The sequence below is a fragment of the Lysinibacillus odysseyi 34hs-1 = NBRC 100172 genome (assembly GCF_001591965.1).
GTDB classification, from domain to species: Bacteria; Bacillota; Bacilli; order Bacillales_A; family Planococcaceae; genus Lysinibacillus_B; species Lysinibacillus_B odysseyi.
This window is the reverse complement of record NZ_BCVX01000015.1, coordinates 1-57671: the sequence shown is the minus strand read 5'-3', so window position 1 is coordinate 57671 and position 57671 is coordinate 1. Positions and strand designations below refer to the sequence as shown.

General features: G+C 41.6%; 51 protein-coding genes (1 of these 51 running past the window's edge). 35 read left to right on the top strand and 16 right to left on the bottom strand.

Annotation, left to right across the window (positions count from 1 at the left end; translation table 11 throughout):
• Together BOD01S_RS20395 and BOD01S_RS20390 are read left to right on the top strand one after the other, a co-directional pair.
• A protein-coding gene (locus BOD01S_RS20395) for an ABC transporter permease (protein ID WP_036151531.1) crosses the window boundary here: on the top strand, window positions 1-679 show its 3' portion. The gene continues 101 nt to the left of window position 1, outside the view; only the last 679 of its 780 coding nucleotides appear in the window; the start codon falls outside the window, past its left edge; its stop codon occupies window positions 677-679.
• Window positions 680-840: 161 nt separating this feature from the next.
• Window positions 841-1431 (top strand): hypothetical protein, encoded by a 591-nt coding sequence (locus BOD01S_RS20390; RefSeq protein WP_233153176.1) that lies wholly within the window; start codon window positions 841-843, stop codon window positions 1429-1431.
• 87 nt (window positions 1432-1518) lie between these two features.
• Here BOD01S_RS20390 and BOD01S_RS20385 read toward each other — a convergent pair whose 3' ends face one another.
• Complete coding sequence (locus tag BOD01S_RS20385; protein ID WP_233153178.1) at window positions 1519-2229, bottom strand: DUF421 domain-containing protein; 711 nt, start codon at window positions 2227-2229, stop codon at window positions 1519-1521.
• A gap of 80 nt (window positions 2230-2309) precedes the next feature.
• Here BOD01S_RS20385 and BOD01S_RS20380 point away from each other — a divergent pair, with 80 nt between their 5' ends.
• Window positions 2310-3530 (top strand): MFS transporter, encoded by a 1221-nt coding sequence (locus tag BOD01S_RS20380; RefSeq protein WP_036151621.1) that lies wholly within the window; start codon window positions 2310-2312, stop codon window positions 3528-3530.
• A gap of 56 nt (window positions 3531-3586) precedes the next feature.
• Window positions 3587-4234, top strand: a complete 648-nt coding sequence (pcp, locus tag BOD01S_RS20375; protein ID WP_036151532.1) for a pyroglutamyl-peptidase I — start codon at window positions 3587-3589, stop codon at window positions 4232-4234.
• 104 nt (window positions 4235-4338) lie between these two features.
• Here the strand turns inward: pcp and BOD01S_RS20370 are convergent, their stop codons facing one another.
• The 5 genes from BOD01S_RS20370 to BOD01S_RS20350 form a co-directional block, all read right to left on the bottom strand.
• Window positions 4339-5022, bottom strand: a complete 684-nt coding sequence (locus BOD01S_RS20370) for a LutC/YkgG family protein (RefSeq protein ID WP_036151533.1) — start codon at window positions 5020-5022, stop codon at window positions 4339-4341.
• Entirely contained in the window at window positions 5019-6449 is a 1431-nt protein-coding gene (locus tag BOD01S_RS20365; RefSeq protein WP_036151534.1) for a LutB/LldF family L-lactate oxidation iron-sulfur protein, read from the bottom strand. Before BOD01S_RS20365 ends, BOD01S_RS20370 begins: the two co-directional genes overlap by 4 nt.
• Before the next feature lie 14 nt (window positions 6450-6463).
• Complete coding sequence (locus BOD01S_RS20360) at window positions 6464-7180, bottom strand: (Fe-S)-binding protein (RefSeq protein ID WP_036151535.1); 717 nt, start codon at window positions 7178-7180, stop codon at window positions 6464-6466.
• 111 nt (window positions 7181-7291) lie between these two features.
• Window positions 7292-7993: a FadR/GntR family transcriptional regulator gene (locus tag BOD01S_RS20355; RefSeq protein WP_036151536.1), complete on the bottom strand. Its 702-nt coding sequence runs from the start codon at window positions 7991-7993 to the stop codon at window positions 7292-7294.
• Window positions 7994-8146: 153 nt separating this feature from the next.
• Complete coding sequence (locus BOD01S_RS20350) at window positions 8147-8839, bottom strand: adenine nucleotide alpha hydrolase family protein (RefSeq protein WP_036151538.1); 693 nt, start codon at window positions 8837-8839, stop codon at window positions 8147-8149.
• 559 nt (window positions 8840-9398) lie between these two features.
• Between BOD01S_RS20350 and BOD01S_RS20345 the strand changes: the two genes are divergently transcribed.
• The 11 genes from BOD01S_RS20345 (at window position 9399) to BOD01S_RS20295 (ending at window position 19511) form a co-directional block, all read left to right on the top strand.
• On the top strand, window positions 9399-11807 hold the full coding sequence (locus BOD01S_RS20345; protein ID WP_036151540.1) for a Na+/H+ antiporter subunit A: 2409 nt from the start codon (window positions 9399-9401) through the stop codon (window positions 11805-11807).
• On the top strand, window positions 11794-12216 hold the full coding sequence (locus tag BOD01S_RS20340; protein ID WP_036151543.1) for a Na(+)/H(+) antiporter subunit B: 423 nt from the start codon (window positions 11794-11796) through the stop codon (window positions 12214-12216). The genes BOD01S_RS20345 and BOD01S_RS20340 overlap by 14 nt, the downstream gene beginning before the upstream one ends.
• Window position 12217: 1 nt before the next feature.
• Window positions 12218-12556: a Na(+)/H(+) antiporter subunit C gene (locus BOD01S_RS20335; protein WP_036151545.1), complete on the top strand. Its 339-nt coding sequence runs from the start codon at window positions 12218-12220 to the stop codon at window positions 12554-12556.
• Window positions 12549-14033: a Na+/H+ antiporter subunit D gene (locus BOD01S_RS20330; protein ID WP_036151547.1), complete on the top strand. Its 1485-nt coding sequence runs from the start codon at window positions 12549-12551 to the stop codon at window positions 14031-14033. Before BOD01S_RS20335 ends, BOD01S_RS20330 begins: the two co-directional genes overlap by 8 nt.
• Window positions 14034-14047: 14 nt before the next feature.
• Window positions 14048-14536 (top strand): Na+/H+ antiporter subunit E, encoded by a 489-nt coding sequence (locus BOD01S_RS20325; protein WP_036151549.1) that lies wholly within the window; start codon window positions 14048-14050, stop codon window positions 14534-14536.
• Window positions 14529-14813, top strand: coding sequence for a Na(+)/H(+) antiporter subunit F1 (locus tag BOD01S_RS20320; protein ID WP_036151550.1), 285 nt, complete (start codon window positions 14529-14531; stop codon window positions 14811-14813). Before BOD01S_RS20325 ends, BOD01S_RS20320 begins: the two co-directional genes overlap by 8 nt.
• Window positions 14791-15234: a Na+/H+ antiporter subunit G gene (locus tag BOD01S_RS20315; RefSeq protein ID WP_036151551.1), complete on the top strand. Its 444-nt coding sequence runs from the start codon at window positions 14791-14793 to the stop codon at window positions 15232-15234. Before BOD01S_RS20320 ends, BOD01S_RS20315 begins: the two co-directional genes overlap by 23 nt.
• Window positions 15235-15452: 218 nt before the next feature.
• Window positions 15453-16268 (top strand): metallophosphoesterase, encoded by an 816-nt coding sequence (locus BOD01S_RS20310; RefSeq protein ID WP_036151552.1) that lies wholly within the window; start codon window positions 15453-15455, stop codon window positions 16266-16268.
• 226 nt (window positions 16269-16494) lie between these two features.
• The gene (locus BOD01S_RS20305; protein WP_036151553.1) at window positions 16495-17043 is read left to right on the top strand and encodes a GNAT family N-acetyltransferase; all 549 of its coding nucleotides are present in this window, start codon (window positions 16495-16497) and stop codon (window positions 17041-17043) included.
• Between the two features lie 313 nt (window positions 17044-17356).
• Window positions 17357-17920 (top strand): RNA polymerase sigma factor, encoded by a 564-nt coding sequence (locus tag BOD01S_RS20300; protein ID WP_036151554.1) that lies wholly within the window; start codon window positions 17357-17359, stop codon window positions 17918-17920.
• The gene (locus BOD01S_RS20295) at window positions 17898-19511 is read left to right on the top strand and encodes a DUF4179 domain-containing protein (protein ID WP_036151556.1); all 1614 of its coding nucleotides are present in this window, start codon (window positions 17898-17900) and stop codon (window positions 19509-19511) included. The genes BOD01S_RS20300 and BOD01S_RS20295 overlap by 23 nt, the downstream gene beginning before the upstream one ends.
• A 53-nt stretch (window positions 19512-19564) precedes the next feature.
• On the opposite strand, the gene BOD01S_RS20290 is transcribed toward BOD01S_RS20295, so the two are convergent.
• Window positions 19565-20752: a serine-tRNA(Ala) deacylase AlaX gene (locus BOD01S_RS20290; RefSeq protein WP_036151558.1), complete on the bottom strand. Its 1188-nt coding sequence runs from the start codon at window positions 20750-20752 to the stop codon at window positions 19565-19567.
• 107 nt (window positions 20753-20859) lie between these two features.
• On the opposite strand from BOD01S_RS20290, the gene BOD01S_RS20285 reads away from it, so the two are divergent.
• From BOD01S_RS20285 to BOD01S_RS20270, 4 genes are all read left to right on the top strand, one after another.
• Window positions 20860-21159 (top strand): DUF6509 family protein, encoded by a 300-nt coding sequence (locus BOD01S_RS20285; RefSeq protein ID WP_036151560.1) that lies wholly within the window; start codon window positions 20860-20862, stop codon window positions 21157-21159.
• A gap of 651 nt (window positions 21160-21810) precedes the next feature.
• Window positions 21811-22917, top strand: coding sequence for an NADH-dependent flavin oxidoreductase (locus tag BOD01S_RS20280; RefSeq protein WP_036151563.1), 1107 nt, complete (start codon window positions 21811-21813; stop codon window positions 22915-22917).
• A 390-nt stretch (window positions 22918-23307) separates the two neighbouring features.
• Window positions 23308-23571, top strand: a complete 264-nt coding sequence (locus BOD01S_RS20275; RefSeq protein ID WP_407656008.1) for a metal-sensitive transcriptional regulator — start codon at window positions 23308-23310, stop codon at window positions 23569-23571.
• 47 nt (window positions 23572-23618) lie between these two features.
• On the top strand, window positions 23619-23960 hold the full coding sequence (locus tag BOD01S_RS20270; protein ID WP_036151567.1) for a rhodanese-like domain-containing protein: 342 nt from the start codon (window positions 23619-23621) through the stop codon (window positions 23958-23960).
• Window positions 23961-24038: 78 nt separating this feature from the next.
• On the opposite strand, the gene BOD01S_RS20265 is transcribed toward BOD01S_RS20270, so the two are convergent.
• Window positions 24039-25253, bottom strand: coding sequence for a hypothetical protein (locus tag BOD01S_RS20265; protein ID WP_036151569.1), 1215 nt, complete (start codon window positions 25251-25253; stop codon window positions 24039-24041).
• Between the two features lie 24 nt (window positions 25254-25277).
• A complete protein-coding gene (locus BOD01S_RS20260; RefSeq protein WP_036151572.1) occupies window positions 25278-25892 on the bottom strand; it encodes a hypothetical protein in 615 nt (204 codons plus the stop codon).
• Between the two features lie 777 nt (window positions 25893-26669).
• Between BOD01S_RS20260 and BOD01S_RS20255 the strand changes: the two genes are divergently transcribed.
• Window positions 26670-28016, top strand: a complete 1347-nt coding sequence (locus BOD01S_RS20255) for an acetamidase/formamidase family protein (protein WP_233153182.1) — start codon at window positions 26670-26672, stop codon at window positions 28014-28016.
• A gap of 304 nt (window positions 28017-28320) precedes the next feature.
• Here BOD01S_RS20255 and BOD01S_RS20250 read toward each other — a convergent pair whose 3' ends face one another.
• Complete coding sequence (locus BOD01S_RS20250) at window positions 28321-28896, bottom strand: hypothetical protein (protein WP_036151577.1); 576 nt, start codon at window positions 28894-28896, stop codon at window positions 28321-28323.
• 263 nt (window positions 28897-29159) lie between these two features.
• Window positions 29160-30344, bottom strand: coding sequence for a CaiB/BaiF CoA transferase family protein (locus BOD01S_RS20245; protein WP_036151579.1), 1185 nt, complete (start codon window positions 30342-30344; stop codon window positions 29160-29162).
• A gap of 411 nt (window positions 30345-30755) precedes the next feature.
• Here BOD01S_RS20245 and BOD01S_RS20240 point away from each other — a divergent pair, with 411 nt between their 5' ends.
• Window positions 30756-30980 (top strand): DUF2187 family protein, encoded by a 225-nt coding sequence (locus BOD01S_RS20240; protein WP_036151581.1) that lies wholly within the window; start codon window positions 30756-30758, stop codon window positions 30978-30980.
• A gap of 198 nt (window positions 30981-31178) precedes the next feature.
• Here BOD01S_RS20240 and BOD01S_RS20235 read toward each other — a convergent pair whose 3' ends face one another.
• Entirely contained in the window at window positions 31179-32348 is a 1170-nt protein-coding gene (locus BOD01S_RS20235; RefSeq protein WP_052124714.1) for an Ig-like domain-containing protein, read from the bottom strand.
• A 553-nt stretch (window positions 32349-32901) separates the two neighbouring features.
• Here BOD01S_RS20235 and BOD01S_RS20230 point away from each other — a divergent pair.
• The 4 genes from BOD01S_RS20230 to BOD01S_RS20215 all read left to right on the top strand — a co-directional run bounded on the left by BOD01S_RS20230 (window position 32902) and on the right by BOD01S_RS20215 (window position 41325).
• Window positions 32902-34413, top strand: coding sequence for a class I adenylate-forming enzyme family protein (locus BOD01S_RS20230; protein WP_036151584.1), 1512 nt, complete (start codon window positions 32902-32904; stop codon window positions 34411-34413).
• Between the two features lie 175 nt (window positions 34414-34588).
• The gene (locus BOD01S_RS20225) at window positions 34589-35416 is read left to right on the top strand and encodes a MerR family transcriptional regulator (protein ID WP_036151587.1); all 828 of its coding nucleotides are present in this window, start codon (window positions 34589-34591) and stop codon (window positions 35414-35416) included.
• Window positions 35417-35500: 84 nt separating this feature from the next.
• On the top strand, window positions 35501-36673 hold the full coding sequence (gene norA / locus BOD01S_RS20220; RefSeq protein WP_036151590.1) for a multidrug efflux MFS transporter NorA: 1173 nt from the start codon (window positions 35501-35503) through the stop codon (window positions 36671-36673).
• A 386-nt stretch (window positions 36674-37059) separates the two neighbouring features.
• A complete protein-coding gene (locus BOD01S_RS20215; protein ID WP_052124715.1) occupies window positions 37060-41325 on the top strand; it encodes an S-layer homology domain-containing protein in 4266 nt (1421 codons plus the stop codon).
• A gap of 189 nt (window positions 41326-41514) precedes the next feature.
• Here BOD01S_RS20215 and BOD01S_RS20210 read toward each other — a convergent pair whose 3' ends face one another.
• The gene (locus BOD01S_RS20210) at window positions 41515-41904 is read right to left on the bottom strand and encodes an RDD family protein (protein WP_036151592.1); all 390 of its coding nucleotides are present in this window, start codon (window positions 41902-41904) and stop codon (window positions 41515-41517) included.
• Between the two features lie 540 nt (window positions 41905-42444).
• On the opposite strand from BOD01S_RS20210, the gene BOD01S_RS23885 reads away from it, so the two are divergent.
• From BOD01S_RS23885 to BOD01S_RS20180, 8 genes are all read left to right on the top strand, one after another.
• A complete protein-coding gene (locus BOD01S_RS23885; protein ID WP_269845648.1) occupies window positions 42445-42570 on the top strand; it encodes a hypothetical protein in 126 nt (41 codons plus the stop codon).
• A gap of 50 nt (window positions 42571-42620) precedes the next feature.
• On the top strand, window positions 42621-42746 hold the full coding sequence (locus tag BOD01S_RS23880) for a hypothetical protein (RefSeq protein WP_269845649.1): 126 nt from the start codon (window positions 42621-42623) through the stop codon (window positions 42744-42746).
• Between the two features lie 239 nt (window positions 42747-42985).
• Window positions 42986-43534, top strand: a complete 549-nt coding sequence (locus BOD01S_RS20205) for a chromate transporter (RefSeq protein WP_036151594.1) — start codon at window positions 42986-42988, stop codon at window positions 43532-43534.
• Window positions 43534-44061 carry a chromate transporter gene (locus BOD01S_RS20200; RefSeq protein WP_036151596.1) on the top strand — a complete coding sequence of 176 codons (528 nt, stop codon included), beginning with the start codon at window positions 43534-43536 and terminating at the stop codon, window positions 44059-44061. The genes BOD01S_RS20205 and BOD01S_RS20200 overlap by 1 nt, the downstream gene beginning before the upstream one ends.
• Window positions 44062-44254: 193 nt before the next feature.
• On the top strand, window positions 44255-45175 hold the full coding sequence (locus tag BOD01S_RS20195; RefSeq protein WP_036151597.1) for a LytTR family transcriptional regulator DNA-binding domain-containing protein: 921 nt from the start codon (window positions 44255-44257) through the stop codon (window positions 45173-45175).
• A gap of 147 nt (window positions 45176-45322) precedes the next feature.
• On the top strand, window positions 45323-46177 hold the full coding sequence (locus BOD01S_RS20190) for an ABC transporter ATP-binding protein (RefSeq protein WP_036151600.1): 855 nt from the start codon (window positions 45323-45325) through the stop codon (window positions 46175-46177).
• Window positions 46174-46884 carry an ABC transporter permease subunit gene (locus BOD01S_RS20185; protein WP_036151601.1) on the top strand — a complete coding sequence of 237 codons (711 nt, stop codon included), beginning with the start codon at window positions 46174-46176 and terminating at the stop codon, window positions 46882-46884. Before BOD01S_RS20190 ends, BOD01S_RS20185 begins: the two co-directional genes overlap by 4 nt.
• 304 nt (window positions 46885-47188) lie before the next feature.
• Window positions 47189-48118, top strand: coding sequence for an AEC family transporter (locus BOD01S_RS20180; protein WP_036151604.1), 930 nt, complete (start codon window positions 47189-47191; stop codon window positions 48116-48118).
• 487 nt (window positions 48119-48605) lie between these two features.
• On the opposite strand, the gene BOD01S_RS20175 is transcribed toward BOD01S_RS20180, so the two are convergent.
• A complete protein-coding gene (locus BOD01S_RS20175; protein ID WP_036151606.1) occupies window positions 48606-50108 on the bottom strand; it encodes a catalase in 1503 nt (500 codons plus the stop codon).
• Window positions 50109-50519: 411 nt separating this feature from the next.
• On the opposite strand from BOD01S_RS20175, the gene BOD01S_RS20170 reads away from it, so the two are divergent.
• The gene (locus BOD01S_RS20170; RefSeq protein WP_036151609.1) at window positions 50520-52367 is read left to right on the top strand and encodes an SLC13 family permease; all 1848 of its coding nucleotides are present in this window, start codon (window positions 50520-50522) and stop codon (window positions 52365-52367) included.
• 91 nt (window positions 52368-52458) lie between these two features.
• On the opposite strand, the gene BOD01S_RS20165 is transcribed toward BOD01S_RS20170, so the two are convergent.
• Window positions 52459-53277, bottom strand: a complete 819-nt coding sequence (locus BOD01S_RS20165) for a YitT family protein (RefSeq protein ID WP_081977881.1) — start codon at window positions 53275-53277, stop codon at window positions 52459-52461.
• Window positions 53278-53631: 354 nt separating this feature from the next.
• The gene (locus tag BOD01S_RS20160) at window positions 53632-54462 is read right to left on the bottom strand and encodes a TetR/AcrR family transcriptional regulator (protein WP_036151614.1); all 831 of its coding nucleotides are present in this window, start codon (window positions 54460-54462) and stop codon (window positions 53632-53634) included.
• A 94-nt stretch (window positions 54463-54556) separates the two neighbouring features.
• Between BOD01S_RS20160 and BOD01S_RS20155 the strand changes: the two genes are divergently transcribed.
• Complete coding sequence (locus tag BOD01S_RS20155; RefSeq protein WP_036151616.1) at window positions 54557-57646, top strand: efflux RND transporter permease subunit; 3090 nt, start codon at window positions 54557-54559, stop codon at window positions 57644-57646.
• The last annotated feature ends 25 nt before the right edge of the window (window positions 57647-57671 follow it).

The following is a 57671-nucleotide window of genomic DNA, read 5'->3' as shown; positions in this document are numbered from 1 at the left end:
GGATCCTCTTACAAACTACTTTATGGAAGATATTTTAGGAGCTGTCGGCAATTTGCCGGAAGGGTTTATGCTGACAATGCCTGAGCTGCACCCGATTGATATTCTATCCGCCTCTACCAGTCAGTTCCAATCTATTGGTTTAGTGGTCCTTGTCGCGACAATGGCTAGTGCCATCAGCCGGGAACGACAAAACGGAATGGCAACGCTGCTGTATGTACGCCCAATCTCTTTTACTGCTTTGTTTATGAGTAAATGGGCTGTCGCAAGCCTATTAGGAATTATCAGTGGAGTGGCAGGGTATGCAGGAAGCCTGTATTATACGGTACTGTTATATGGATCAGTAGAGGCCGGGGCATTTATAAAAATGCTTGGTACGTATTGCTTGTGGATTTTACTAGTAATGGCTGTAACACTTGCATGTAGTGCGATGTTTAATACGGCAGTCGCTATGACGTTCGCTATTCTCCTGCTGCCGGTTGGCTTGATGATAGATTCAATAATCGGCAGCTTCTGGAGCTTAAGTCCATGGAAGCTCTCTGCCTATGGATTGCAATTTATCAGTGGCAAAACAAGTGAATATTATACAGAGACACTCTTTTTAACAGTAATTCTTATAATTGCAGCTGTTTTGCTTGGTATTTTATACGCGAAAAGAAATGCGGCAACAGCAAAAATATAGCACTATACTAAAAGGGAATACATGGTTTTTATTATGTTTTTCCCTGTCTAACCGAAGAAGCAGCCTCGCTTACAACAGGAGGGCTGCTTTTTCTATATTTAAATATAAGAAAATTAGGAATATAATAAAGAAAGAGCAAAGGGAAGAAAGGTGAGCCTAATATGACCGTGAAAAATTCGGACCGCTTTTTAACGGCGTTTAACCGGATTGACCATCGGATGCGGGATATTGCAGGTGCCAAAGACTATATGCCATTTTACCGTTTAATTGACCAGGCGAAAAAGAAAAGCTTGCTCGTCCGGAAATATGAGGATGATCTGCGTGCTTATGCCGATTTACGAAATGCCATTGTCCATCATCGAACATCAATGGAATTTGTCATTGCAGAGCCGCATACACAGGTAGTTGAGCGGATTGAGCATATTGATGAAGTACTGACCCGTCCAAAGCTTGTCGGACAGATGTTTCGAAAAAAGGTAATGACATTTCAGACGACCGATTCCCTTCAGCATACACTGAAGGTAATTCGAAAAAGAAAGTATACGCAGTTTCCTGTCTATGAAGGAGAGATATTTCGTGGGCTTGTCACCACTGTGGGGATTACAAACTGGCTGGCAACCTCTATGAATGGAGTTCAGCTGCCGAAAGAAATTCCAACAATGCATGATATTTTGCATCATGAAAAACATGAAGTGAACTACCAGTTTATCAGCCGGTACATAACGATTTATGAAGCTTTAAGCAAGGGGTAGAGCGCGGCCGCCGTTTTGAAGCGCTGCTTATTACAGAGCATGGCAAGCCGCATCAAAAACTGATTGGGATCATTACCCCGATTGATATTATGAAGGTGGATTAAGGGGGTTACCGCTTTTCAAACTGACATAGAGAGAGCCATTTTCCAGCACCTGTGCATAGAAAACGTCCTCTACCTTCATAATATTTTTCTTTTTTAATTTCTTCATCAGCCAGTCCTCCGTGAGATTTAAATTTAATAGATTTTGCAAGATTACTTTTCCCTCACAGATGACTTCAGTCGGCATATATTGGGCGGGAGCAGTACTAGCCTTTACATCCTGTTTTGTAGCTGTTTCCAATGCCGGTTTTTTCATAATACTTAATTCACCATTTGTTTCAAAAACCGCATAATCTACATCAGCAACGGAAAAAATACTCTGCTCACGCAGAAGCATCGCTAATTCATCCAAGCTGAGGCGCGCTTTCTTTAAATTTTGGGGAAGAATAGTGCCGTTTTGAATCAACACTGTCGGCTTATCATCAAAGAGAACGCGTAATTTTTCGGATTTCAAAGATAGATAACTAATAAAGATAGTCAGTACAGTCCACCAGATAAGAGAGACGAGACCATCCCAAAAAGGGGTTTCTACTTGTGCTGATATTTCAGCTGCTATTGAACCGAATGTAATACCTGTTACATAATGGAAAAATGTTAATTGGCTGATCTGTTTCTTACCGATGATGCGGGCTAAAAATAAAATGGCAAAAAATGCGCCAGTTGTTCTGATAATCATCTCAAAAAAATTGAAATCCATTTTATCCACTCCTTACACGTTATATTGAACGCTAAGGAGGGAAACTATACAGCAATCAAAATATAGAAAGCGTGAAAAATATGACAACAGCTTCAGTTACAGCAAAACAAAATAACCCTGTGTATATCATGATGGTGCTGATCGGCGTGTGTCATTTGATTAATGATACGATGCAATCAGTCATCCCTGCCATGTTCCCATTGCTTGAAAAGGATATGGGGCTGTCCTATACACAGTTAGGGCTTATTTCTTTTACATTGAATATGTTTGCCTCTGTGCTGCAGCCGGTCGTTGGCTTTGTGACAGATAAAAAGCCGATGCCTTATGCGCTGCCGATTGGGATGGTCAGTTCCTTTGTCGGCTTGGCAATGCTTATTCTTGCACCGAATTATTGGATGATTTTAGTATCCGTTTTATTTTTAGGACTAGGTTCTGCCGTGTTTCATCCGGAAGGGTCCCGAGTATCTTTTATGTCTGCAGGAAACAAACGGGGGCTGGCCCAGTCGATTTATCAGGTAGGAGGAAATTCAGGACAGGCGCTCGCACCTCTCATTAGTGCTTTTTTAATTTTACCGTTCGGCATGCACGGGGCCTCAGTCATTTTAGTGTTGACGGCCATTGGTATTTTCATGCTGACAAAAATTGCTTTATGGTATAAAGCAAGATTAGAAGAAGAAAAGCTTGCGAATGTAAAGAAAGTGCTTGTTTCCTCACTGCCTCCATTGACGAAAAAGCAGGTAGGAATTGCTCTTGGGCTGTTGTTTACGGTCATTTTTGCCCGGTCATTCTATACAACAAACATTACGAACTTTTATGTATTCTACTTGATGGAAGATTATGGTTTGACAATAAAAGAAGGACAGCTGCTTATCTTTCTTTTCATGGCCTGCGGCGTAGTAGGGACATTTTTCGGAGGTCCATTATCAGACCGGATTGGCCGTAAAAATGTTATCTTATTATCCGTCGTTGTCCCGATCCCGCTTTGCCTGGCGTTACCTTTTGTGCCTTTATGGCTGGTAGTTGTGCTGCTTATTGCTATCGGATCACTAATTATGATCAGTTTTTCGGTAACGGTCGTATATGCGCAGGAGCTTGTCCCTTCTAAAATCGGCACGATGGCTGGCCTGACAGTCGGGCTATCCTTTGGAATGGGGGCGATTGGGGCAGTTGCCATCGGTTTACTTATGGACGTAATCGGTATCGAAAAAACGATTATAGTGATTTCCCTGCTGCCGTTGTTAATGTTAGTTGCTGTAGCATTACCAAAGGATGGAGAAGCAGGAGAAGCCCGGAAAGGGTAATGATTCGTTTATACAGAAAACAAGTAGTTTATCTTTTGGAATAGGAGACAGCTAATATGAAGAAGATTTTAGTTACTGGTTTTGACCCATTTGGAGGAGAGAGCATTAATCCTGCATTAGAGAGCGTTAAACAATTGAAAGGCTGGCAGGTTGATGAATATGAAGTGGAGATTCAAGAGATCCCTACAGTATTTGGGCTATCCTGCGAACGATTAATCCAAGCGATAGAAGAAACGAATCCGGAAATCGTCATTTGTGTTGGACAGGCTGGTGGAAGGCCGGATATTACAATAGAACGGGTAGCGATTAATGTAAACGATGCCCGTATAGCGGATAATGAGAACAACCAGCCAATTGATACACCTGTAGCTGAGGGCGGACCGGTTGGCTACTGGTCTACGCTTCCGATTAAGGCTATGGTAAAGGATATGAAAGAAGGCGGTATTCCGGCATCTGTATCCCAAACTGCCGGAACCTTTGTCTGCAATCATTTATTTTACGGTCTTATGCATTATTTAACTGAGTCTAAAAAAGCGGTACGAGGCGGATTTATTCATATCCCATTTTTACCGGAACAGGCAGTCCACCATCCAGGACAGCCGCATATGGCAATGGAGACAATCGTAGAAGGCTTAAAGATAGCTATTGCATCCGCTGTAAAGCATGAGACAGATGTAGTGATATCCGGCGGACAGGTGAGCTGACGGGAGAAAATTAAACCAGATATCTGTTTTTTTTAATGTAGTTCCCCCTAGAAAAACAACGGCAATCGGTCTGCCGTTGTTTTTTACGTCTCTGGTAAATTTTCTTATATACCCTCTACAATAAGATAAGTCATCCGTATAGGACCATGCACACCAACGACCAGCTTCATTTCAATGTCGGCAGAATTACTCGGGCCGGTAATAAAGTGGATAGATGACGCTGTAACCGGGTTTGCCCGCAGCTGCTGGGCAGCCTGCGTCATTCGCGGAACAATCGTACTCTTTGGAATGATGGCAATAGAATTAGACGGCAGGTAAGATAACGTCCGGCCATTGTCCTTGCTTGTCTGTACTACAATCGTACCCGATTCTGCGAGTGTTATATCGCTAATGACAATCCCGATATTGGCCTGCTCTGCCATCTTGATATTGGCATTTCCTTTTTCATAGTCCCATTCATGTAACGCTGGATTGAGCGTAAGCAGGGAGGTTAGTCCCATATCTCCAAACCGCGGATCTTTACTATAGATGCCGGTGCCATTTCCGTAACTTTCCATCGCTTTCTGAAAAGTATGAGGGAGCTCTTCTACTGTACATGTCATAACCGCCGTATGAATGTTTGCACATTGCTTCACTAGAACCTGCACAAGCTCATCCTGCGAGTAATCCTTCAGTACCATTGCCTGTGGGTTATATTTCCAAATGCGCTTAGGCTTTTCTTTAGAAGGAGAGCGTCCGAGGCGGCTGGCAATATTAGTGAGAAAATGCTCACGGTTTGCAATAGTCATGAATGGTCACCCTCTTTCTTATGTTTTTCAAACCAATCACGGAAACGCTCTTTATTCGGGGCTGGGAATTCGCGAATATCCGTCCAGGCCTTTAACGGACCTGGACCGTTAGAAATCGTCTCTCCATTACCGAACGGCTTCATAACGGCTGATGCCATTTTTGAACCAAAACGATACAGGGAGCTGGATGCAGTTCCAAATCCGAATGCATTCATTAAGGCAGCTTCACTGATAGGTGCGCGTCCTTCACGTTCTACAATCACTTCTCGATGCTTAAGCAGCAGCTGGTGAAGCGGGATTTTCACGGGGCACACATCTGTACACGCACCGCAAAGCGTTGAAGCGTAAGGAAGCTCTTTATAGTCATCATATCCACCGAGAAGGGGAGAGAGGACTGCCCCAATTGGACCAGAATAGATAGAGCCGTATGAATGTCCGCCAATTTGCCGGTACACAGGACATACATTGATACAGGCTGCACAGCGGATACATTGTAGAATCGGTTCAAATTCACTTCCTAAAATGGAAGAACGTCCATTATCGACAATGACAAGATGAAACTCCTCAGGTCCATCTACTTCCAGCGCTTTTTTTGCTCCTGTCAGTACGGTAATATAGCTTGTCAGCTTTTGCCCGACAGCGCTTCGTGTCAACAGACTTACGAGTACTTCCATCTCTTCAAATGTAGGAACGAGCCGCTCCATCCCCATAACGGAAATTTGTGTTTTTGGCAGGGCAGAGACGAGGTCAGCATTCCCTTCATTCGTCACAAGGCATATAGAGCCTGTTTCCGCGACAGCAAAGTTGCATCCTGTAATGCCGATATCTGCTGTTAGGAAGTGTTCGCGTAATACCTGCCTTGCGTGCAGGGCAAGGTCCTCGGGAACCGAAGATTGGGTGTATCCGTTCTTTTCGGCAAAGACCTCCCGGATCTGTTCCTTATTTTTATGAAGGGCAGGCGTTACAATATGGGAAGGAGGGTCATGATCATCTAATTGCAAAATATATTCTCCAAGATCTGTTTCGATTACTTCACAGCCGGCCTGCTCTAAATGATCATTTAGGCTAATTTCTTCTGTTACCATGGATTTCGCTTTCACTATTTTCCTAGCTTGCTTTTTCTTTGCGATTGATACAATATAATCATTTGCCTCTTCTGCCGTCTCGGCAAAAAATACATGGCCGCCTTGTTTTACTACATTCTCACTAAGCTCATATAAGTAATAATCCAGATTGGCAAGGACATGCTGGCGGATTTCCTCTCCATGATTCCGCCATTCTTCCCAGTTGCCCAGCTGCTCGGCTGCAGCAGCACGGCGTGTTTGAAAACGGTGCTGAGCGGAAGAAACAGCATTGCGCATAAATTCATTTTGAATATTTTCCTCCAGCCGATTTGGGAATTGCTCATTAGAAATTTTCATCGACATTCCTGGTTCCCCCTTTACACCATATTTAGAATTTCAGCAATATGTTTTGTCTCTACTTGTAAGTTCTGTCGTTTCATTCGGCCGCCGATATTCATTAAACAGCCAGCATCAGCACCGACTAAATAGTGAACGCCCGTTGATTGGATACTCGCAACCTTTTCATCTACCATTTGTTCTGATATTGCGCTCATCTTCACCGAGAAGGTACCGCCAAATCCACAGCAATTTTCCTTTAACGGAAGCTCAATAACCTCCAGACCCTTCACATGCCGAAGGAGTGTAATCGGGGCACTTTGTACTTGTAATAAGCGGGTCATATGACAGGAAGGATGATATGTAGCTGTTCCTTCCAGCTTTGCACCTACATCTTCGATCTTTAAGACATCCACGATAAATTGTGTGAGTTCGTAAGTTTTCAGAGCCAGCATTTGGGCCCGCTCCTGCCAATACGGTTCATCCTCTAATAAGTGGGGATATTCCTTTAGCATATAAGCGCATGACCCGGAAGGACAGACAACGTATTGGGCATTCTCAAAAGTCCGGATTGTATGTTTCATTGTGTCGCGAGAGGCTTTTACGTAGCCGCTGTTATAAGCAGGCTGTCCGCAGCATGTTTGGCCTTTTGGAAAATCGACAGAACAACCGAGCCGTTCTAGTAGCTCCACTGTACTTTTTCCAATGTTGCTTTGAAACAAATCCACTAAACATGTGGCAAATAGCGAGATCTTCATCCAATCACTCCTTTTTTTTACTGTACAGTTTGTAAAAAAGGAAGTCAACAGGTCATCTGATGACCAGGATAAATAAGTGTGTAATAGAATATTGTGTAGAAAACGAGATTCTTAAATGAAAATCATTTTTTCTACAGTGGCGAGATGGCGAGACATTGCTTCTTTGGCTGCTTTTCCATCCTGTTTTTCAATCGCTTCGTAGATAGCTGCATGCTCTTTGTGCAGCTGTTCCAATGCCGGTGGATTAGTAGCGGCCAGCAACACACGTGTCTGCTGGATCTGATCGGCAAGAGGCTTAGAAATATGTTCAAGCATTGTTACGAGCAGCTGGTTATCAGCCGCTTTAGCGATCGTTGTATGGAATAAGAAATCAGCCTCACTGCTTGCCTGATGATCTGTCAGTGCTTCATTCATCGTATGAAGAGCGTGCTGCAGGCAAAGAAGATCATCCTGTGAGCGACGTACAGCTGCCTTTTCGATGACACCGAGTTCCAGCAGTTCCCGTATTTCAAAGATTTCCTTTATGTCTTTTTTATTGAAAAGTGAGGAAGGGGGCATTTGGATAGTAATATCATCAGTACTCAAATGCCGGACAAATGTCCCTTCTCCATGGCGGATCTCAATCAAGCCCTTTGCCTGCAGGGACATCAGTGCTTCCCGGATGGCTGAGCGCCCTACATCATAACTTTTTGAAAGCTGTTCCACAGAATCGAGACGATCACCCGGCAAAAGCTTTTTCTTTATTATCTGCTGTTCGATAGCGTCTGCTACCTGCTCATATAATTTTTTTTGCTTAATTTTTTTATACTGCATTGCTTCAACGCTCCTGTAATGAGTTTGAAAAAAGGAGCTGTCCAGAAAATCGGAACTTTCTGGGCAGCTCTGCTTTTTATAAATATTGACTAAAAATATGACCTCTGCGGCGGATTGCCATCCCTATAGCAAAGGAGCATACGATATATTATCTTACATGCCAGGGTTTAATGACGGCTTGGCGTTGTCTGGAATTTTCTCCGGGTTAACGACCATTCCTTCAGTAATCGTTAACTCATGCATTTTATTATTGTACGTAAATTTAAAAATACCGTTATCAAAGTCTGTCCCGATCTCCTTAAAGAAAATCCCCTCAATAGAGGATAACTTAGGACACGTGAAGGCAACCTTGAAATGATCTTCCGTCTCAACCAAATAGGCACGTACACCTTTTTCATATACATCATAGGAATCATCTTCTGTAGGGCGCTTAATCGAGACGATATGGAAGTCAACAAATGGCACTTCTTTCAATAATACATTCAGTAAGGAACCCTTTGTAATTTCTTCCCAACGGCTCTGGGCACTTTGGCCGACGATAATTTGTGTAATATCATAATTACGTGCTATTTCATTGACAACTTTTTGGATTGGACGCTTCTCATTATCTTTAATAATAAACTCTTCAACTTGCAGCTCCTCTGCAAGCTCTCTCCATTGCTCCATGTAACGGGATTTTTCCGCATCAAATGCGTCCAGTGGTTTTGCATCTACTGTCAGCACATACAATGGGCAATCCAGTAATGTGGCTAGTTTATGTCCTCTACGAATGAGTCTTTCACCATTTAAGCCGTAGTACACACAAACTAAAATGCTTTCATCCATTCGGCCTCTCAAATGCTTCATTTCAGTTTGCACCTCTTTTAAATATTTGAACTTACATCTACTCAATGCAGTCGATAATTCGAGAAAAATAGTATAAATAAGTGAAAAATAGGCTTCATGCAGTGCAAGGCACCTATTTCTATTGTATACTTAACATGTATGGCATATTGGAATTTTGTAATTTCTTTTAAAAAATATTAAAATCGAAACAAATTGCACCATTGAAGTTTACTTTCTTACTATATGAAACAATATTATGAAGTGAGTTAAATCTTTAGTCAAGTCTGTTTCTTATTTTCAACTTTTCCTTCTGCTGCAAAAGGTTTCGCCCTCAATAAGTACCGTTTTAGGGTGTCCTTTAACGGGTACCTTATCACAGATGTAGAGAGGGAATGAAAAGAGTCATGCAATAGAAAATGACATTCTTGAAAAGGAAGTTCGCCTTTGTTCGTTGTATCGGACAATCTGGGCTGACTGATCCATGTTCAGCGGGCACAAAGCCGAATCCGTAAATCATTATACTTAAGCATATTTGATTTCATACAGTATCAGTTTCGATATTCTTGGGGGGTTTTAGTTTGTGACGATTATTCTTGCCATCTTGCTTCCATTTCTCGTGGCCGCGTGTATTCCTTTTGTGTACAGGCGTTTTACGAATTTGCATATCGGCTGGCCCGTATTGGCGGTACCAGTTATATTATTTGGACTTTTAGCTACTTATATCCCTCGTATTGCAAAAGGTGAAACCTATACCTATACAGTTGAGTGGATTCCCTCATTCCATATAAATTTCACCACCTATTTAGATGGTCTAAGTATGATTCTTGGGCTGCTTATTACGGGTGTCGGAAGTTTAGTCATTTTATACTCAATTTTTTACCTATCGACAAAAGAATCACTACATCACTTTTATTGCTACCTGCTGCTCTTTATGGGAGCCATGCTGGGAGTAGTACTATCAGACAATTTAATGGTCCTTTATGCATTCTGGGAACTGACAAGCGTATCCTCGTTCCTGTTAATCGCGTTTTGGCATCACCGGAAAGCTTCCCGTGCTGGGGCACGTAAAGCGATGACGATCACCGTTATAGGCGGCGTCGCTATGCTTGCCGGGTTTCTGCTGCTCTATGCGATTGGCGGTACATTTAGCGTGAGGGTTCTCATTTCCCAAACGGATATACTGCATAAGCATTCCTTATTTGTACCCGCCATGCTGCTTGTACTGCTCGGAGCATTTACAAAATCTGCTCAATTCCCATTCCATATTTGGCTGCCTGATGCTATGGAGGCACCTACCCCTGTATCCGCCTATCTTCATTCAGCGACAATGGTCAAGGCAGGAATCTATTTGGTTGCCCGTACAACGCCTATTTTCGGCGGACATGAACTATGGTTCTGGGCAGTAAGTCTCATTGGTCTCTTTACGCTTTTCTGGGGATCCTTTAATGCAGTAAAACAATTCGATTTAAAAGCATTGCTTGCTTATTCGACGGTCAGCCAGCTTGGATTGATCATGTGCCTACTCGGGCTTGGATCTGCAGCATTGCGCCTCGGTTATTCCACAGAGTCGGTGATTTATACGCAGGCAACATTTGCTGCGCTTTTTCACTTGATCAATCATTCAACATTCAAAGGAGCCCTATTTATGATGGTCGGGATTGTCGACCATGAAGTAGGGACACGTGATATCCGTCGTTTGGGCGGATTAGTGGCACTCATGCCATTCACCTTTACTATAGCAGTGATCGGCAGTTTTTCTATGGCTGGTCTTCCGCCATTCAATGGTTTTTTAAGTAAAGAAATGTTCTTTGCTGCTACATTGCATATTACAGAGCTCAATATCTTCTCACTTGAAGCATTTGGATTATTGTTCCCGATTGTTGCATGGGTGGCAAGTGTGCTGACATTCGTCTACTGTATGATCATCGTAGCAAGGACTTTCCTCGGAAAGATAAAACCGGAGCGGCTTGAAAAGCCCCCTCATGAAGCACCGTTTGGCATGCTTATTTCGCCGTTCATTTTAATCGTGCTTGTGATCGGTATTTTCCTTTTCCCAAATGTGTTAGGACATTATATATTGCAGCCGGCGATGGCGAGTATTTATCCTGATTTTCCGTCTTCGGAGGAACTGACGCCTCACATACATGCATGGCATGGGATTAATACAGAGCTACTGATGACAGTTGGGGTAATTGTATTAGGAGTGATTCTGTACCGTACGCTCAAGAAATGGCGCCCGATTTATCGCCTTATTCCAGAGCAGTATACACTGAATGCTCTGTACGAGCGTGTTATTACTACGAGCGAAAATACATCCGGCAGTATAACAAAACGGTATATGAACGGAAATCTCTCCTACTACTTTTTGTATATATACATTATTTTTGTAGGGGTAGTGGCAGGGTACTTCCTGCTGTCCGATGCGTTCAGCTGGGCACCGTCCAAGGACTCCTCGATTGAATATTATGAGCTGATTCTCGTTTTGGTCATGATTTTTGCTTCTGTTGCACTGCTGTTTGCAAAGGGGCGCATTACTTCTGTTTTACTGAACGGGGTATTAGGTTATTCTGTAGCCTTTTTCTTTGTCATCTTCCGCGCACCGGATTTAGCTCTGACACAGCTCGTTGTTGAATCTGTCACAACTGCGCTGTTTTTAATCAGCTTCAAATTCCTGCCGGCGCTGAAACCGGAAAAGGCACCAAGGGCTATCGTCTACTCAAAAGCCCTAGTATCCATTTTAGTAGGGGCAACGGTCACATTGATCGGATTGACGGTTATGAACTATGAAGAGTTTTCTGCTATCTCCGTTTATTTTGAAAATGCCTATGAGCTGGCCGGCGGTAAAAATATTGTAAATGCGATTTTGGGAGATTTCCGGGCATTTGATACGATGCTGGAAGTAGTGGTGCTATTTATTGCAGGCCTTGGTGTCTATACACTGATCAAGCTAAAGGCAAAGAAAGGGGATGCAGACATTGAAAATAAATGATGTCATTTTGCGTACAGTCGTAAAGGGTGTTGTATTTATCGTATTGACGCTCGGTGTCTACCTTTTCTTTGCAGGGCATAATGATCCGGGGGGAGGATTTATTGGCGGTCTTGTTCTTGGATCGGGCATTGTGCTTTTGTATATTACCTTTGATATTGAGACGGTCCATAAAGGAATGCCCTTTGATTTTAAAAAGGTGGCAGCACTCGGCGTGCTTCTTTCTACAGGAAGTGCCATCGCCTCCCTTTTCTTTGGCGCACCGTTTTTAAGGCAGGCAGATGATTATTTTGATATCCCGCTGTTAGGAAAAACCCATTTAACGACGGTCACAATTTTTGAGGCCGGTGTAGCCTTGACGGTTATCGGAACACTGGTGACGATTATTTTAAGTATAAGTGAGGATGGATAGTATGGAATCTTTAATGATGATATGTATTGGTGTTCTCGTAGCGGTTGCCACCTATTTAGTCCTCTCACGTAAAATCCTTCGGGTCATTATCGGAACAGCTGTATTATCGCATGCCGTGCATTTATTGATTTTGGCAGTAGGTGGTCTGAAAAAAGGAGATGTCCCGCTGCTTAGCCAGTCGGACGGGCCCTATACAGATGCGCTGCCCCAGGCACTCATTTTGACAGCTATAGTTATTAGCTTTGCGGTGACAGCTTTTGTTCTTGTCTTGACTTATCGTATGTATAAAACAAATAACACAGATGACTTCAGCGAGTTGGGAGGGCCATCTGATGAATAATATTATCGTATTGCCGATGATTGTCCCGATCATCACGGCGATTCTGCTTGTATTTCTTCGTGACTTCATTAAGCTTCAGCGTCTTATCAGTCTGCTGACAATGGTATTTGTCATTGGTATCACTGTTCTGCTATTGGGACTTGTGCAGATAGAAGGAATTATGAAGCTGGATTTCAGCGGATGGCTCCCTCCGTACGGTATTCTTTTTGTAGCCGATTCATTTGCGCTTATTCTTGTATTGACCGCTAGTGTCATTACCGCCATTTGTTTGATATATGCCTTCACTTCTATTGGTGAACGCCATGAACGGATGTTTTTCTACCCATTTGTTCTATTTTTAATCGCCGGAGTAAACGGCTCATTTTTGACAGGGGATATTTTTAACCTATTTGTTTGCTTTGAAGTCACATTGCTTGCTTCGTATGTATTGGTCGCGCTGGGCGGAGGAAAAATTCAGCTGCGGGAATCACTCAAGTATGTCTTGATTAATGTAGTTGCTTCCTGGATGTTCCTTGTTGCTTTGGCGTTCCTTTATGGGACAGTAAAGACACTAAATATGGCACATATCGCACAACGGGTTACAGAGCTTGGACAAGATCCTGTCCTTACGACGGTCGCCATCCTGTTTTTGCTTGTATTTGCCTTAAAGGCAGGGCTGTTACTGTTCTTCTGGCTGCCAGGTTCCTATAGTGTCCCACCGACAGCTGTACAGGCACTATTTGCCGCATTGCTGACAAAGGTTGGTGTCTACGCATTATTCCGCACGTTTACATTGATGTTCCCAATGAACCAGGAAGTTACACATCAAATTATTGGTGTAATGGCGGGTCTTACTATTATAGCGGGTTGTATGGGGGCTCTTGCCGGAAAGGATGTCCGCACGATTGCCACATACAATATCATTATTGCGATTGGTTTTATCCTTATTGGGCTGGCTACCGGTACTGAGACAGGCTTTGCAGGGGCTATCTATTATTTGGTACATGACATGCTTGCAAAAGCCCTGCTGTTCTTATTAATCGGTACGATGGTGTATTTGACCGGCGAAATCATTGTCAAAAGGATGAGCGGTCTTATCCGAAACTATCCATTGTTCGGCTGGATTTACTTTATTGTAATGTGTGCACTTGCCGGTATCCCGCCATTAAGCGGATTCATAGGGAAAGTGCTTATTGGCCAGGGTGCCATTGAAGGCGGAAATTTTGTACTGCTGGCATTAGGCTTTGCTTCCAGCGTCATTGTATTATATTCGCTATTACGTATTTTACTAGCATCATTCTTTGGAGAGTCGACAATCAGCGAAGATCACCAAAAGCCGATTCCGAAATTGTCCATGACGGCATTTTCTTTATTGGCGCTCTGCATCATTAGTCTTGGAATAGGAGCAGAAGCCGTTTCTCCATTTGTGGAAGATGCGGCCAAGACGTTAGCTGATCCAAACATTTATATAGAAGCCGTGTTAGGAAATGAGGAGTAAAGGGGGGTGAGCACATGTTAGGACAATTTGTATTAAATTTATTCATCGCAGCATTATGGTTCCTTTTAAAGGATGATCCACAAGCCGATTTTTCAACATTTGTAGCAGGTTTCCTTGTAGGAATCGTTATTCTATATGCGATGCACCGTTTTTTTGGTACACGCTTTTATTTGCAGCGTGTAGAGAAAATTATTAAGCTCATCCTCATCTTTATTCGAGAGCTCATTTTATCGAGTATGTCAGTATTAAGATACGTGCTCTCCCCAAAACTGAATATTACACCGGGTATTTTCACATATGAAACAAAGCTGGAAGGCGATTGGCAGATAACTGCTCTTGCACTCCTTTTAACGCTTACACCGGGTTCTGTCGTCATGGAAGTATCGGAAAAAGGGAATCTTTTTTATATTCATGCGATGGATTTGGAAGAGGCAAAGGATTCGATTGTCCGTTCCATTGGAAAATTTGAACAGGCTATTTTGGAGGTGACGCGCAATGATTGAAAAAATAATGCTCTTATCGCTTGCGCTCTTTATGGTAGCAATTGCACTGCTGCTATATCGCATAATAAAGGGACCTACATTGCCTGACCGTGCGATTGCCATTGATACAATCGGCGTAAACCTTATCTCTGCCATTGCTATTGTATCCATAGTGCTGAAGACAAAAGCGTTTTTAGAGGCGATTTTAATATTGGGTATTCTGGCATTTATTGGAACGATCGCCTTTTCGAAATATATTGAAAGGGGCGTTATCGTTGAGCGAAAGTCAAGGGATTGAATGGATTGCTGTATTACTTATCCTTTTTGGCTCTATTGTCAGTGTGATTAGCGCGTTTGGGATGCTGCGGCTGCCTGATGTCTATACACGCTCACATGCTGCGACAAAAAGTGCGACGCTTTCTGTATTATGCTGTCTGCTTGGAGCCTTCATTTATTTTTGGAGCCATGATGGCTACGTCAGTGTACGTTTAATATTAGGGATCATTTTTACGTTTATTACAGCTCCAGTGGCAGGGCACCTCGTATGCAGAGCTGCTTACCGTTCGCGTGTCCCATTAGCAGAAGGCTCAGGAGAGGATGCACTAAAAACAGTGCTGTTCGGAAATGAAACAGAAGAAGAGCCGGAGAATGGATCAAAAGTTAAGCAGGCAGTAGAGAGAGAAGTACCTTCAGAAAAAAAAGATCATAATCAAACATAAAGAAGGGGTGCCTCGACGGAGGATACCCCTTTTATGGTGGAGAAAATGCATGTTATCCAGCGTTTACTAATAGGATGAAAAAAAGGGCAAGGGATAATCAGCTCTAGTAATAAGCAGACACCTATATTCTTCGGTTGAATGTTTTTGAGGATATGCCTATGATAGAAAGCATGATGCAAGAGTTGGCAGTAGATTGAAGGAGAATCGAGCGGATCATTGTGAAAAGACTGAGTAGAACCATCCTGTATATAGTTGCATTTGTATTATTTTTTTACGCTAATAATAACTTGTTAGTAACAACAGAATATACGATAGAGTCCAGTAAGCTGCCCGAAAGCTTCGATGGTTTTCGGATTGTGCAGGTGAGTGATTTGCATGATGCGGCATTCGGAGACGGTCAGCAGCGGCTTGTGGAGAAAGTAAAAGCTGCCGATCCGGATGTTGTTTTCTTGACGGGGGATTTGATAGACAGTCGGCGCTATGACTTGCAGAACAGCCTGGATGCCGTTAAGCAGTTTGTAAAGTTGGCGGATGTATATTATGTGCTGGGCAATCATGAGGTGGCAGTAAATCAAACAGACGAAATTTATATGGCTCTTGAAAACCTTGGCGTACATATATTACCGAATCAATCGTTAGAAATAGAGCACAGCGGGAAGCGGTTGGCGATTATCGGAATTGAAGATCCGCTGATGGGAAAAGAGGTGCAGGAGATGCTAGAAGAAGCAATGGCCGGTATTGATGAGCAAACCTATAAAATTTTGTTATCCCATCGCCCCGAGAAATTCGAAACGTATGTGGAAAACAAGCTGGATCTTGTATTTACAGGCCATGCACACGGCGGCCAGATACGCCTTCCCTTTATTGGGGGTCTGATAGCGCCTGGGCAAGGCTGGCTGCCAACTTATACGAGCGGTATGTATGAAGCAGATAACACAAAAATGCTAGTCAGCAGGGGGTTGGGCAATAGCCTTGTCCCACAGCGGCTATTTAATTTACCGGAACTTATTGTAGTGGAATTGAGATCCATGTAAGGGATAACTATAAAGTGCATAGCCAAAAGAATTACCAGGTAATAAGTGAATCACGTAAAAGACCAAGTACTCTTTGGGTGGGGCTAAAAACGATCTTACAGAGGTAATGAGCATATAAAAAGGATGGTAAATTACATCTTGCTGCAGGAATATTCCCATTATAATAAAGAAGAAAGAAGCGTATCGTAGAGAAACGATACGCTTTTTCAAATAAAGGGGGATATGTGTGTTTACCTATAAAGTAGATGAAGAAATTTCTCTAAAGCTTGTGACACATAGGGATGCGGAGGAGATTTTTGATTTGATTGAACGAAATAGGAAGCACCTTCGTAAATGGCTTGGTTGGCTTGATGTCTCAACGGAAATTGAAACAACTTATCAGTTCATAGATGCTAATTTGAGAAAATTTGTTGTGGATGAAGCATTAGATACAGCCATTCTTTACAAAGGGAAAATCGTCGGGAAAATTGGTCTCCATACGATGAACATAGGAAATAAATCAGCACAGATCGGCTATATGCTCGATGAGAATTATGAAGGAAAAGGAATTATGACACGTGCGGCTAAAGCAATGACAGACCTAGGGATGTATGAATATGATTTACATAAAATAGAAATTAGAGCAGCTGTTGAAAATAAGAAAAGCCGTGCCATACCGGAGAGACTCGGCTATAAAAAGGAAGGTAGAATCCGCAGTGCGGAATGGCTCTACAATGAGTACGTCGATCATGTCGTATACGGAATGCTGCGCAGCGAGTGGTTAACGAGAACATAGAAAAGAGGCGAGGCAGGATTCCCTTGCCTCGCTTTTTGTCATGACATGCTTTTGCCTATACCTGGTTATTTTCTTTCACCGCAGGCTGTATACCCTCCCTTCTTTCCCCTATAAGCACGTCTGTATCATGACTGCTGCAGATCCGACGAAAGAATATGATTTCAATGAAAAAGGTTACAGATTCTCTTTTTACAACCGGTGTATAAAAGGCGTACATAGTATACGAAATGTTTTATTAAACAAATTTTAGTCCGGGTGAAATTTTTCTCCACCTATAAACGTTTTAGTAAGTGAAGGGATAAGGAGGGATTATATGGATGAGGATGTCGCGTTCATCAATCAGGTGCTGACTGGTGATAAGCAGGCTTATACCCATATTATTAATAAATACAAAAATTCATTGTATGCGACCGTCCTGAGGATGATGAAAAATCCACAGACGGCACAGGATCTGCTGCAAGAAGCTTTTGTAAAGGCATATGAGCAGCTGCCGAAGTTTGACCAAAAGGGATCTTTTAAAAGCTGGCTTTACCGAGTGACGATCAATCATTGTCTTGATACGCTGCGTAAGAAAAGCTATCAGGTAAAGCAGGAGGAAATACAGGATGAGCAGCTGGTGAATGCTGCCTCTCCGGAAATAATCTTTTTAAAACGTGAAAAAAACAGGGAATTGGAGCGGTTAATTGCCCGACTGCCAGAGCAGGAAAGGCTAATTTTACTCCTTCGCTATGCAAACGACTGTAGTTATGTAGAGATAAGTGAACTATTACATATTCCACTGTCAGACGTCCGAAATAAATTGCACCGGGCAAAAAAGAAGCTGCGAACAAAGATAGAAGAGGGAGGCTATTTCGATGACTTGTCCAAAAGAGGATGAATTACTGGCTTTTACAGATAACATGATGGAGGACCATGAACTGGAGCGCATTACCCGGCATCTTCAAGGCTGTATGTATTGCCATCAGCAGGTGGAAGTAATGCGTTATGAACAGGAAGTGCTGAAGGAAACACTCATGGAGCCGGCATTAAACGATGATTTTGCTGACATGATTATTGCCGGCCTTCAGCCATATGAGAAAAAGCGGAAGAAAATCCGCCCATGGAAATATGCACTGGGAACAGCCGCCGCCCTCATACTTGCTGCGGGGGTTACGTTGTCAGTCAGCCCAAGCTTTGCGGAGCTGCTTGGCGGGATATTCAAAAGTGACCGGGTGGATGAAGGTCTTCAGCTGGCAAGCGATACAGAGCTGGCTGAACAAGTGGATATAGCTGTAGAGGATCAAGGCATTACATTACAGGTGGAGGAGCTGATTGTCGATGCCTCCCGTATTGCCTTCTCCTATAAAATTACCAATAAGTCAGGGAAGATGCTGGATCCTTATTTAGACGATAATGATAAGAAAAATATGATTACATTGCATAATGAAAGCGGAAAAGAAATAGAGCTATCAAGCTGGGGCTGGAGTAATGCGGATGACCACGGAGTAGTGGAATTTTCCTTACATGATATAGAGCCATTTATGAAAGGCTTTATTCGGATGGATGTAACAGAAATTACGGGGAAAACGGGTAACTGGCGGATAGAAATTCCAGTCGATTTAACGGCTGCCTATGCAAAGCAGCTGGCTGTAAAAATTGATAAAAGCTACGAAGTGGACGGAGTGGAAATTGACCTGGACCAGGTGAAATACTCTACTTCCACAACAGAAATCTTTTACAGTACAGCTTATACAGAAAGTGCAAAACAGGAGCTGCTGAAGGATATAGAGGAAAAAGGACGGCAATTTTCTAAAGAAATAGCAACCGATTTTATCGGTTATCATCCGCGTATAGGCTATAGAATTGAAGATGAACAGGGAGAAGTAAAGGGTTATTATAATCTGTTTGCCAATGAGGAGCTCGGCCATCCTGTTGATTTGAATATGATTGGCGGCTACGGAAAATGGGAAGGGGAGCATGAGGAAGTAGGCAAAACATCGATGGTCGACACATTTGTACCGGAGCAGGAAGAAGAGCATTTATATTTTGTGCTGGATACCATTTATAAAACAAAGACGAGTGATTTTTCCGTCACATTCAATACAGATAAGCTGCCTTATACGTTTGAATATAATGGCTATGAGCTGACAATTGATTCCGTGGAACGTGAGGCGGATTATTCTCTCCAGAAGTCGTGGAAACCGATCAGGAGGGAAGTAACGACCCGGGTCAAGCTGTCGGGCCATGCAGAACAGCAAGCTCCTGAACTAGCAGGATGGGCACTTGAGGATGCAAAAGGAACGGTTTATCAAATCTTTAACAGTGGGGCAACATTAGATGAGAGAGATGCTGAAGGGCGATTTAAACGTGAAATAGAGCTGATTTCCTATGATTTACAAAAGGTACCGGAAGAGCTGACACTGCATCTGATAGCAGAAACAGAAGCTGTTAAGCTAGATAAGGAATGGCGTGTGCCGTTATTTAAGTAAAGATAAACCGGCCTCTGAATCTGGAGGCCGGTTTACTTTTTATCTTTTAAAACCTACTCTGCTGATAAAGCTTTTCCCATTTCCTCGAGCAAGGCTTGCGGGGACATGATTTTCTCGCCACCGCCTTGTACCAGTGCGTCATTTCCGCCTCCTTTACCATTGATAAGAGGCAATACATTACTGGAAATATTCTTCATTGATTCTGAAACATCCGTACCGCGTGCAGCGACAAATTGCAGCTTGTCTGCATTGTCCGCGACAAGAAAGGCGATTGCTTCACTATTTTCTGTTGTGATAAAGCGAGCAAGCTTCTGCAGCTCCTGAATGGTGCGATTTTCATACGTTTCGCTAACAATCACTTCTCCGCGGCTCGCCAGATCTTTAGCTTCGTAAACAAGAAGCGCATCCCGCGCTTCGGATAGAGCCTTCTCTGTTTGTTTCGCTGTCTGCATTATTTTTGCTAGCGCCAAACCGGATTCTTTTTCTGGAACACTGAGCTGGCGTGCAACATCTGTCAATACGTTTTTGCGCATGGCCAGCTGCTTACGTACACGGCTACCGCAGATGAAGTGAACACGGATATTTGATTTCATCTTTTCTGTTTCCATAATCTGAATCATCTGGACTTGTCCTGTAGATGTCGGGTGAGTACCACCGCAGCCGTTATAGTCATAGTCAGGGATGATGACAAGGCGGATATCCTCATCGACTGAGACATCCTTTCTCAGATTGTACTGTGCCAATTCCTCTTTCGTCACCCACTTCGTTTCAATCGGGCGGTTTTCTAGAATAATGTCGTTGGCACGTTTTTCTGCCTCGGCCAATTGCTCGGGTATTACTTCTGTTGTATTTAAATCAATAGAGACAAGTTCCGTGCCTAAATGGAAACTGACTGTCTGGTAGCCGAACAGTTCCACAAAAACCGCTGTCAGGATGTGCTGTCCTGTATGCTGCTGCATATGATCAAAACGTCTTGCCCAATCAAGCTTTCCTGTAACAGTTCCTGAGAGACCTTCCACGTTTCCACTTATGTAATGGCGAATCTCTTCCGCTACCTTTTCCACGTTCACGACCTGGATATCATTGAGCCAGCCAGTATCATGCGGCTGTCCGCCGCCTGTTGGGTAGAATGCTGTATTAGTCAATACAACATAGTGACCAAGATCATCTGTCCCTGTTTGAACTACATCTGCTGAGAACTCCTTCATCATCGAGTCCTGGTAATAAAATAACTCCTTCATGTCTTTCACTCCTTTACTAGCTATTGTAGCGCGAATCGTTCATTTGACGCCAAACAAAAAATGTTTATGATTAAGAAGAGAGATGTGGAAAAGAAGGAGTGACAAATATGGAGATTGGTGCGTTTTCAGTAGAAGAAATAAAAGATCCAACAAATATTATCGAGGGCAAGCGCTACGAATTTTTAATAGACATAGAAGTGGATGAAGAGGACGAGCTGTATTCAGAGGCAGGAATAGAGGCCCGGGTCATTGTTGGCCAGAAGGAGGAAGAAGTACGCATCTTGAATTACTTCCTTCTCGATAAGGGAGATAACGAAATAATCGAGTTTGCACTGGAAGAAGAAGAGGAGGAAATGCTTCTTCACTTTGTCCAGGAAGAACTTAAACAAGAAGATACTGGTGTATAGCCAGTATTTTTTTTGTAAGTAAGAGAACTCGCAGAAGCTGGAGCTTATTTTATTGATATACGGGAAGAAAATGAGTTCGCTGCCGGCCATCTTAAAAGGCGCATACAACATCCCGCTCAGCTAGTTCTGCGAACGCATGGGGGAAATTTCAAAGGATAGACCCGTTTATATTTACTGCTGCTCAGTCCACCGCAGCTATAACGCGGTAAGTGCGCTCCGGCTGGGATAATATAGTGAACGTATCGGACTCTTTTCTAGGTATTAGCCTATATGAATATTTCACAGACGTACAAACAGGCCGTGACCCGATTATGAAAGCATATAAATTTAAATAAAGAATCCCTATTCTTCAGCAGAATTTACTGTAATGAAATGAATACCTTCTGTAGAGACTGAATAAAGCGAAACAATGTTTAAAAAGAAAACAGTCCTTAGTTAGTGATACGCTGAAAGGTTTCAGCAGTGGAGAGCGTGGTAACTGTATGTAAGGGTAAAGAACCCTAAAAGTGGATAATTTTGAACAGATGCTTCGAATCAGTGTGTTCTTGAATAAAAATAGAACAACAGCTCATTTAATACACCCTTCACGTAGACGGATGTTTACTTCTTTATACAACAGTGGGATAGAATGAGCGGAAGGGGAGAATTTATATGAAATTTACACAACCATTTACATTAAAGTCAGGAGTTACGTTAAACAACCGCATCCTTATGGCACCTATGACGATTTCGGCTTCTCAGCCAAACGGGGACGTTACAGAGGAGGAACTGGCTTATTATCACCGCCGCGCAAAAAGCGGCATTGGGGCGGTTATTACAGCGTGTGCCTATATAAATAGTCTAGGTGTGGGATTTCCTGACTCGCTGGGTGTAGAATCTGATGAGCGCATTCCCAGCCTGAAGCGATTAGCTGATGCTATTCATTCCGGCGGGGCAAAAGCGATTTTGCAAATTTTCCATGCCGGCCGGATGACAAACTCACAGTTACTAGGGGAGCAGCCTGTATCGGCCAGTGATGTACCGGCGTTACGGCCGAATGCAGAAATACCTAGGCCGTTAACCGAGGAGGAAGTAAAAGCCACAATTCAGGATTTTGCGGATGCCACAAGAAGGGCGATCGAAGCAGGCTTTGACGGGGTTGAATTGCACGGCGCCAATACGTATCTATTGCAGCAATTTGTTTCGCCGCATTCCAACCGCCGAACAGATAAATGGGGTGGAAATGCTGCAGAACGTATAGCGTTTCCATTAGCAGTAGTGGATGCCGTAAAAGAGACTGTTGCCAAGTATGCTAAAAAGCCATTTGCAATTGGATACCGCTTCAGCCCTGAAGAAAAGGAGGAGCCAGGAATCACGATAGACGATACGATTTTGCTTATCGATGCCCTTGCAGATAAAGGAATCGATTATCTGCACGTATCCGTTAACCGATTCGATGCAGAATCTATGCGTGATGACAAGGATTCACGCGGACGTGTAGCCGTAATTCAGGAGGCAATCGGAGAACGTATCCCTGTTATTGGTGTGGGAGGCCTGCAAACGGTAGACCAGGTAGAAGCAGCCCTCGATATAGTTCCGCTTGTATCATTAGGGCATGCACTGATAATGGACCCGGAATGGTATGAAAAAGCAGTGAATCAGAAGGAAGACGAAATCTTTACAGCCCTGCATTTAAGCAAGGAACAGGAGCTGGATATTCCAAAACCATTATGGGAACTGATTATGAACGTTCCAGGCTGGTTTACGGTAGAAGAATAAAAGGAGACATTTGTCTGGCAAGCGTTTTCAATACAGGCTGGGTACATCTTCTTTTTGCCATATTATTTAAAAATGCATGAAGAGAAAGTCATTTTACGACCTTGTCCTCACTCTAAGGCGCCTGCTAAAAGGCGCCTTTTTCCTTAGTATTTCCGAATTTGAAAAATAATTATCTAAAGTATTTGCGTGTTTATTTAGGTCTTTCATATTTGGACGTACCCAGCAAGTTTTTAATCTACCTTAAAGCGCTGTAAAATCGGCAAATCGGTATTTATGGATGGGAGGCGATGACCGTCTCATTTTTCGTTTTAAGAACTCAAATATAGTAAATCCAAACTAGTTGATAGGGTACCGCCTAGGGTATATAATATGAGGAAGAAAAGGGGGCGTATGAAACTGAAATATGATGTAAAAACAGCCAACCGTATCAAGCGTATTGAAGGACAGCTTCGCGGTATTTTACGCATGATGGAAGAAGAGAAGGATTGCAAAGAAGTAATCACACAGTTAAGCGCCGTCCGGTCAGGCGTAGACCGTACGATCGGTGTTATTGTCAGCAATAACCTTCTTGAATGCATCAAAGAAGCAGATACAGAAGATGAAATGACTGATACAATCCAGGAAGCAATCAATCTAGTAGTAAAAAGCCGTTAAATATAGATCTTTTTTAGGAATCAATAAAAAAGTGGATAAGGGGAAGTATGGAAACACTAATTATAGTAGCAGTCGTTGCTGTATTTGTACTCTGGCGCATGAGGACGGCAAAGGGCATTCGCAGCATTTCAGCCCACCAGTTGAAACAGGAGCTGCGCGATCCGAGTAAGCTGTTTATCGATGTGCGGACACCAGCAGAATTTCAAACAAGAAATATTAAACAATTTCGTAATGTGCCGCTCGGGTCTGATTTTTCAAGCCTGCCAAAAGACAAGGAGATCGTTGTCATTTGCAGAAGCGGGATGCGTTCTGCCCAGGCATGTAAGCAACTAAAAAAGATGGGCTACGAGAGAGTAACGAATGTCCGGGGAGGCATTGGCTCTTATTAGAGAAGTAATAACAAAGCAAAAGGCCAAAGGTGACAGCCACCTTTGCCTTCTTGATAAACCGGACGAGCAGGTCCGGTTTTATTTTTTATTATGCAGTATGTAATACATCTTTGCATGCGCTTTATGAAAGAGCTCCATCGCTGAAAATGCTTCAGAAAGGTGAATAACCGTCAGGAAGATACGGGGAAGCTTGTATGCGGGGAAGTCAGCCGGTATACTGCTATCTTTCAACACATAAAGAACACGGTTTCCTGAAAGCGCCAGTTTAGAGGAGGGATAATCGATAAGTGCCTGATAGCAGGCAGCATCCTCTGTAAATGTCAGTAAATAAAGGAAGTCCTCTTTATCTGCCAGTTGTTCTTCGATAGATTGGTGGAAATGGCAAACCGCGTTTTCCTCGCTATATACCTTCTCTTTTTTTACGCTATGATCAAAATGAAGAGAAATCTGCTTGGCCAGTTTTCCTATTTTCTCTATTTTTCGATCAATGGCAGCTATCTTTTCGGGCATGAACTTCACAGAAAGCTGCTTTTGGATAGAAAGTTGCTGTAAAAGAAGATAATACTCCTGCTGCTTTTCATAATACAGGTTAGCTCGTTTCATCAAGCAAAAGGCTTGTGCGTAATACCCCTGCTTTGCCAAAACTCTTGCTCTCAACACTTGAAGCCGAGTCAATTCACCCGGAAAGTTTGGCAAGGAGGGCAGAACGGAAACCTGTTTTTCCAGCTGTTCAAATTGCTCCACTTTTCCTGTAAGACTATAACATTCTAAGAGCGCCATTGCTGCTGAAATACGTGAAGCTTCCTGCTGGATTTCCGTCCGCTGCGAGAAGATATAAGCAAGCTCGGCTATAGCCAGCAGCTTGTCTTCCTTTTCTTCCTTTGCACGATAACGAATAATATTTTTAATAAAATCTGCCAAGTTGTTATATGCTTTACATTCAAAAGCGAGGGACAGCCCTTCCTCATAGTAGGTTAAAGCTGTTGTGGCATCACCATGAATATGTATATAAAAGTGTCCCTTATATAGAAGAAGACGCATAAAAAAAGCAGGATCTTTTAGCGTATCCGCTATGTTTTCAAACAACGGCAGATAGTAGGCAGCTTCTTGGAATTTTGACAGCTGGAAGGCAGCTTCAATCAGCTCGCAAAGTGCAGCAGCTTGCTGCTGTTCTGTATATAGGTGAGGTAAAACTAGTATGCTTTGTTGCAGGCAATGTTCAAATTGCCCTGTACGGGTTAAATAAACTAAATGTTGAATGGATTCTTCGTTAGACATGATATGTGCTAACATATGCAGTTCCTCCAGATGTAATAATTAAAGCTGACTAAAGGTCTGCTCGTAGCGAAGATGGAATTCACGGATCAACTTGGAAATCTCCATCAATTGCTCGGATAAGGCACCTTCGTTTTTCACCTTGTTCTGATAGAATTCTTTAATCACCTTTGCTTGCAGTTCTACAAAAAGGGAAGGATACGGCTCCACCTGTTTGAATTGCTCACTAAATAATTTGCCGATATCAAAAGACATATAGGTTTTAATTTTCCGCTGCGTCTCTTCCGGCAGCACCTCGCAGTAATTCTGCAGCTGATCAATAAAAAGGTTGGTGCAGTAAATAGCCGCCAGCATAGATTCTGATCCGCGCTCTAGGGTAGTGACCTTTAGGCGCTGCATTGTTTCATCTCCACTGATTAGCTTTAACGCCATGGACCGCGCACCGTAAATAAGATTATGCTCAGGATGCAGGACAAGCTCTTCATCTTTAAAGTAGAAATAATTCCACAGATCATACACGAGGGAAAGCGAATGAAAGTTATGCTGATAGCCGTTTCTTAATAAGTATGTATATAGCATGTAGGAATCGTATTTTTCTTCCATTATCTTTTTCATAAAATCGGTCTGAATATACAATGCACCATATAGTTCTTTCAACTCCAAAGCCTCCTCATTAATATGAAGTTCTCCATCTCTAGTAATTATTAAAAATTATAAAAATAAATGGATATATTTACAAATATATTTCCCCTTCCTGTCAGGGTGAAAAAGAATAGAGGGGAACAGGAAAAGCAGGGCTGGCATTCGTTTATGTAAAGTTGATATGACAGAAAAGGGTAAATCAATATGACTAGTAAAATAATGTACATGAAAAACCGCGCTTCTTGAGCTGGAAGTGCGGTTTTCATGTTCAAAATAGAGGTGTTTTTTCAATGTCCAAATGTGGGTGAGTGAATTTCGGATACACGTTCAAAAGTAGCTCTATCTACTTTGCGGAATGTGAACGTCATGCGAAATGCTTTGGAACTGAATTCATCATACATCAAAAGTCTATTATTTTGGGGTTTTTAACATATCCTTAACACAAATGTAATGCATAAAAATACGTCGATTTTGATGTAAAACTTACTATATCAAAGGGAATTGTGAATTAGTTATGCAAAATTTATGACATTCATTTTACAGATGTAACAGGAGGATCTATAGATGATTGGATAACTTATTGGGTATATGAGTAGAAGTAATTACTCAAAAAATGAATAAATGAGGAAGAGATGCTGAAAGGAGAATAGGTTCCAGATCGATAAAACAAGGGAGGAAAGAAGTTGAGTGATATTTTAGAAAAGTAGAAATACTTTTTGTCAACTCTTGTACTCTCTTGCCCTATTTTCTATACTTGAGTCAGGAAAAATTAGGAAAGGAATGGTGGGAAGCATGCATGAAGAACAAAATGAACTACTTTCTGAAGCGGGGCAGGAACAACAAGTAAAGCCGGCAGAAATGCTGTTCATAAATGAATTTACGGATGGCATCGTCGGGCCAGAAAATGAATTTTTAGGGCCATTGCGAGATGGTGGTACCATTATTGCTAATACCGCCCCGGGTTGTTGGGGACCGATGCTTACACCTACTATAAAAGGCAGGCATGAAGTGACAAAGCCTGTGTATATCGAAGGGGCAGAAGTTGGGGATTCTATTGTAGTGGAAATCGAGTCAATCCGTATAACATCATTAGCAACAGCTTCCGGTGTAGAGCAATATATGGGAGACCGCTATATTAGTGATCCTTTTTTAAAAGTAAAATGTCCGGGGTGTGGGAAGCTCCACCCGCAGACGATCGTAAATGGCATCGGACCGGAAGCAATTCGCTGTACTACATGTAATAACGATACAGCACCGATAAAATTTGCCCATGGTTATACGATGGCTTTTCATCCGAAAGGAAAAGTCGGTGTGACAGTAGGAAAAGAAGGGGCACGAAAAATCGGGATCGATCCTCAAAGATACTTACGGCTGCCGGAAAAGTCGGTGCAAAATCCTGTCGTAAGTATGGCACCGAGCGATTTAGCTGGAGTGACTACCCGCGTCCGTCCGTTCATTGCCGAGATTGGGACGATACCTTCCAAGGCCATCCCCGCATCCCATAATGCAGGGGATAGTGGTCTATTACTTGTGGATGCTGATCATGAGCTGCAAATAACCGAGCAAGAGCTAGAAATCCACCGCACAGATGGGCATTTACATCTTCCACAAGTGCGTGAGGGTGCTATCCTCATTTGCCCGGTCCTCGTTAAAGGGGGAGGGCTATACCTGGGAGATATTCATGCGATGCAGGGAGCAGGACAACCAGCAGGCCATGCATCAAATGTTTCAGGTATCGTGCAGGTAAAGGTCAGCTTGCTGAAAAAGGTAAAAGTAGAAGGGCCTGTTCTGCTTCCAAATGAAGAAGATCTGCCGTATCTGGCAAAGCCTTTTACAAAAGAAGAGCGGAAACAGGCACGTGACATTGCGGAAGAGTTTGGAATGAAGCAGCTGGAGGAGGCTTTTCCAATTGCAGTTGTTGGTACAGGTATCACGATTAACGCTGCGACAGACAATGCCCTTCTCCGTATGGCGAAGCTTGTAGAGGCGCCAATAGAAGAAGTAAAGAACCGTGTCACTTTGACAGGCGGTGTTGAAATCGGCCGTTTCCCGGGTCTTGTCCTCATTACGGCCCAGTTCCCGAAAACTGTACTGAAGAATGCACGCATCTTTAAATATGTGAAACGCCAGTACGATTAATTAGACAAAGAGCGTCTGGAAATTTATATTGGGCGCTCTTTCTATGATGGTATGCACGCTGGTTTTCTATGGGTTATTAGATGAGATTGATAAAGGTGATACCTGCCTGCTATTTAACCCATTCACAGTATTGCTTCTTGTCATTCTTGTGTAGATGCTGTCGCCCTTGATCATTTTGCTCTCTTTATTAGGGCAGATTTACGGAACATGAAAGTCCAATCGACTGCGGTATTACATCAGCCTCTTTTAGAAGGCTCAAAACGGAATAAAAAGCCTCGGCTTCTAGAATGAAAAGCAGGCCGCTTTAGGCAATTTTAATAATAGAGGATACAGGTATATTTGGCATTGGCTTAGTACGGGGAATCTGCATATATTTTTTTAAATTTCCTCTATAGAGAAGCTGAAGGCCCTGAATGTTTTTGAAATCGGTCGGCTTTGTAAAATAAGGGCAAATATTATAAGTAATGCCTGCGCGTAAGAACAGTGTAGCAATAAATTGCGAACAGAAGAATGCATACTCACGTTTAAGCCGAATTCGGCAGGCAACACAGAGCAGGCCGACAAAATTGTATTTATATTGCTCCTGATATTGTTTGAAGTGGGAAATTTCCATGCGCAATTTTTCGTATTGCTCGTCGGAAACTTTATATTCATAAATGGCACAATTAGCTCTTCTCAATAATTTTGAACTTACATCTTCCTGAACAAAACCTCCAATAAGAGGATTATTTTCGTGTCTGCGGCCAAAGCTGTACATCTCTTGTAATTCTGCATCAAATGCAATAGATATATGATTGAAAATTTCTCTTGTGTATAGTTGGATGGCTCGCGATAATATAGAGCCCGTTTCCGTTAAGACGATATAAATCGTTTTATTCATACAATCACCTCTTACAGTATCCCTTCCATATTAGCAATCAAACCTTTTGAAAAAAGGAATGAAATTCTTAAGTTACTCTTAATTTATTACGTATAAAAATGAAAAAGGATTCAATAAATGGGTATGTATTCCATTAATAATTTTATGTAAATCAGGAGACATAGACAACTGTGGTTTTATAGCCCCTATAAAAAATAAAAAAGCCAGCCTGCAGTAGATTGCAGGCCGGCGTGCTAACTTTTTTATAGTATGAATGCTTATGATTAAGTGAGAATATCATTTTCTCTAAGCTCGGTGATTAATGCTTCTGAATAGCCGAGTTCCTTTAGGATTTCATTTGTATGCTCGCCCATTTTAACGCCGGCAAATTTATAAATAGGCTCTACTCCGTCAAATTTAAGAGCCGTACCAATCTGGCGCTGTGTTGTCCCGTCCTTCTTTGGTACTTCTACAACCATATTACGAGCAATAAGCTGCGGATGTTCACATGCTTCTTCAAATGTCAGGACAGGCTCCACACAGCCATGGAAGTCTTCATTAAAAACTTCGAGCCATTCTGCATAAGTCTTGGATTTAAAAGCGTCACATACAGCCTCTTTAAATCGCATTTGTGTGTAGTAGGAATCATTGAAAGTACTGTCGATAAGTTCGGGAATATCCAATGCTTCACATAGGAGCTTCCGGAATGGCGGCTCTAAGCTGCCGACGGAGAAATAACGCTCATCCTTTGTCTGATAGTAATCATAAAATGTACCGCCGTTTAAAATTTCCTCCTCCGGTTTTGGACATCTGCCGCTGCCGAAGAACTGAGAGCCGTATAAGGCATTCATTGTAAAAACAGCATCCGTCATCGACACATCGATGTATTTTCCCTTCCCTGTTTTTTCGCGGTGTAATGCCGCAGCGAGCACCCCTACTGCTGCGTGCAATGTCCCCCCGGCAACATCGGCAATTTGGATACCCATTGCAGCTGGTTTTTTTCCTTTCAGCCGGGAGTGGTCGAGGACACCCGCGACTGACAAGTAATTGTTATCATGGCCCGGTCTATTGGCAAAAGGCCCGTTCTGTCCATAGCCTGTAATAGAACAATAGATGAGTTTCGGATTCACTTCTTTCAATTCCTCATAGCCGAGCCCCAGGCGGTCCATTACACCTGGCCGGAACCCTTCGATAATAATGTCATATTCTTTAATAAGTGCTTTCACAATTTCCACTGCCTGCTCTGTTTTCAGGTTCAATGTCAGTGATTTTTTTGATCGGTTCAAATGCTGATGAATGTATGATTCTTGATCTTCGTCATACGGAGGCATAATCCGCATTAAATCCACTCTTCTAGATGATTCAATATGGATGACATCCGCCCCAAGGTCAGCAAATAGCATCGTTGCTAACGGGCCAGGCAGCAATGAAGAAAAGTCGAGAATTTTCAACCCGTTTAAAATTGTCATTTTCCCATCCCCTTTAATTTGGTCCATAACAAGAATTCTGTAATAATACAGATAATATTTGTTTTAACAGTATTATAACAGTTATTTTTGTAAAATCATATCTCTAACTAGTATTATAGGGTAAATTTTCTGAAAATTAAATAAGCAAGAATGAAGACTATAGTTGTGTCCCCACGTAAGCACGCATTTATAGCCATTACCCTGTGATCACAAAATAGCGGGAGAAGGATACTGCTTTAGGAAGCTCTTCTGCAAGAATATCCATTCTTTACGAAACAGAGAATACGGATTTCTATCCCGATTCAGGAGTGCTATAAAAAAATAAAAGAAAAAATAGTAATAAAACTACTACTTTGTTTATAAACTAATATGAAGGGGAAGTGTAAAAAAAAGAGGGTAGGGGGAAGAACGATGAATGTGCAAAAAGCAAGAGTCCATGATCAAATTTTATTTAACCGCTTCAATGAAACATTGGAAGGAACGGTTATAAAACGTTATGAAAATTCTGTTGTCGTCAAGTTAACTCTCGAATCATATAATAAAGTATTAGAAGATTTACCGAATGACTTAACAGTTGTGAATGATAAAAACTATCAAATCATTTATCAGGCAAGCGAGAATAAGGAACTTGCTTAATCATAAAAAGGATGGTGCTGCTTGGCATGCACGCATCCTTTTTTTAGACACTCCTACTATGCACGCTACACGGATATTTTTCGTATGGCTCTTTTTTTAGTTCTGCTGCATTGAAGTTTCCCATTATTCTCTTTTAAATAGAGATGTGAAAAACAAAAAACCCGGCAGAAGAAATGCTGCTTCCGCCAGGCTTAATTGTTACTGCCTGTAAAAATTGATAGTAAAGTAAGGGGCCCCTTTACTATTAAATGCCACCCCTACTAAAACGTGCGTGAAATTTTCCCTTAGTATATTATCCCGATGCCCTTTGGAGTTCATCAATGCCTCATGTGCATAAATCGCACTATACTGTCCGTATGCTAAGTTTTCCCCATACCAGCTAAACATTAATCCGCCCGCCTGCATACGTCTAAGTGCAGTATTCCCATCGGGGTCCGTGTGGCTGAAATAATTGTTCATGGCCATATCTGCACTATGCTTACGACCAATGTCATTATGCTGGGGTGTATAGATTAACGGGTGCAGCCCCTCTGCTACACGTGTCTGATTGATCAAATGCACCATCATCTCTTCTAGAGAGTCACGGTAGGCATTGGTAGTAGCTGTCCGGAAAAACCCAGGCTTTGTTGCTTCAGTTGTCTTTTTCACCCAAGTGATAGAGCGGACGATATTACTTTTATGTATATCATAGAAAAATGTTACATAGTAGTCACCGATGACGTATGTGCCGCTTGTTTTGTTGCCATTGCTATCTTTGTAATTTTGCGTGTAATTTACTCTATCCTTTGAGATATAATGGATAGGTTCACCGTATTTTTTCTCTACATCTGTCCGGTTAGCTCCTACGGTAATACCAAAGGCTGATTGCCCGCTCCTTGTTTCATATCCTCCTGTTTCTTCACTAGCTGTCCGTCCAATTAAATAGAATTCCTTATAATCCTCACTCATCATATTCCATGTCATGTCATATTCTGATTCAAAAGTTTTATAAGCCGGTTGGGAAGGGACGTTTACAGTTGTGAATAAGACGGTTACAGCTTCATTCATGACCTTCCCGTTTAAGTCCGTAATGTTCGGCGACACAACTAATTGATAGTCAGAGGAGTACGAGAGCTGCTCTGTAGGCTTCACCGTCAAAATATTACCGGACACAGAGGTAGCGATAGCAACTTTAGTGGAGCCTTTTGACATATAGACATTCCGGTCAATAGAACGGGGATCGATATCCCGGTTAAATGTCACTTTCCATTCTTTATTAAGTTCGACATTAGAAAAGCTTGGCCACGTTTTAGCCGCAGCCACTTCAGTGAATAGAGCGATAAACAATAGAGAAGCGACGATGGTCATCACTGCTGTAGGTTTCTTCATTTTCCGGAGTCCTCTTTCCTGTGTACTTTTTCATAGTATTTTTCGTACTTTTTTCATGCTCTTTAAATAGTTCGAAAGACTCTAAATTTATCCTCATCACATACTTTTTATCTAAAATAAATTGAAATATTGGATCTAAAGGAAGAGGGGGGTGAAGAGTTCTTTGGTACGAGTATGTAAGAGGGGAAAATGTAACTTTCCTAAAAACTTTTTTATATTTAAACTATTTTAATAAAGTAAACAAAAAGGAACGTAACGGCTCCAATTTATTAATTTTCTGGGCGGTGAAGTAAAAATACTATGGGTTTTTTGCTATTTTTTCATTTCGCTCGCTATTCCTTTTATTTGTATGCATATAGACCCTCTCACGTAAAACAGATCTCTTATTTTTAGAAAATAATATTGTATTTTTTAGTTAAAAAATCATGTATTTACATAAAATGTCGTGTTTGTTAAAGTTAAGTTGAAAATTATGGTATTTAAATTGACTGAATAAGAAATTAGTGAAGTGAGGGGACATGCTCATAGAAATAGGGGATGGGGTGGAAGAACTATGTTTAACATTGGGAAAATGTTAACTGATCGGGCAAACTTATTAGGGGAAAAAGAGGGGTTCGTTTCAAATGATGTGCGCTTTACTTTTGCAGAGATAAATAGCCGTGCCAATGCACTCGCACATTTCCTTTTGGCGAAAGGCTTTAAACCGGGGGAAAAAATAGCGATCGTATGTAAAAATAATGAAGACTTTATTGCTTCCTTTTTTGGGGCGGCGAAAATCGGTGTCATCTCTGTCGTTGTGAACTGCAGGCTCCGGGCACAGGAAATGACAGATATTTTTAATCATAGCAGGGTAAAAGCGGTAGTATATGATGCAGGACTTAAAAGTGTGATTGAGCAGACTAAAGCTGAAACTGCTATTCCTTATTATTTATCTAATAAAGGCAATACTGGGGAATATCTTATTTCTCATATCGTACAATTTTATCCTCTGCATGAGCCCACATATGCCACATTTGATGATGAGCCGATTTTAATAATGTATACATCAGGTACGACCGGCAAGCCAAAGGGTGCCATGCTGTCGCATCATAATTTGCTTGCTTCGGCTGTAGGGCTTTCTTCTACCATTACCTTATGGGAGACAGATCGATTCCTGCTTGTCGTCCCCATGTTTCATATTGCAGGACTTGTTCCGCTTATTACGACGATTCATACTGGAGCAACAGCCATTCTGATGGAAGAGTTTGAGCCGATTGCTGCATGGCGTATTATCGAGAAAGAGCGTATTAGTAATATGATGTCAGTACCGGAAATGCTTGCTTCCCTTATCAAGACCTTTGATATTATGAAGCCGAATTTATCCACACTTCGGGCGATTACTTGCGGAGCAGCGAGTGTCCCGCAGCAAATCATTCTTGTATTCAAGCAGTTTGGCATTCCTGTCCAGCAAGTATATGGATTGACTGAGTATACAGGAAGCCTGACAATTTGGCGCAGCGAGTTTGATGCCGGGAAATATGGTTCGAAGGGTAAACATGTCATGTACAGTGAAATGAAGATCATCTCGCTGGAAACAGGCAAGGTGCTGCCTCCATATGAAAACGGGGAAGTGATATGCCGGGGACCGCAGACATTTCTCGGCTATTACGAAAATGAAGAAGAAACAAACAAAGTCTTAAAGGACGGTTGGTATTATACAGGGGATATCGGGCATGTCGATGAGGAAGGCTTTTTGTATTTGGTAGGCCGGCTGAAAGATATTATTATCAGCAATGGAGAAAAAATCTATAGCGCAGAAATCGAAGCTGTGCTTATGAGGCATCCGGCCGTTGAACAGGCTGCTGTCATTGGTGTGCCGGATGCTTATTTTGGGGAAGTTCCACAGGCTTATATTGAGCTCAAAAAACAGGCGGCTGCCACTGCTGAGGAGCTGATGGACTTTTGCAGACAGGAATTAGCTGCCTATAAGGTTGTAAAGGAAATTATTTTTATGGAAAGGCTGCCGAAAAATACTGTTGGCAAAGTGTTGAAAGGCGAGTTGAGAAGTGTACAGCTATATTTATAAAAATCGTAGGCGGTGAGTACCCGGAAGTTTAAAAATCTTTCAGAGAACACACTGCCACTTGATAAATAGTTAGAGGTAATTATTATTCCCCTTTAATTTCGATTAAAGAAGGTATCCAAAAACAACCTTGGATGCCTTTTTTGTTATAATAAGCAAAAAATGTTGAGGTGCGATTATGGAGGAACAAGTGCGTTACTTAACAATTGGCGAAATGTCAAAAATTACAAATTTGCCGATTCGTACATTACATTATTACGACCAAATTGGTTTATTCAAACCGCTATACGTTGATTCGGTAACAAATTACCGTTATTATAGCGAGTCACAAATTTATAAACTCGATTTAATTAAATCGCTTAAATACATCGGTACGTCGCTTGAACATATTAAGAAGGCACAATCATTGACACCTGAACAACTCTACGGATTCTTAACAGAGCAGGAGCAGATTGTCGAGAAAAAGGTAAAGCGAATGCTTGAGGTGCAGCAAACACTTTTAAAAACGAAAAAGCTGCTTGAGGAGCAAATTACTATTCCAGCCTATAATAAAGTGTATGAAATGGAAGTGGCAAGTCAGCGCTTGCTTGCAATCAAAACTAAGGGCGTCAACATTTTAGATGTGCCTGACAAATATTTTAGTTCACTCATTAAAACGGTAGAGCGTGGAGGCAGTGTGATGAACAGCAGGTATGGCGGTATTTATCCGCTAAAGCCCTATGCGAGGATTGAGGAAATCTATTACGACTACTTTTTTACGCCGCTATTAACGGAGCGCTATTTAGAGATGTTGAATAAAGATGTCGAAGTATTGAGGATGCCCGCCGGGAGATATGCTTGTATTGCTTTTGAATTTAATGAATTGGCTTATTTTCAGGCGTATAAGCAGTTGGAAGCTTATGTGAAGTATCCTCAATCCGTAGTATATGAGGTATTTATGCCAAACAATTATTCAGCAGAGGAGCTGTCAAGCTATGTTGTTGAATTAAAAGTAAAAATCCTTTAAAGCGAAGAGCAAGCTAGTTGACCTTACAGTTACTGTAGGGTTTATGCTATGGAATAGACTGAAAGAGAAGTAGAGGTTTTCAACATGGAGAAAAAGGAAAAATTAACGCTCAGCCTGCTATTGATGAACTTATTTATTGCGTTTTTAGGAATCGGCCTCGTAATTCCAGTACTGCCTACGCTTATGAATGAGCTCCATATTAGCGGGAAAGTTGTCGGCTATTTAACGGCGGCGTTTGCGTTAACACAATTAATTGTTTCGCCGTTTTCAGGAAAAGCGGTCGACCGTTTTGGTCGTAAAGTTATGATTGTATTAGGCTTGTTCGTTTTCGGCTTTTCTGAATTTTTATTTGGGATGGGGAAAACGATTGAAGTGTTGTTTATTTCACGTATTTTAGGAGGCGTCAGTGCGGCATTTATCATGCCAGCCGCGACGGCGTTCATTGCAGATATTACGACGCTTGAAACACGCCCAAAAGCGCTCGGCTATATGTCGGCTGCGATTAGCACAGGGTTTATTATCGGTCCGGGGATCGGTGGCTTTCTGGCAGATATCGGGACGCGTGTGCCATTTTATACAGCTGGGGTACTCGGGGTCTTGGCGGCTATCTTATCGATGTTGCTGCTGAGTGAGCCGCAGCGTCAGGAGGAGCTGCTTACAGAGTCGGAAATGACAGGTAAGAGCAGCCTGGGTAAAATTCTTATGCCGAAGTTTTTAATCGCTTTTATCGTTATTTTCGTTGCATCGTTTGGCCTGGCGGCATTTGAGTCGTTCTTTTCACTATTTGCCGACCATAAGTTTGCGTTTAAGCCAACCGATATTGCAATCGCAATTACGGGTGGTGCGATTTTAGGAGCCATTTTCCAAGTGGCACTCTTTGATCCGCTGATGAAGGCACTTGGGGAAATTAATTTAATCCGTCTTAGTTTAGGCCTTTCGGCGATATTGGTGCTGGCATTAACATTTGTCAATTCGTATTGGATGATTATGGCCGTGACGTTTACAGTATTTATCGGATTTGATTTAATTCGCCCAGCTGTGACAACGTATTTATCACGCATTGCAGGAAGTGAGCAAGGGTTTGTCGGAGGGATGAACTCATTCTTTACGTCGCTTGCAAATGTATTTGGTCCGATTATTGGCGGTATTATGTTCGATATCGATATTAACTATCCGTTCTATTTCGGTACAGTTGTGATTATTCTTGGCCTGGTAATGGCGATGTTTTGGAAAAATCCAAAAGAGAAAACTGTATGATGGAATAAAATATAAGGGCTGTCCAAGTGTCAGGTGAATAATGACTCTTTGGCAGCCTTTTATATATTCACCGGAAAGTTAATAAGAAAAAAAGGACGCTTTTTATATATAAATAATTTTTCAAACCTCCGCTAGTAGAAGTAGGAGGCACTCCCGTTTCCCAAAAAGCAGCGTACCCGACAGCTATCCCTTCCTCAAGTCCCGTATTTTGATATTGAAGGCTGTGTTCCTGAACCTTCTCTCACATGGCGCTTTTACTCTGTCATCCTTTTCTTCCAATTCTTTATCAATTTTTAGAAGGCTCCAACCGATATAGGTACTATAGACAATAAATGATAATGGTTGATAATAGATGATTTCTCGTACTTGAAAGGAGCGTTACCCCTATGGAGAAAAGGAATTTACAAAAAATAAATAAAGCGGCTGTTGCGACTGTCCTTGCAGCAAGCGGTATCACGATCTCAGCGCCGGCTGTCCCGACGAAAGCAAGCGGTTTTACAGATCTTAATCCTGAAGCAGATAACTATAAACCAATACTTGAACTATATAACCGGGGTTATATAAGCGGCTATAAAGACGGCACATTTCGTCCGAATCAGGCTGTCACACGTGGTCAGGCAGCCAAAATGCTGGCACAGGCACTGAATCTAAATATGACAAATCCAAAAAACCCGAGATTCAGTGATGTCCCAACGAGTAACGGCTTTTATCAATACATTGCAGCGCTCGCGGGGGCCGGTATTATTACTGGCTACAGTGACCAGACATTCCGGCCGAACGAGCCCATTACACGTAATCAAATGGCAAAGATTTTAACGCTCGGCTATAAATTTCAGCAGTCAACAAAGCTTACGCATGATTTCCGTGATGTTGCCGAGTCAAATCCGAACCGTTTTTACATACAAACACTTTATGATCTGGGCATTACAAAAGGAACAACACAAATAACGTATTCCCCTTACGGCTCTGTCACACGCGGCCAACTGGCTACATTCATCTACCGGGCTGAAAATACAACAGCCGATGCTGTGAAGCCAGTAAAAGAGATTAGCAGTATCTCGGGTTCTTCCGTTTATATTAATGGGATTGCCTATCGGGTGGATGCTTCCCTGCGTGACCTTATCAATGAAACAAATGCACCTGCATTGAAAGGTGCTCATATAGAAGGGCAGATCATTGGAGAAACGTTGAAATCCATTTCTTCTTTGACACTAAATGCTGAGGGAAACAAAAACCGTATCCTTGTTTTGGACGGCAATTATTCTACATTTACAGGGGAATTGACCATTCAGGGGAATTATATCCGCTTAAAAAACTGGACGATAACTGGGCAGGTAAAAATAACTGAAGCACCGCGCCGGACATTGAGCAATTTAGCGGGCCCGCTGTCAAATCTGCGGGTTGCCAGTCTCTCCGGCTTCGGCTTTATTGATTGGTCAAAACCGACGGATACAACAGAAGAGGATGATGACCCAAGCTACAATGATGGTGGTCATGACTTGGAAACTAAACCGCCAATTCTTCCAGGCGGCAATGTAGTAGAAAAAATGCCGGTTACCGAGAAATTTGTAGACTTCACGAATTGCTCCGTTAGCCGTCTTATTATTGAAGCAAACCGTACACATATAGAAGCAGCAAAGACAATCCCGCAGCTTACTGTAAGAGGCTGGGTCCGCCAATTTGAAGTGTATGCCAATATCGACACACTTTATATTGAGACAGATGTGGCGACAACGATGTACGGTGTAGGCAATATAAATAAAATCTATAAAAACAGCTATAAAAATGTTTACCTGAACAGCTCAGGCCATGCGAATCTGCTGGTCGTGGATAATACAGGGGGCAAAATCGACCTCGGTGATAATTTCTATGTTGATAAAGTGATTATTCCGCCAAATAAAATGCCTAATGACATCTTCAATGATTTTATTAAAGATAACGATAAGATCGGTGATATTGAAGATCCAAACGGCAACGATGTCGACCGTGACCCAATTGAGGATACAATCATCCCTGACTGGGAGGAGCCGGCTGCACAGATCGTGCGAGTTGATGTCGATGGCACAAACGCAAAGGCCCAAATCACTTCTACAGAAAAAGGAAGATACTATTTCACGGTTAAAAGAAAAGACGAAAAGCCGCCTTCCATCCGTGAAATTCTGGATGATGCCAAGACAACAACCCTTAAAACATCCGGCCAGGGAATGATCGGCGCCGACCTGAAGGCTACATTTGATATTGCCGGTCTCGTTGAAATGACTGATTATACGTTATATGTCGTAGTAAGTGATGAGGCAGGCAACTATTCGGATAAGGTTTCGAAGGACTTTACGACAATGGATGGGACGCCGCCAGTTATTACGAATCTGGATGCCCTTCCACTACCGGGAGGGAAACGGGCGGATGTCACATTTAATGCTTCAGAGAGCGGTCGCTATTACTATCGCGTAGTACCTAAAGTAGCCGATACAACTCCACCTACAGTGAAGGAAGTTATGGAATCCTCAGGGGCCCTATCTGGAACAGGGAAGGCAAATGCCGGCAGCAATTCCATACGCATAAGTGGATTAACACATCTAACAGAGTATGTTATCTATATGGTAATGGAAGATGATTCCGGTAATTTAACGACAAATGTAGTAAGCGATATTTTTACTACACGCGAGCTGGATGACATCCTGCCGACTGTGAGTCCAGATATCAAAATCGTTGGAAGTACACAAGATGAGCCAACTGTTATTCAATTGACATTCAGTGAACCGATGGATAAAGAAACAGCGGAGAATGTAAAGAATTATATATTGAGCGGAACAGGTAACTTAACAGGAAATCCTTATACTGCAAAATTGGAAAGTAACGGAAGGGTTGTTACATTAACGATTCCTTCAATGGCAGCCTTTGTAAATAATGATACCTTGATTGTTACAGTACAAAATGTAACTGATATTGCCGGAAACGCAATTTTGAAGGGAGCCAGTACATCGGTTGCAACGTACAGGCATCAAAGTAATACAAAGCCTGTAATCGAGAGTTTGGAAGCTAAAGATATGGGGACGAATACTGATGGTAATACTTTAGTAAAAACGGAGTTCACTACAAAACTTACAGGAACATATTACTATATGATTGTTCCGGTTGCACCGAGTGAAAGTGCTCCACCTTCTAACACATTTAAAGAGCCGACAATTTCCGAAGTAGTATTCCCTAAGGATTATCAAATGCCAACAGGAATAGGTGATGATAAAAAGGTAGATATCAATACAAAAATGCCTAATACACCTATAGTTTTAGATAATCAAACGGTTCTTTTCGGGAAAGGAACAGCAAATGAACTGACAAACAGTTTCCAATTACTGCACCCGAAAAATGACCTTGATAAAAATAAGACTGGCTACAAAATTTACATGGTATTACAAGATAGAAATGGGAACTATTCCTTGCTGAAACAAGCAGATTATATCCGGGATGAGGAAAAGCCTCAAATTTTAAAAAATAAATCATACTTTGTTAATCCTAATGACAAGAGCAGTTCTTATGAATTATTCTTTTATCCGGATAATTACGTACCGAATACTGTCCAAACTTTTGAGTTCCATATCAAATTCTCTGAACCAATGGACCCTACCTCAATGGCCAAACGTGAAAATTATCGGTTGGAAGGTTTAGCAGGAGAATTTTTAAATGTAAGTTCTGTTACAATGGGAGAAGATAGTAGTACAGCGGTACTGAAACTGCAATCCAAGGTTTCCCCGGCATTTATTGAATACTTAATTAAGCACGATTACAATTTAACGATAAAAGTAGACGGCGTGTATGACTTTAATAAACTTCAGTTCGTAAATGATGAAGTATCGTTTAAATATACGGACAAGGTTAAGCCAATTCTGAAGGAAATGAATAGCGAAGGGATAAAGGCATTACGAGACTATTCTGTCAGTCTATCAAATGATGATTTATATATAAAATTATCGTTCAGCGAGAATATTAAAGATTTCCCTGCTGACGGTTTTGAAATTATGTCCTCCACAGGTACAAAAACGTATACTGTAGCAAATGTAGCATATGCAAAAGATGAGAAATCAAAGGACATAAAAAATGAGTTAATTTTAAAGGTGGGAGAAGGGGCAACAGGTTTAGTACAAAATGAGGATCTGAAAATTACCGTCAATGAAAAAGTAAAGGATGAACAGGGGAATAGTGTGTATACTGTAGATAATAAATATAACCAAGCTATCTATAGATATAGAAACATTTCTGCTGTCATTGATGGTACAGAGCTTGATCCATCTAATATGACTAGCACAGGCGGAGTAAAAACTAGCCGCAGTGCATATATCGTTACGACAATCTCAAATATGGGAAGCAAGGCTAAATTCTATTATGTAGTATTGCCAAGTAGAGCTGAGAAGCCAAAAACATTACAAGATATTATCAGCTATTCAAATAGTGCAGATTCTTCTGCTTACGGCTCAGCTACAGTAGAAACGCCTGGTACCCGACAGTTGTTAGATGCGGTAGTTACTTCAGGAAATCCAAATGCCGTTTTTGTTGAGGGGTATACTCTTTATCTTATAGTCATTGATGAGTATAATAATATTTCGACTATCCAAGAGAAGAAAATTGATCCTCCCCCAGCATCTGCAAATAAGTAAACTTGTTAATATAAATTACAACATTAAAAACATTAAAGGTTTGATTATGGTATTAAACATAATCAAACCTTTTTGTCTTTCTTCAATGCTAATGTTTCGGTTAGTTAGAGATAATAGCCTGCTAAAGAAGCACTCTCCGGCAGGCTTGAATTATCGTCATTCGTAAAAAAACTGCACCTTTTCTTAAACCTACAATTCCTTCACGACCGTCTCAGCAAAGCGGTCATGCGGAAGCTCAGATCCATCTTTCCCTTCAAATGCATGGCGGTCTTTTAAATAATCAAACGTACTGATTGTATCGCGGTAAAGCATACGTTTGGCGATTTGTGTATCAGTTGGCTTTGTGCCGTCTTCGTTTTCCAGTGCTAGCTTCATTGCTTTATAGCCAATTGTTTGGCCGTTCTTTCGCAGCTGGACATATTCTAATCCCCACATTACTAAAGTAGGTGTTACGAGGTTATGGACTGCCTCACTTTTTACTTTTTTACGTAAAAGATACTCAACCCCAAGAGATACCGTTGTGGAGACAGCCATGTCAATCATAATGGCAGCGACCCGCTTTTTTGTAATAGATTTCAAAAAAACACCCCTTTATTTTGTAAGTCTTTCACTCTCTTTCATCATAAAGAGTACTCCTCCTGGTGGGCAACTAAAAGCCCCGCTCAAGGTTTACTATAGAAATGATTTGAAAGGTAATTCGCGGGTAGTTGTCATAATATCGCGGGTATTTACCCCAAAATCGCGAGTATTTCCAAAAAAAATCGCCGGTAAGATCCTAAAGGGCAAAGGAAATCCTAAAAAGTAATGAGTAGGGAATCTTCTCCAGAAAAATTCCCTATTTTCCGTGTAAGCACTCTTTTTCTGTTGTATAACAAAAATTTCTCCCATAGGAAAAATGCTTCTAAAAATGAAAATATGCCTCGAAATCAGAGCTTTCACAATTTGTTCAATGTAAGCGTTTGAAATATGAACACATTGTGAAATGGCAAGATAAGGGCTTTTCATTCCTGAAAAAAGGGGTAGAATGAGAATTGTGAAAGATGTTATATAACAAGTTGCAAAAGTCAGTGGAAAATAGATTGTTATAGTACAATTTGAACGTAAAAGGAGAAATGAAGTATGTGGGTAATTACAGTATTCAATCATCGAAATGACGTTCGTATTTTCGAGTACACAAGCAAAGGCGAAGCAACACAGGCACTAAAGAAATTTGCAAAAAATGCCGTCCTTTCCTATACAAAATAATCAGGCTTACAAAATAAACAATAAAGCAAAACAAAAAGGAGACATGGATCATGTGGGTAATTACAGTATTCAATAATCAAAACGACGTTCGTATGTTCGAATATACAAATAAAAACGAAGCAACAAAAGCTTTAAAGACATTCAAGAAAAATGCTGTTCTTTCTTTTACAAAATAATCAGCATTACATCACCCGCAGCAACGGAGCTGCGGGTTTTTTGTATAGAAAAGTGGTTTTTCGATTAAAGAGCGCCGATTTTTAGCTATAATAATGAAAATACATCGTTAGATATCCTGTCTGGGAGTGTTTTCGGAAGGTCTATCTTTTACACTAGAAGGAAAGTGTGATACAAACGACGAAAAGCTTGTCTATTTGCCAAGGGATGGCGGGTAATAAGTTACGAGGGAGTGAGCCGGATGAAAAAGCAATTGGATATTTTTATCGCATTCTTTAGATCGGGGTTATTAGGCTTTGGAGGCGGGCCATCCGCAATTCCGCTTGTACATAAGGAAGTTGTCGGTACATATCAGTGGATGACTGATGAGGAATTTGCCGATGTTTTATCGATTGGCAATACACTGCCGGGCCCTATTGCTACAAAAATGGCCGGATATATCGGGTACCGTGTCGGAGGATGGATTGGTATGCTGACGGCTCTTGCAGCAACAGTTCTACCGACAGTTGTACTGCTGATTATTTTCTTAACGTCCTTACGTGAATATAAGCATCTCGACTTTATAGCAGGGATGACAAAGGGCGTTGTTCCAATTGTTGGGGTAATGATGGCAGTGATGACATGGGATTTCTTGAAAAAATCAAAAGCTGCCCTTGGGTGGAAAATAGGTTTGGGCATTCTGACAGCTTCCTTTATAACAATGGTCCTTTTAGGCATCAATGCAGGGATCGTTATTGGTGTTCTGCTGGCGCTGGCACTTTGTTTACCTGTGAAAGGAGATAAGGCGTAATGATGTATGTGGAAATATTTATAGCGTTCTTTATCCCGAGCATTTTAGGGTACGGAGGGGGGCCGGCTTCCATACCATTGATTGAAGATCAGGTTGTCTCTACCTATGATTGGATGACGACAGCGGAATTCAGCGATACGCTTGCTATTGCGAATGCGCTACCCGGACCGATTGCTACAAAATTAGCTGGTTATATTGGTTACGAACAGGGAGGAGTACTGGGAGCGATTATTGCTCTTCTAGCGACGATTGGCCCATCTCTTATTCTCATGTTGCTGCTCCTTAGTATCCTTTACAAAAATCGCAATTCACCACGGGTTAAACGGCTTTCTGGCTTTGTCCTGCCAGCGATTGCTGTTTTAATGGCAGATCTTACATTTGACTTTTTTGCCACTTCTATTGGGGGGATCAGCTGGGTGCCGACGATTGCGATTGCGGTCATTAGCTATTTTGCAATGGAGAGATTCAAAGTTCATCCTGCTATTGTCATCGGAGCGGGGCTTTTATTCGGTGGTCTCTTTTTATAGATACGTAGCATGGTGTCTTCAGGAAATAAATATACAGAGCAGTCATATAAAAAATAATAGAAGGATTTTGTCATATATTATAAAGAAGATTCCGGCCGCTAGTTTTCCCGCTAGTGGCTTTTTAAATATTATTCACTCGAGTCATCTGCTTGTGCGATAATATAGTAGTATTATTTTCATGGGGTGGTATTATATGGGTGTAGAATTAAAAGCGGTGATGGAGGAGGGAAAGACAATTCTTCCTGCCTGTACATTAGAGGGGCAAATAATCGGGGTTTATACAGATATACAGAAGATGCAGCTTATTATGCAGCAATTGAAGCAGCAAGGGTATGTTCATCATGTAATGGATGGACAGTATAGAAGGCTGAAAGTAGAGGAAGCTTTCCGATTTTATATGAAGATGGCCGGCTGCCCGCAATCATTGGAGGAGATGTTAGAGCTTTTGGGACTGAAGAAGTTACGAAAAAAGAAAGTAACGGACCTATCACTCAGTCAGCAGCAGCGTATTGCGTTTTTACGTCCTTACTTATACGGTGGAACATTTCTCACCATTGAGGAGCCATTCCATCGCATGGATACGGATACACGAATGATTATCGCGGGATTGATCCAGCAGTTGGCAGAACGGGGAAGTATTGTTTTGTTACTTTCGAATAACTTGGAAGACCTTCTCATTTCAACAAACGATATTTTTCGAATTGACTCATCGGGCTTCCATAAGATGGATTTTAATGAAGAACAGCCGACTATTACTGAAGAAGAGCCAGTAATTAAAATTGAAAAAATCCAAACAAAGAAAAATGACAAAACGATTCTCTTTAATCCACCTGAAATTGACTATATTGAAAGTCTGGATGGTGAAATTTTAGTGAATGTAGCAGGAGTAAGCTACAACTGTTCTCTTACATTACAGGAGCTTGAAAAACGCTTGCGTGCTTATGGGTTTTACCGCTGTCATCGCTCTTATATAGTGAATCTGCAAAAGGTGCGGGAAATTATTACATGGACTAAAAATAGCTATAGTTTAAAACTCAGTGTAGGAGAAGGGACAGTTGTTCCTTTATCAAGAAATAAATTGTCAGAATTAAAAGAACTTGTTGGAATATCGTAGTATTTCCTGGGGAATAATGGAGTACATTTGTCGATTCAGGGCTACACTTCACCGCTTTTTTGCTACAATTCAGCGGAAAACAGCGGTGGTATTTCTTCGATTCAATTACAGTTAGGGTAATCAAATGAATTGAAGGAGGTTGCTTGTATGACAATAGCGGCAATCGAAGTAAGAAATGTAAAAAAAGCTTTCGGCACATTCACAGCGTTAGAAGATGTTTCATTTACCATTAATAAGGGAGAAATTTTCGGCTTCCTCGGTCCAAGCGGGTCAGGCAAAACAACAATGATTAAAATCCTGACAGCACAATTGGAGGAAACAGCGGGAGAAGCACGCGTATTAGGTTTACCTTCTATTGAAATGAAAAAAAGCGAAAACAAAGCCCGCTTCGGAATCCTTACTGATAATAGCGGCTTGTATAAAAGACTAACAGTAGAGGAAAATTTATTACTATTCAATAATATGTACGATCTACCAAAATCGGCAATCGATGAGGCGCTTGAATTTGTTAACTTAACAGATGCACGCAAGAAAAAGGTAAGTGAACTATCTAAAGGGATGATTCAACGTGTAACTCTAGCAAGAGCTATTATGCATAAACCGGATTTATTGTTTCTGGATGAGCCGACTTCTGCTTTGGATCCGGTCAATACGCGCCACATTTATAACGGACTCCGTAGATTGAATGATCAGGGAACGACGATCTTTTTAACGACGCATGATATGACAGAGGCCGAAACACTGTGTAACCGGGTTGCCTTTTTACATAAAGGAAAGGTAAGGGCAATAGGAGAGCCGGCACAGCTAAAGCATCAGTATAGCGATCATTCTATGACAGTAGAACTGATGACGGGTGAAGAGCATATTTTGCAGCTCGATGATCGTACTTCCGCGATGAAATTATCAGAATGGATGAGTGAGAAGTCCATCCTGCGCATTCAAACGAATGAACCAACATTAGGCGATATTTTTATGCAAGTAACGGGGAGTGATTTACAATGAACATTTCAATAAAACGAATCCAAGCTATTTTTACGAAAGATTATAAAGAATTTTCGCGGAATTATGCGGTTTCCATTATGGTCTTCATGCCATTTGTCTTAGCACTTTTCTATAATAAAATGGGGATACACACGATAGATAGCTATTTCATGACAATTAACCTGACGCTTGCGATGGTGACAGCGTTTGTCCAAAGCTGTTTGATTGCTGAGGAAAAAGAGAGCAATACACTGCGCAGCTTAATGATGTCGCCTGCTAGTATTGCGGATATTTTGATCGGAAAAAGTTCATTAGTTTTCGCTATTTCTGCCATCGTTTTAGCAGTAACGATCTATTTATTAGGCTATAAGCCGGGCAATGTTTTAGTTCTTGCATTGGCACTGGCCGTATCCATCTTGTTTTACATCGCTCTTGGCACAATCTGTGGTTTATTTACAAAAACGGTGATGGAAGCGTCGGTGGCAGCATTACCGGTAATGGGAATTTTCTCATTCGGCCCTATGGTACTTGGACTTTCTGAAAAATATCCGATTGCAGGGATTGCCGAATGGTTACCAAGTTCTCAGCTTATCTTGCTGGCAGAGGGATTAGAGGCCGCTATGCCTGCCAAAGAGATTGTTGTTTCCTTTGCTGTTATGATTGGTTGGACAATTGCGGCCATCATTGCAGCAAGCGTGCTGTATAAAAAACGCATGACAGACGATTAATAAGAGAAGCCTGTAACGTATGTGGAGTCATTCATATGCTGCAGGCTTTTTTATTGTATAAAAATGCGTGGAGATACAAAGATTTTATAAATTGAGAGGTGAATAAGGATGACAGATCACCATCTCTGGCGCTTAAAGCAGGAGCATTCTTGAAGTAATTCAACCGATAGTCATACAATAAGAAACATAAATGATTCTATTAACTGGAGGATGAAATTGATTATTTTATATTAATTAAAACAACCAACTAGGAGGAATTTCGTGTACAGTAATAAATAGATATCTGAAAGGAAGGGATTCTCTTATGGGCTATTTATCGATGATTTTCTTCCAAATCGTAGCGCCTATTCTCATTTTGCTATTTGTAGGCGCCATTTTGCAAAGGAAGTTCCAATTTAATTTAAAAGCGTTATCACATTTGATTACCTATTGTTTTATGCCTGCAGCAGTGTTTATTAATATTTATGAAACAGAAATTGAATTATCGATTGTTGGGCAGCTGACAATGTTTATTATTCTCTTTATCGGCAGTCAAATGGTGTTAAGTCATTACTTAGCAAAGTTATTAAAGCTGGATCGCAGTGAATCTGCGGTCTTTAAAAATAGTGTAGTTCTTATTAACTCGGGGAATTATGGCATCCCGGTCGCGCAAATGATCTTTGCGGCACAACCTATTGGGGTAGCGATTCAAGTCATTCTTGTTATTTTTCAAAATATGACCACGTATACATACGGGCTTTATAACCTTATTTCTGCGACGAAATCCGGTAAGGATATTCTACGCGATTTTCTAAAAATGCCGATTATCCATGCCCTGTGGCTCGGGGCGTTGCTGAATTACGTAAATATACCAATTCCGCAAACTCTCAGGATTCCGATTGATTATGTAGCAGGTGGATTTGTAGCGGTAGCCCTCATTACCCTCGGAGCCCAGCTTTCACAAATTCAAATGAAGACGATGTTTACAAAAGCGATTTTTGTCAGTTGTTTTACACGCCTTATTGTAGGACCTGCAGTTGCATTGCTTGTCATTTGGCTGCTTGGCATTGATGGAGTTGTAGCCCAGTCATTATTTATCGCAAGCTCATTTCCGACTTCACGAAATAGTTCGAGCCTTGCCTTGGAGTATGACATTGAATCAGCTACAGCCGCCCAAACTGTCTTGTTTTCTACAATCATTAGCTGCCTGACGGTTACCGTTATTATTTATATGTCCACGCTCTTATTCGTATAATCTTGATCCGGCTAATAATGGTACGTAGCCGGATTTTTATTTTTTAAAACTGCTTTAAGGGTCATTACCTTCTCTTTGTCTATTTTTGCTGCCTGGCTAATAATGATCGGGTCTACTCCTTCAGCCAATAAGGTAAGAATGAATGCATCCTTTGCTTCGAGCAGGGAAGTTGTTGATTTCCAGAGAACCTCTTCTGTTTTTTAGATCCCATCTTTGTTTTATTTACCCGTTGCTGATTCCCCTATTATTTGTGGTCTGATTCGTTCATCCATATGAACATCTTCTATACTTTTTTTCTTATTGTAATAAGGCAAAAAAGTATATAAAAAGCCGCCATGCCTAAGCATGACGGCTTTATAGGATATCAATTGAAACAGATTTTTGGGCACCTTTGTAAGCGATCCTGAAAATAGAAACCGGCGCCTAAAGTTTAGAACAGTTTATTGCGGTACCTGTGCCTGATAAGTGCACAGACACTATTTTTTTATTAAACGTTAGCTAGTGGTGCCTTCACATATGGATTGGAAAGATCCATACCATCTAACGTTAAGCCTAAAGCTTTTGCAACACCTTCACCGTAAGCTGGATCAGCTAGGTAGCAGTGCAGGATGTGGCGGCGTTGGATGAATTCTTCAACACCTTGTAAGTTTGCAGCTGTGTTGTCGAACAGCTGTTGCTTTTGATCGTCGCTCATTAAGTTGAACAATTTACCTGGTTGCTCGAAGTAGTTGTTGTCATCTTCACGGAAGTCGTAGATGTCAGCGGCGCCATCTAAAGCTAATGCAGGCTCCTTGTACTGAGGCTGCGCTTGAAGTGCCCCGTAGCTGTTTGGATAGTAAGATAATGCAGCACCGTTGTTTCCATCAACACGGCCTTGACCATCGCGGTGGTAAACCATGAATGGGCAGCGTGGTGTGTTTACCGGAATTTGGTGGTGGTTAACACCTAAACGGTAACGAGTTGCATCTTGATAAGCAAATAAACGTGCCTGTAACATACGGTCTGGGGAGAAGCCGATACCAGGTACTACATTTGATGGAGCGAATGCTGCCTGCTCAACATCAGCGAAATAGTTCTCAGGATTGCGGTTCAATTCGAATTCTCCAACTGGGATAAGTGGATATTCCGATTTATACCAAACTTTTGTTAAATCGAATGGGTTGTCTTTGCTGTTGCGAGCTTGTTCTTCTGTCATTACCTGAATGTACATTTTCCATTTAGGGAAGTCGCCTTTTTCGATAGAATCGAATAGGTCGCGTTGAGAAGACTCGCGGTCTTGACCGATCACTGCAGCTGCTTCCGCATCAGTCAAGTTTTTAATGCCTTGTTGTGTACGGAAGTGGAATTTTACGTAAACACGCTCTCCAGCTTCATTGATCATTGAGTATGTGTGAGAACCAAAACCGTGCATGTTGCGGTAGCCTGTTGGAAGACCGCGGTCAGACATGACGATTGTTACTTGGTGTAATGCTTCGGGTAATGATGTCCAGAAGTCCCAGTTAGAGTTTGCATTGTGCATGTTTGTTTTTGGGTCACGCTTAACAACGTGGTTCAAGTCTGGGAAATGTAATGGGTCACGGAAGAAGAATACAGGTGTGTTGTTACCTACTAAGTCCCAGTTTCCTTCCTCAGTATAGAATTTCAAAGCAAAACCGCGGATATCACGTTCTGCATCAGCAGCACCACGCTCACCAGCTACTGTAGAGAAGCGCGCAAACATTTCTGTTTTTTTGCCTACTTCAGAGAAGATTTTTGCTTTTGTATATTTTGTAATATCGTGGGTTACTGTAAAAGTACCAAATGCGCCAGAACCTTTTGCGTGCATACGGCGCTCAGGAATAACTTCACGGTTGAAGTTCGCTAATTTTTCAATTAGGAACACATCTTGTAATAAGATAGGACCGCGGCGGCCAGCTGTCAAAACATCATCATTGCTGACAACCGGTGTACCAGTAGCAGTCGTTAATGGACGGTTATTAAGATTTGTCATGTAATTATACCCCCTGAATTCATTTTGAAAAACCCTTCGTCAATTAATATATCAAAACTAAATCATAATTTCTACTAAATTATAATAATTATTATTAAGAAACTTTTATTGTTGAAAAATGTTCGAGTAGAAAGGACAGAGAAAAAGTATTAGAAGTATAATAATAGCTTTGTTTTCCGATGATATAAACAGCTAAACAACAGGGGGTACCCGTGTGAAAATATACTTCTTAAATAGTTTTCACTATAGCTGTGTTGAAAATGAGGTATGCTAATTGAAAATAAAGGTTGTCGAAACAGCGAGTTGTACAGGCTGAAAAGCATGTATTTGACGAATGATGGAGAAATGAACGATCCTTCTCCTTTTTCTTGTACACTGGAAAATAGATAGCAGTAGAGGGGATAGTAGAGCGTGCAACTTACATTAACATTTTTCATACTGGTCATAACGGTAGGTCTGTTTATGACAAATCGGCTGCGGGGTGACCTTGTTGCCCTCATCGGCCTTTTAGCCTTTGTTGTCATAGGGATTTTAACCCCGGCTGAAGCGCTTGCTGGTTTTTCGAATTCAGTGGTAATTATGATTGCAGGACTGTTTGTTGTCGGGGCCGGTATCTTGCGGACAGGCTTGGCTGGAATGGCGGGAAATCTCTTGCTGAAATGGTCGGGAGATAGTGAACGTAAGCTGTTTATTTTACTGTTGGTAATTGTCGCGATAGTTGGAGCTTTTATGAGCAATACCGGAACAGTCGCATTAATGCTTCCAATTGTTGTAAGTATTGCTGTAAGCATGAATGTTAGTCCTTCCAAGTTCCTGATGCCTCTTTCTTACATTGCGAGTATGTCAGGGCTAATGACGCTGATTGCCTCTCCACCAAACTTAATTGTCAGCCAACTATTAGAGGAAAACGGATACGAAAAACTTGGCTTCTTTACAATTACTCCTATTGGAATCATCGCTACTATTACTGTAATTATTTATTTAGTTGTCGTGCGGAATATCCTGCTGCCAACAGAACAAAATCATACACAGTCAGATGCAGGGTATAAGCTGTCCCCAAAGAAAATTGCAAGGGAATATGCACTTGAGGACAAAATGTTTCGCGTGGCGGTATCCGCAGGCTCGCCATTAATCGGCCGAGCACTTGCTGATTTGAAGCTGCCAGCAAAGTATCATATTTATGTAATGAAAATACAGCGCCGTGCTTCAGAGAGCCTCAGTCTGTTAGCGATGACCTACCAGGAAATGGCCGGTCCAACAAGCACAATTCAGGAAAATGATGAGCTTTATATACAGGGCCTGGCCTCGGATGTCGAGAACTTTGTGCTGGATAATGGACTTATTTTAGAGATGATGACAGATAAAGATTTGAAGGAGCTTATTTCTAAAAAGATAGGAGTAGCCGAGGTGCTGCTGACTCCTTCATCCCGATTAATTGGTGAATCGGTAGGGAAAATTGGCTTTCGGGAAAAATACAATGTGAACATATTGGGTATTAATCGAAAAGGAACATATTTACTGCAGGATATGGCCCAGCAAAGACTTCGTTTTGGAGATGCCATTCTTGTTCAGGGAGCCTGGGAGGAGATAGACGTGCTTTCACGTGAAACCCAGGATGTCGTTGTTATTGGACAGCCCCATGAACAGGCCGGATTGGCCGCTGCCAGTGGCAAGGCATGGATTGCCGGACTTATCATGGTGCTCATTGTAGGGTTGATGGTTTTTGATGTGTTTGATCCTGTTATTTCTGTATTGATTGGGGCGGTGCTTATGATTATAACAGGCTGCCTGCGTAATATGGATGACGCCTATAGAAAGATGAATTTCGAGAGTATCGTTCTTGTAGCAGCAATGCTCCCGATGGCTACAGCGCTGGAGAAAACAGGCGGAATGACCCTCCTTTCCCATGCAATCATTGATGTGCTTGGCGGCTTCGGTTCATACGGGGTGTTGATGGGTGTATATGTGTTGACAGTGATATTTGGGCAGTTTGTCAGCAATACAGCCACGGCTGTTCTCTTTGCGCCGATTGCTATGACGGCAGCGATAGCCATGAATGCGAATCCGTATACCTTTATGATGGCAGTAGCGGCAGCATCAGGCATGGCGTTTGCTACACCGATTGCTTCTCCTACAAATTCACTTGTGATGACAGCGGGGGACTACCGATTTATCGATTTTGTTAAAGTGGGTATACCACTGCAGGTCATTATGTTCGTGGTCATGATGATTATTGTACCGCTTTTATTTCCTTTTTAATGGTAGCGGCCAAAAGCCCTGCTGACAAAAAATCAGCAGAGCTTTTTCAATGTGTATTAAAAATGTAAGGGATGTTTTTCCACATGGAACATTAGTGGATGTTTCTTTTCTTGAAGTTACCGCCGCGCACTTCCGATACATCTGATATGACAACGAATGCTCCCGGATCATGCTCCCGGATAATATCGAGCATTTTCGTTTCCTCCATGCGGTTGATAACACAATTAATCATTTCTGTTTCCTCATTTGAGAAGCCGCCACGCCCTGTTGTATATGTAATACTTCGTCCAAGACGTGCTTGAATGGCATCCCCAATGTCTTTGGAATTTTTACTGATAATTTGGACGGATTTTGATTTCTCAAGACCGACTTGTACGATATCGATTACCGTTTTGGCGATATAGTAAGTCAGTGCGGAATAAAGAGCGCTTTCTAAACTATAAACAAATGCAGCGATAGCAAAGATGAACACATTAATCAGCAAAATAATATCCCCAACAGAAAATGGTACCTTACGTGAGACAAGTACAGCTAATACCTCAGAGCCATCGAGTGCTCCTCCATTACGAAGCACGATACCGATACCAACCCCAAGTAAAATACCACCAGAAGCAACAACTAAAAGATGATCTTTTTCCGATAAAATCGGGGAGATGTCATGCATTAATACTGTACCTAATGAGAGGGCGGCGATACCAACTACACTCATGATCGCGAAAGTTTTTCCGATTTGTTTATAACCGAGGTAAACGAAGGGGATGTTTAAGATGAATAGAAACAGACCTAGTGGTAATTCCAGTACCTCTGCTCCCATGATACTGACACCGGTTACACCACCGTCAATGACATTGTTTGGAATCAGCACTGCTTCAAGACCATAAGCGGCAATGGCGGCACCGATAATGATCATAATCATTTTTCTCAAGTTTACAGCCAGCTTACTTTTCAATATAGTTTCCTCCTTTTTTAGTTTAGCCAATATTTATTATACATTAATCTAACCTTGTACATAATTTTCACGTAGTAAAAGAGGAAAAGTCTGCAAATTAGCGCGGAGTTTTAATGTATAGCATAGTAATTGGAATTCTATAATTAATTATACGGACATAAAGTAATAAAGTTTCACTTAATGGAAATTGCCGCTTGTCTCTGTATTAAAAAATTTGAACACACCTATTTGAATAGTGTGTTCAAATTGTCACGAATCTGCCTTATTTTTATTGGAAAAATATGCAACCAACAATTAGGCAAAACCGTACATCTATTATGACTTATCACATGCCTCATAAATGTAGGCAATCCATTTGCTATAGGAGTTGCTGCGCAAATTCTTTAGTAGTCCCTGCTCTATTGCAGGAGAGAGTACCGGGTTTACTAAATGGTTGCGTAAAAGCTCAATAGACTCATGGATGAGAGCGTCATCCATTTCCTCTAGCTTTGTATTTAAAAACTCAATTAATTCATCTTTTGACAGCTTAATAGAGGTGATGCCGGTTGCTTGCAGCCATTCCGCAGTAAAGAATGGAATCCTGGCATGTTCAGCAATAACAGAAACCTTTTCCACTAATGAACAGCAAAGTGTATCCATATCAATTTCCGCTCCCTCACGGAAAAATAATTCGCTGTAATTACGGGCGAAGCACTGAATTGTGAATACGATATCCGGCATCATATGTTCGGCAATATGGGTGAATTGTTTTTTGACAATTTGGTGAACGAGCCGGTTTAATATGCCGTTATAGTATTCGATCTTTGCAAAGGCTTCCTCGCTAAAAGTTGTTTGATGTTCCTTCATGAAAATTCTAGCGAAATGTGCATGTTTTTTAAAAGTGGAAAAGGTATGAAAATAATAGTCATACAACAGAAGGCTGTCTGGCCGTTCGGAATTGACCACCTGTTCAATGTCTACGACGATTTCGCTCATGAAATAGTCAATTAACGCGAAAATAAGTTCATCCTTTGACTTAAAGGAAAGGTAAAATGCTCCTTTAGAAATACCGCATTTATCGGTGATTTGCTGAATAGAAGTGGCTTCAATTCCTTGCTTTGCAAACAACTGCAGGGCATTCTCCATTATTAATTGTTTTTTTACCAAGTATAACACTCCTGCTCATTTCATTGACTTTTGACCGATTAGTCATTATTATAGGTAAATGTATGAATGAAGTCAAATTAAGGTAGGTGTAATAGTGAAAGGTTTAGTGAATTTCGTCCTGAAGAATAAATTGGCTGTCTGGCTGCTGACAATTATCATCACAGTATCCGGTATTTATTCCGGGACGCGAATGAAAATGGAATCCATTCCTGATATCTCAATTCCTTACTTGATTGTGATGGGAGTTTACCCAGGCGCGACGCCTGAGCAGGTAATGGATGATGTCTCGATACCGTTTGAAAAGGCAGTCGAGGGGCTTGAGGATGTTAAAGCGGTTTATTCTACCTCCTCACCGAATGTAGCCCAAGTACAAGTAGAGTATGAATATGGCGTAGATATGGATGAGAAAAAGCGCCAATTAGAATCAGCGCTCGATAGCGTAACATTACCTGAAGAAGCGCAAGAGCCGACAGTCATGGCGATCAGCATGAATATGATGCCGGTCATTGCACTATCTGTAAGTAGCTCGGAGGAGGATATCGTTGATCTGACTTCAACGGTAGAAGATATCTTATTGCCAAAAATCGAGAAGATTGATGGTGTCGCTTCAGCAACTATTACAGGTCAGCAAATTGAACAAATTTCATTCACGTATGACAATGAGAAAATGGATGCACTTGGTTTAACGGAAGACACAGTAAAACAAATGGTCCAGGCGAGTGATATGGCAGTTTCACTCGGATTATACGACTTTGCTGTTGGTGAGCAGGCAGTGTCTGTCGATGGCAAAGTGAAATCTGTTGAGGAGCTGCGGGAACTATTAATCCCTGTCACACCATCCGCTGCAAACCCTTCTCCGTTTGTACGTTTAGGAGATATTGCAAAGATTGAATTGGAAGGGAAAGTTCAATCTGTATCACGTACAAATGGTAAAGATGCGATTGCTATCCAGATTGTAAAAGGTCAGGAAGCAAATACAGTAGATGTAGTAGATGCTGTAAAAGACCTGATCAAGGACGAGGAAAAATCAATCGATGGATTGGTCGTTGATGTATCCCTTGACCAAGGTGAACCGATTAAGGAATCTGTCTTTACAATGGTTGAAAAAGCGTTATTCGGTGGTTTGATCGCTGTATTGATCATTCTATTGTTCCTGCGTGATTTCAAATCAACAATCATTTCAATTATTTCTATTCCGGTATCTATCTTTATGGCATTGCTGCTATTAAACTGGATGGATATTACGTTAAATATTATGACATTAGGTGCCATTACGGTCGCAATCGGACGTGTAATCGATGACTCCATTGTAGTAGTGGAAAACATTTACCGTCGTATGCACTTAAAAGAAGAGAAGCTTTCAGGGCGTGCATTAATCCGTGAGGCAACGATTGAAATGTTCAAGCCAATTATGTCTTCTACACTCGTGACAGTGGCAGTATTCGCACCGCTTATTTTCGTAGGTGGTATGGTAGGCGAGCTGTTCATGCCGTTCGCGTTAACGATGACATTTGCGCTAGGCGCTTCGTTACTTGTTGCGATTACAATCGTACCAGCACTTTCGCACTTCTTATTCCGTAAAAAATTATACGGAACAAAATCAGAAAGTCAGCATAAAGAAGTTGGTAAGCTGGCAACTTGGTACCGCGGCTTCTTGGAAAAATGCTTGAACCATAAATGGATTACATCGCTTATAGCAGTTGTCCTATTAGTAGGCTCATTAGCATTAACACCGTTAATCGGTTTCTCCTTCATGGGATCACAAGAAGAAAAAGTAATGTACTTGACGTACACACCTGCAACGGGCGAGCTGATGGAAGATACGGCGAAGAATATCGAAGAAGTAGAGCAAAAGCTGTTGAAGCGTAAAGATATCGATATTGTGCAAGTTTCCATCAATGATCCGGATAATGTTGACCCGGCAGCAATGATGATGGGCGGCGGAGGCGGTGGTGCATTAATGTACCTTATCTTCGACCCGGACATGGATGACTTCCCGAAAGCACGTGAAGAAGTAGAAGAATATGTATTTAATATCGGGCAAACGGGTGAGTGGAAATCACAGAACTTCGCGATGTCAACTTCATCGAATGAAGTAAGCTATACATTATACAGCGAAGATTTAGAGGACCTTGGTACTGCCGTTAAGCAGGTGGAAGGAGCCTTGAAGAAAGTAGATGGCCTAGAGGACGTCACTTCTGATTATGAGGACGCTTATGTAGAGCATGTACTAACAGTAGACCAGCAGAAAGTTCTGCAATACGGCTTGACAACAGGCCAAATTGTCATGGCATTATCTGAAAAGTCTACAAAAGAAGTGTTAACAACAGTACGCCATGACGGCGAAGATTTAGAAGTCATCGTAAAACGCCAAGCAAAAGCAGCTGCAACATCTATTGATGATGTATTGGCAACAAAGATTCAAACAGCTATGGGCACGACGATGACAATTGGTGAGCTTGTCGGTATAGAAGAGGGTGAAGCATTGAACTCCCTTTCTCGTTCGAAAGGCGAATACTATGCTACTGTTTCAGGTACAATCTCAGAAGATGATATTTCAAAAGCAACTTCTGCTGCTGATAAAAAAATCGACAAGCTTGATTTGCCGAAAGGTGTCACAACAGGTGTAGCAGGCGTAGCGGCAGATATGGCTGAAACATTTACGAAGCTTGGCGTAGCGATGCTGGCGGCCATTGCGATTGTATACTTCATCCTTGTTGTAACATTTGGCGAGGGGTTAGCACCGTTTGCTATTCTGTTCTCTCTACCGTTCGCAGTTATTGGTTCTTGGGTTGGATTATGGGCAACAAACCAAACAATTTCTGTATCTGTTATGATGGGGCTGTTGATGCTCATTGGTATTGTCGTGACGAACGCTATCGTATTAGTAGACCGTATCATCCATATGGAACGTGATGGCTTGACGATGCGTGAAGCGATATTAGAGGCCGGGGCAACGCGTCTTCGCCCAATTCTTATGACGGCCATTGCTACAATTGGTGCAATGATACCAATGGCATTGGGTATCGGCGGTGGCGGCGGTCTGATTTCGAAAGACTTAGCTATCACTGTAATTGGTGGTCTATTATCTTCTACATTATTGACACTGGTCATTGTACCAATCGTGTATGAAGTGTTATCAAAATTGTGGAAGAAGAACCGTAAAGAAATAGAAGAAAACTAATTTATACAAGCAGCGGGAAGCATTG

Excerpts from the sequence above, each read along its gene's own strand:
- BOD01S_RS20390 (WP_233153176.1), top strand. The coding sequence starts at position 841 with ATGACCGTGAAAAATTCGGACCGCTTTTTAACGGCGTTTAACCGGATT.
- BOD01S_RS20385 (WP_233153178.1), bottom strand. The coding sequence starts at position 2,229 with ATGGATTTCAATTTTTTTGAGATGATTATCAGAACAACTGGCGCATTT.
- BOD01S_RS20380 (WP_036151621.1), top strand. The coding sequence starts at position 2,310 with ATGACAACAGCTTCAGTTACAGCAAAACAAAATAACCCTGTGTATATC.
- pcp (WP_036151532.1), top strand. The coding sequence starts at position 3,587 with ATGAAGAAGATTTTAGTTACTGGTTTTGACCCATTTGGAGGAGAGAGC.
- BOD01S_RS20370 (WP_036151533.1), bottom strand. The coding sequence starts at position 5,022 with ATGACTATTGCAAACCGTGAGCATTTTCTCACTAATATTGCCAGCCGC.
- BOD01S_RS20365 (WP_036151534.1), bottom strand. The coding sequence starts at position 6,449 with ATGTCGATGAAAATTTCTAATGAGCAATTCCCAAATCGGCTGGAGGAA.
- BOD01S_RS20360 (WP_036151535.1), bottom strand. The coding sequence starts at position 7,180 with ATGAAGATCTCGCTATTTGCCACATGTTTAGTGGATTTGTTTCAAAGC.
- BOD01S_RS20355 (WP_036151536.1), bottom strand. The coding sequence starts at position 7,993 with ATGCAGTATAAAAAAATTAAGCAAAAAAAATTATATGAGCAGGTAGCA.
- BOD01S_RS20350 (WP_036151538.1), bottom strand. The coding sequence starts at position 8,839 with ATGAAGCATTTGAGAGGCCGAATGGATGAAAGCATTTTAGTTTGTGTG.
- BOD01S_RS20335 (WP_036151545.1), top strand. The coding sequence starts at position 12,218 with ATGGAATCTTTAATGATGATATGTATTGGTGTTCTCGTAGCGGTTGCC.
- BOD01S_RS20330 (WP_036151547.1), top strand. The coding sequence starts at position 12,549 with ATGAATAATATTATCGTATTGCCGATGATTGTCCCGATCATCACGGCG.
- BOD01S_RS20325 (WP_036151549.1), top strand. The coding sequence starts at position 14,048 with ATGTTAGGACAATTTGTATTAAATTTATTCATCGCAGCATTATGGTTC.
- BOD01S_RS20320 (WP_036151550.1), top strand. The coding sequence starts at position 14,529 with ATGATTGAAAAAATAATGCTCTTATCGCTTGCGCTCTTTATGGTAGCA.
- BOD01S_RS20300 (WP_036151554.1), top strand. The coding sequence starts at position 17,357 with ATGGATGAGGATGTCGCGTTCATCAATCAGGTGCTGACTGGTGATAAG.
- BOD01S_RS20295 (WP_036151556.1), top strand. The coding sequence starts at position 17,898 with ATGACTTGTCCAAAAGAGGATGAATTACTGGCTTTTACAGATAACATG.
- BOD01S_RS20290 (WP_036151558.1), bottom strand. The coding sequence starts at position 20,752 with ATGAAGGAGTTATTTTATTACCAGGACTCGATGATGAAGGAGTTCTCA.
- BOD01S_RS20285 (WP_036151560.1), top strand. The coding sequence starts at position 20,860 with ATGGAGATTGGTGCGTTTTCAGTAGAAGAAATAAAAGATCCAACAAAT.
- BOD01S_RS20280 (WP_036151563.1), top strand. The coding sequence starts at position 21,811 with ATGAAATTTACACAACCATTTACATTAAAGTCAGGAGTTACGTTAAAC.
- BOD01S_RS20275 (WP_407656008.1), top strand. The coding sequence starts at position 23,308 with ATGAAACTGAAATATGATGTAAAAACAGCCAACCGTATCAAGCGTATT.
- BOD01S_RS20270 (WP_036151567.1), top strand. The coding sequence starts at position 23,619 with ATGGAAACACTAATTATAGTAGCAGTCGTTGCTGTATTTGTACTCTGG.
- BOD01S_RS20265 (WP_036151569.1), bottom strand. The coding sequence starts at position 25,253 with ATGTTAGCACATATCATGTCTAACGAAGAATCCATTCAACATTTAGTT.
- BOD01S_RS20255 (WP_233153182.1), top strand. The coding sequence starts at position 26,670 with ATGCATGAAGAACAAAATGAACTACTTTCTGAAGCGGGGCAGGAACAA.
- BOD01S_RS20250 (WP_036151577.1), bottom strand. The coding sequence starts at position 28,896 with ATGAATAAAACGATTTATATCGTCTTAACGGAAACGGGCTCTATATTA.
- BOD01S_RS20245 (WP_036151579.1), bottom strand. The coding sequence starts at position 30,344 with ATGACAATTTTAAACGGGTTGAAAATTCTCGACTTTTCTTCATTGCTG.
- BOD01S_RS20240 (WP_036151581.1), top strand. The coding sequence starts at position 30,756 with ATGAATGTGCAAAAAGCAAGAGTCCATGATCAAATTTTATTTAACCGC.
- BOD01S_RS20235 (WP_052124714.1), bottom strand. The coding sequence starts at position 32,348 with ATGAAGAAACCTACAGCAGTGATGACCATCGTCGCTTCTCTATTGTTT.
- BOD01S_RS20230 (WP_036151584.1), top strand. The coding sequence starts at position 32,902 with ATGTTTAACATTGGGAAAATGTTAACTGATCGGGCAAACTTATTAGGG.
- BOD01S_RS20225 (WP_036151587.1), top strand. The coding sequence starts at position 34,589 with ATGGAGGAACAAGTGCGTTACTTAACAATTGGCGAAATGTCAAAAATT.
- norA (WP_036151590.1), top strand. The coding sequence starts at position 35,501 with ATGGAGAAAAAGGAAAAATTAACGCTCAGCCTGCTATTGATGAACTTA.
- BOD01S_RS20215 (WP_052124715.1), top strand. The coding sequence starts at position 37,060 with ATGGAGAAAAGGAATTTACAAAAAATAAATAAAGCGGCTGTTGCGACT.
- BOD01S_RS23885 (WP_269845648.1), top strand. The coding sequence starts at position 42,445 with ATGTGGGTAATTACAGTATTCAATCATCGAAATGACGTTCGTATTTTC.
- BOD01S_RS23880 (WP_269845649.1), top strand. The coding sequence starts at position 42,621 with ATGTGGGTAATTACAGTATTCAATAATCAAAACGACGTTCGTATGTTC.
- BOD01S_RS20205 (WP_036151594.1), top strand. The coding sequence starts at position 42,986 with ATGAAAAAGCAATTGGATATTTTTATCGCATTCTTTAGATCGGGGTTA.
- BOD01S_RS20200 (WP_036151596.1), top strand. The coding sequence starts at position 43,534 with ATGATGTATGTGGAAATATTTATAGCGTTCTTTATCCCGAGCATTTTA.
- BOD01S_RS20195 (WP_036151597.1), top strand. The coding sequence starts at position 44,255 with ATGGGTGTAGAATTAAAAGCGGTGATGGAGGAGGGAAAGACAATTCTT.
- BOD01S_RS20190 (WP_036151600.1), top strand. The coding sequence starts at position 45,323 with ATGACAATAGCGGCAATCGAAGTAAGAAATGTAAAAAAAGCTTTCGGC.
- BOD01S_RS20185 (WP_036151601.1), top strand. The coding sequence starts at position 46,174 with ATGAACATTTCAATAAAACGAATCCAAGCTATTTTTACGAAAGATTAT.
- BOD01S_RS20180 (WP_036151604.1), top strand. The coding sequence starts at position 47,189 with ATGGGCTATTTATCGATGATTTTCTTCCAAATCGTAGCGCCTATTCTC.
- BOD01S_RS20175 (WP_036151606.1), bottom strand. The coding sequence starts at position 50,108 with ATGACAAATCTTAATAACCGTCCATTAACGACTGCTACTGGTACACCG.
- BOD01S_RS20165 (WP_081977881.1), bottom strand. The coding sequence starts at position 53,277 with ATGATCATTATCGGTGCCGCCATTGCCGCTTATGGTCTTGAAGCAGTG.